The 57,671-nt window shown below is 40.7% G+C and carries 53 protein-coding genes and 1 other annotated feature (1 of these 54 running past the window's edge); of the genes, 11 read left to right on the top strand and 42 right to left on the bottom strand.

Annotated features, from left to right (window positions below; all coding sequences use genetic code 11):
• The 4 genes in view from EFT72_RS03720 to EFT72_RS03705 are tightly spaced (at most 22 nt apart) and all read right to left on the bottom strand, a layout consistent with a single transcriptional unit that may run on beyond the window.
• Positions 1-288, bottom strand: partial view of an MBL fold metallo-hydrolase gene (locus EFT72_RS03720; protein ID WP_124065573.1) — the 5' end (the start) only. It extends 573 nt beyond the left edge of the window; the window shows 288 of its 861 coding nt (coding positions 1-288); its start codon is at positions 286-288; its stop codon lies off the left edge, out of view.
• A gap of 13 nt (positions 289-301) precedes the next feature.
• Entirely contained in the window at positions 302-1,795 is a 1,494-nt protein-coding gene (locus tag EFT72_RS03715) for a tripartite tricarboxylate transporter permease (protein ID WP_124065572.1), read from the bottom strand.
• 8 nt (positions 1,796-1,803) lie between these two features.
• On the bottom strand, positions 1,804-2,268 hold the full coding sequence (locus tag EFT72_RS03710) for a tripartite tricarboxylate transporter TctB family protein (RefSeq protein WP_124065571.1): 465 nt from the start codon (positions 2,266-2,268) through the stop codon (positions 1,804-1,806).
• 22 nt (positions 2,269-2,290) lie between these two features.
• The gene (locus EFT72_RS03705) at positions 2,291-3,283 is read right to left on the bottom strand and encodes a tripartite tricarboxylate transporter substrate binding protein (protein WP_124065570.1); all 993 of its coding nucleotides are present in this window, start codon (positions 3,281-3,283) and stop codon (positions 2,291-2,293) included.
• 153 nt (positions 3,284-3,436) lie between these two features.
• On the opposite strand from EFT72_RS03705, the gene EFT72_RS03700 reads away from it, so the two are divergent.
• A complete protein-coding gene (locus EFT72_RS03700; RefSeq protein WP_124065569.1) occupies positions 3,437-4,351 on the top strand; it encodes a LysR family transcriptional regulator in 915 nt (304 codons plus the stop codon).
• Positions 4,352-4,465: 114 nt separating this feature from the next.
• On the opposite strand, the gene garD is transcribed toward EFT72_RS03700, so the two are convergent.
• The gene (garD, locus tag EFT72_RS03695; protein WP_124065568.1) at positions 4,466-5,998 is read right to left on the bottom strand and encodes a galactarate dehydratase; all 1,533 of its coding nucleotides are present in this window, start codon (positions 5,996-5,998) and stop codon (positions 4,466-4,468) included.
• Positions 5,999-6,479: 481 nt separating this feature from the next.
• Between garD and EFT72_RS03690 the strand changes: the two genes are divergently transcribed.
• The gene (locus EFT72_RS03690) at positions 6,480-8,585 is read left to right on the top strand and encodes an HAD family hydrolase (protein ID WP_124065567.1); all 2,106 of its coding nucleotides are present in this window, start codon (positions 6,480-6,482) and stop codon (positions 8,583-8,585) included.
• Here EFT72_RS03690 and EFT72_RS03685 read toward each other — a convergent pair whose 3' ends face one another.
• Positions 8,586-9,458, bottom strand: a complete 873-nt coding sequence (locus tag EFT72_RS03685; protein WP_124065566.1) for an AraC family transcriptional regulator — start codon at positions 9,456-9,458, stop codon at positions 8,586-8,588.
• Positions 9,459-9,589: 131 nt separating this feature from the next.
• On the opposite strand from EFT72_RS03685, the gene EFT72_RS03680 reads away from it, so the two are divergent.
• Positions 9,590-10,987, top strand: coding sequence for an alpha-glucosidase/alpha-galactosidase (locus EFT72_RS03680; protein ID WP_124065565.1), 1,398 nt, complete (start codon positions 9,590-9,592; stop codon positions 10,985-10,987).
• Positions 10,988-11,034: 47 nt separating this feature from the next.
• Here the strand turns inward: EFT72_RS03680 and EFT72_RS03675 are convergent, their stop codons facing one another.
• From EFT72_RS03675 to EFT72_RS03630, 11 genes are all read right to left on the bottom strand, one after another.
• Positions 11,035-11,523, bottom strand: a complete 489-nt coding sequence (locus EFT72_RS03675; protein WP_124065564.1) for a metallophosphoesterase — start codon at positions 11,521-11,523, stop codon at positions 11,035-11,037.
• Positions 11,501-12,133 (bottom strand): RdgB/HAM1 family non-canonical purine NTP pyrophosphatase, encoded by a 633-nt coding sequence (gene rdgB, locus EFT72_RS03670; RefSeq protein WP_124065563.1) that lies wholly within the window; start codon positions 12,131-12,133, stop codon positions 11,501-11,503. Before rdgB ends, EFT72_RS03675 begins: the two co-directional genes overlap by 23 nt.
• Positions 12,134-12,156: 23 nt before the next feature.
• Positions 12,157-13,434 carry a lectin like domain-containing protein gene (locus EFT72_RS03665; protein ID WP_243109937.1) on the bottom strand — a complete coding sequence of 426 codons (1,278 nt, stop codon included), beginning with the start codon at positions 13,432-13,434 and terminating at the stop codon, positions 12,157-12,159.
• Positions 13,424-14,593, bottom strand: coding sequence for a class I SAM-dependent RNA methyltransferase (locus EFT72_RS03660; RefSeq protein ID WP_124065562.1), 1,170 nt, complete (start codon positions 14,591-14,593; stop codon positions 13,424-13,426). The genes EFT72_RS03665 and EFT72_RS03660 overlap by 11 nt, the downstream gene beginning before the upstream one ends.
• The gene (gene yfcE, locus EFT72_RS03655; RefSeq protein ID WP_124065561.1) at positions 14,594-15,142 is read right to left on the bottom strand and encodes a phosphodiesterase; all 549 of its coding nucleotides are present in this window, start codon (positions 15,140-15,142) and stop codon (positions 14,594-14,596) included.
• Positions 15,143-15,211: 69 nt separating this feature from the next.
• Positions 15,212-15,520, bottom strand: coding sequence for a rhodanese-like domain-containing protein (locus tag EFT72_RS03650; protein WP_124065560.1), 309 nt, complete (start codon positions 15,518-15,520; stop codon positions 15,212-15,214).
• A 160-nt stretch (positions 15,521-15,680) separates the two neighbouring features.
• The gene (locus tag EFT72_RS19125) at positions 15,681-15,986 is read right to left on the bottom strand and encodes a hypothetical protein (RefSeq protein WP_164473061.1); all 306 of its coding nucleotides are present in this window, start codon (positions 15,984-15,986) and stop codon (positions 15,681-15,683) included.
• Positions 15,987-16,182: 196 nt separating this feature from the next.
• Positions 16,183-16,914 carry a C40 family peptidase gene (locus EFT72_RS03645; RefSeq protein WP_124065559.1) on the bottom strand — a complete coding sequence of 244 codons (732 nt, stop codon included), beginning with the start codon at positions 16,912-16,914 and terminating at the stop codon, positions 16,183-16,185.
• Between the two features lie 126 nt (positions 16,915-17,040).
• The gene (locus EFT72_RS03640; RefSeq protein ID WP_124065558.1) at positions 17,041-17,733 is read right to left on the bottom strand and encodes a C40 family peptidase; all 693 of its coding nucleotides are present in this window, start codon (positions 17,731-17,733) and stop codon (positions 17,041-17,043) included.
• Between the two features lie 164 nt (positions 17,734-17,897).
• On the bottom strand, positions 17,898-18,344 hold the full coding sequence (locus tag EFT72_RS03635; RefSeq protein WP_124065557.1) for a DUF1700 domain-containing protein: 447 nt from the start codon (positions 18,342-18,344) through the stop codon (positions 17,898-17,900).
• A gap of 109 nt (positions 18,345-18,453) precedes the next feature.
• Positions 18,454-20,391 carry a fructose-1,6-bisphosphatase gene (locus EFT72_RS03630; RefSeq protein WP_124065556.1) on the bottom strand — a complete coding sequence of 646 codons (1,938 nt, stop codon included), beginning with the start codon at positions 20,389-20,391 and terminating at the stop codon, positions 18,454-18,456.
• A 232-nt stretch (positions 20,392-20,623) separates the two neighbouring features.
• Here EFT72_RS03630 and EFT72_RS03625 point away from each other — a divergent pair, with 232 nt between their 5' ends.
• The 5 genes from EFT72_RS03625 (at position 20,624) to EFT72_RS03605 (ending at position 25,071) form a co-directional block, all read left to right on the top strand.
• Positions 20,624-21,427 (top strand): MBL fold metallo-hydrolase, encoded by an 804-nt coding sequence (locus EFT72_RS03625; RefSeq protein ID WP_124065555.1) that lies wholly within the window; start codon positions 20,624-20,626, stop codon positions 21,425-21,427.
• Between the two features lie 82 nt (positions 21,428-21,509).
• Positions 21,510-21,797, top strand: a complete 288-nt coding sequence (locus EFT72_RS03620; protein WP_124065554.1) for a hypothetical protein — start codon at positions 21,510-21,512, stop codon at positions 21,795-21,797.
• A 178-nt stretch (positions 21,798-21,975) separates the two neighbouring features.
• On the top strand, positions 21,976-23,142 hold the full coding sequence (locus EFT72_RS03615) for a M23 family metallopeptidase (protein ID WP_124065553.1): 1,167 nt from the start codon (positions 21,976-21,978) through the stop codon (positions 23,140-23,142).
• 139 nt (positions 23,143-23,281) lie between these two features.
• Entirely contained in the window at positions 23,282-23,731 is a 450-nt protein-coding gene (locus EFT72_RS03610) for a MarR family transcriptional regulator (protein ID WP_124065552.1), read from the top strand.
• A gap of 11 nt (positions 23,732-23,742) precedes the next feature.
• The gene (locus EFT72_RS03605; RefSeq protein WP_124065551.1) at positions 23,743-25,071 is read left to right on the top strand and encodes an MATE family efflux transporter; all 1,329 of its coding nucleotides are present in this window, start codon (positions 23,743-23,745) and stop codon (positions 25,069-25,071) included.
• 67 nt (positions 25,072-25,138) lie between these two features.
• Here the strand turns inward: EFT72_RS03605 and aguA are convergent, their stop codons facing one another.
• The 4 genes from aguA to arcC are packed head-to-tail and all read right to left on the bottom strand — an operon-like array spanning position 25,139 to position 29,628.
• A complete protein-coding gene (gene aguA, locus EFT72_RS03600; protein ID WP_124065550.1) occupies positions 25,139-26,236 on the bottom strand; it encodes an agmatine deiminase in 1,098 nt (365 codons plus the stop codon).
• 23 nt (positions 26,237-26,259) lie between these two features.
• Complete coding sequence (locus EFT72_RS03595; RefSeq protein ID WP_124065549.1) at positions 26,260-27,615, bottom strand: APC family permease; 1,356 nt, start codon at positions 27,613-27,615, stop codon at positions 26,260-26,262.
• 11 nt (positions 27,616-27,626) lie between these two features.
• Complete coding sequence (ptcA, locus tag EFT72_RS03590) at positions 27,627-28,655, bottom strand: putrescine carbamoyltransferase (protein WP_124065548.1); 1,029 nt, start codon at positions 28,653-28,655, stop codon at positions 27,627-27,629.
• Positions 28,656-28,683: 28 nt separating this feature from the next.
• Positions 28,684-29,628: a carbamate kinase gene (arcC, locus tag EFT72_RS03585; RefSeq protein ID WP_124065547.1), complete on the bottom strand. Its 945-nt coding sequence runs from the start codon at positions 29,626-29,628 to the stop codon at positions 28,684-28,686.
• A 265-nt stretch (positions 29,629-29,893) separates the two neighbouring features.
• On the opposite strand from arcC, the gene EFT72_RS19765 reads away from it, so the two are divergent.
• Entirely contained in the window at positions 29,894-30,913 is a 1,020-nt protein-coding gene (locus tag EFT72_RS19765; RefSeq protein ID WP_124065546.1) for a helix-turn-helix transcriptional regulator, read from the top strand.
• A 17-nt stretch (positions 30,914-30,930) separates the two neighbouring features.
• Here the strand turns inward: EFT72_RS19765 and EFT72_RS03575 are convergent, their stop codons facing one another.
• The 12 genes from EFT72_RS03575 to EFT72_RS03520 form a co-directional block, all read right to left on the bottom strand.
• Complete coding sequence (locus EFT72_RS03575; protein WP_124065545.1) at positions 30,931-32,169, bottom strand: DUF1015 family protein; 1,239 nt, start codon at positions 32,167-32,169, stop codon at positions 30,931-30,933.
• A 10-nt stretch (positions 32,170-32,179) separates the two neighbouring features.
• Positions 32,180-33,343, bottom strand: coding sequence for a phosphoglycerate dehydrogenase (locus tag EFT72_RS03570; protein ID WP_124065544.1), 1,164 nt, complete (start codon positions 33,341-33,343; stop codon positions 32,180-32,182).
• Between the two features lie 21 nt (positions 33,344-33,364).
• Entirely contained in the window at positions 33,365-34,450 is a 1,086-nt protein-coding gene (gene serC, locus EFT72_RS03565; RefSeq protein WP_124065543.1) for a 3-phosphoserine/phosphohydroxythreonine transaminase, read from the bottom strand.
• Positions 34,451-34,473: 23 nt separating this feature from the next.
• Complete coding sequence (gene ilvB / locus EFT72_RS03560) at positions 34,474-36,153, bottom strand: biosynthetic-type acetolactate synthase large subunit (protein WP_124065542.1); 1,680 nt, start codon at positions 36,151-36,153, stop codon at positions 34,474-34,476.
• 13 nt (positions 36,154-36,166) lie between these two features.
• The gene (ilvD, locus tag EFT72_RS03555; protein WP_124065541.1) at positions 36,167-37,831 is read right to left on the bottom strand and encodes a dihydroxy-acid dehydratase; all 1,665 of its coding nucleotides are present in this window, start codon (positions 37,829-37,831) and stop codon (positions 36,167-36,169) included.
• A 132-nt stretch (positions 37,832-37,963) separates the two neighbouring features.
• Positions 37,964-39,049 (bottom strand): 3-isopropylmalate dehydrogenase, encoded by a 1,086-nt coding sequence (leuB, locus tag EFT72_RS03550; protein WP_124065540.1) that lies wholly within the window; start codon positions 39,047-39,049, stop codon positions 37,964-37,966.
• Between the two features lie 196 nt (positions 39,050-39,245).
• A complete protein-coding gene (locus tag EFT72_RS03545; protein WP_124065539.1) occupies positions 39,246-40,232 on the bottom strand; it encodes a DUF4340 domain-containing protein in 987 nt (328 codons plus the stop codon).
• A gap of 14 nt (positions 40,233-40,246) precedes the next feature.
• The gene (locus EFT72_RS03540) at positions 40,247-41,617 is read right to left on the bottom strand and encodes a GldG family protein (protein ID WP_124065538.1); all 1,371 of its coding nucleotides are present in this window, start codon (positions 41,615-41,617) and stop codon (positions 40,247-40,249) included.
• A gap of 10 nt (positions 41,618-41,627) precedes the next feature.
• Complete coding sequence (locus tag EFT72_RS03535; RefSeq protein ID WP_124065537.1) at positions 41,628-42,494, bottom strand: ABC transporter permease; 867 nt, start codon at positions 42,492-42,494, stop codon at positions 41,628-41,630.
• A complete protein-coding gene (locus tag EFT72_RS03530; protein ID WP_124065536.1) occupies positions 42,494-43,453 on the bottom strand; it encodes an ABC transporter ATP-binding protein in 960 nt (319 codons plus the stop codon). Before EFT72_RS03530 ends, EFT72_RS03535 begins: the two co-directional genes overlap by 1 nt.
• A gap of 140 nt (positions 43,454-43,593) precedes the next feature.
• On the bottom strand, positions 43,594-44,445 hold the full coding sequence (locus EFT72_RS03525; RefSeq protein WP_124065535.1) for a DNA glycosylase: 852 nt from the start codon (positions 44,443-44,445) through the stop codon (positions 43,594-43,596).
• Positions 44,432-44,851 carry a MerR family transcriptional regulator gene (locus tag EFT72_RS03520; RefSeq protein WP_124065534.1) on the bottom strand — a complete coding sequence of 140 codons (420 nt, stop codon included), beginning with the start codon at positions 44,849-44,851 and terminating at the stop codon, positions 44,432-44,434. The genes EFT72_RS03525 and EFT72_RS03520 overlap by 14 nt, the downstream gene beginning before the upstream one ends.
• Before the next feature lie 136 nt (positions 44,852-44,987).
• Between EFT72_RS03520 and EFT72_RS03515 the strand changes: the two genes are divergently transcribed.
• Positions 44,988-45,839 (top strand): aldo/keto reductase, encoded by an 852-nt coding sequence (locus EFT72_RS03515; RefSeq protein ID WP_124065533.1) that lies wholly within the window; start codon positions 44,988-44,990, stop codon positions 45,837-45,839.
• A 32-nt stretch (positions 45,840-45,871) separates the two neighbouring features.
• Positions 45,872-47,056: an iron-containing alcohol dehydrogenase gene (locus tag EFT72_RS03510; protein WP_124065532.1), complete on the top strand. Its 1,185-nt coding sequence runs from the start codon at positions 45,872-45,874 to the stop codon at positions 47,054-47,056.
• A gap of 89 nt (positions 47,057-47,145) precedes the next feature.
• Here the strand turns inward: EFT72_RS03510 and EFT72_RS03505 are convergent, their stop codons facing one another.
• The 9 genes from EFT72_RS03505 to thrS form a co-directional block, all read right to left on the bottom strand.
• On the bottom strand, positions 47,146-47,754 hold the full coding sequence (locus tag EFT72_RS03505) for an HAD family phosphatase (RefSeq protein ID WP_124065531.1): 609 nt from the start codon (positions 47,752-47,754) through the stop codon (positions 47,146-47,148).
• Positions 47,751-49,094, bottom strand: coding sequence for an MATE family efflux transporter (locus EFT72_RS03500; protein ID WP_243109936.1), 1,344 nt, complete (start codon positions 49,092-49,094; stop codon positions 47,751-47,753). The genes EFT72_RS03505 and EFT72_RS03500 overlap by 4 nt, the downstream gene beginning before the upstream one ends.
• Before the next feature lie 23 nt (positions 49,095-49,117).
• Positions 49,118-49,621 (bottom strand): transcription elongation factor GreA, encoded by a 504-nt coding sequence (gene greA, locus EFT72_RS03495; RefSeq protein WP_124065530.1) that lies wholly within the window; start codon positions 49,619-49,621, stop codon positions 49,118-49,120.
• 21 nt (positions 49,622-49,642) lie between these two features.
• Entirely contained in the window at positions 49,643-50,959 is a 1,317-nt protein-coding gene (locus tag EFT72_RS03490) for a 4Fe-4S dicluster domain-containing protein (RefSeq protein ID WP_124065529.1), read from the bottom strand.
• On the bottom strand, positions 50,937-51,953 hold the full coding sequence (locus EFT72_RS03485) for a hypothetical protein (RefSeq protein WP_124065528.1): 1,017 nt from the start codon (positions 51,951-51,953) through the stop codon (positions 50,937-50,939). The genes EFT72_RS03490 and EFT72_RS03485 overlap by 23 nt, the downstream gene beginning before the upstream one ends.
• A gap of 147 nt (positions 51,954-52,100) precedes the next feature.
• On the bottom strand, positions 52,101-53,345 hold the full coding sequence (locus EFT72_RS03480; RefSeq protein ID WP_124065527.1) for a [Fe-Fe] hydrogenase large subunit C-terminal domain-containing protein: 1,245 nt from the start codon (positions 53,343-53,345) through the stop codon (positions 52,101-52,103).
• 137 nt (positions 53,346-53,482) lie between these two features.
• The gene (locus EFT72_RS03475; RefSeq protein WP_124065526.1) at positions 53,483-53,941 is read right to left on the bottom strand and encodes a hypothetical protein; all 459 of its coding nucleotides are present in this window, start codon (positions 53,939-53,941) and stop codon (positions 53,483-53,485) included.
• 33 nt (positions 53,942-53,974) lie between these two features.
• Positions 53,975-55,243 carry an ArsB/NhaD family transporter gene (locus EFT72_RS03470; RefSeq protein ID WP_124065525.1) on the bottom strand — a complete coding sequence of 423 codons (1,269 nt, stop codon included), beginning with the start codon at positions 55,241-55,243 and terminating at the stop codon, positions 53,975-53,977.
• Positions 55,244-55,400: 157 nt separating this feature from the next.
• Positions 55,401-57,158, bottom strand: coding sequence for a threonine--tRNA ligase (gene thrS, locus EFT72_RS03465; RefSeq protein WP_124065524.1), 1,758 nt, complete (start codon positions 57,156-57,158; stop codon positions 55,401-55,403).
• 96 nt (positions 57,159-57,254) lie between these two features.
• Positions 57,255-57,474: a binding site (T-box leader), on the bottom strand.
• Positions 57,475-57,671 lie beyond the last annotated feature (197 nt).

The following is a 57,671-nucleotide window of genomic DNA, read 5'->3' as shown; positions in this document are numbered from 1 at the left end:
ACTATGGGCATGCGTCAGAAGAATTTTTTTAATATTCATTGGATCAAATCCCAGTTCACGTATACTCTCCAGCATCAAATAACAGGTTTCATGCATGGCTGTATCAATGAGAATCAGTCCATCACCTGTATCAATCAGATAACAGGCTACCCAGTCATTTCCTGATACATAATAAACCCCGGGTGCCATTCTAAATGGTTCAAGATAGCTGACCCATGGAGTCCGACAGCAGCGTTCCATAAGCTTTTCTGGCGGAAGACTCGTTGTAGAAGTACTGTTTAGTGGCATTTCATATGCCTCCTTATGCTTGTTTATTTCTTAATTTGCCCGCCATAGTCCGAATGACCGGCGAAAAGATACACAGAATTCCAATAATCATAAGAATACCGGATATTGGTCTGGTGAAAAACGCAGCAGCGCTCCCGGAATACTGGAAGGCCTTTAACATATTGTTTTCCAATGTCGGACCTAAAATAAATGAAAGAATCAAAGGTGCCGTGGGAAGGCCTCCGTAACTCATTAAAATACCGACTGCAGCAAATACCAGCATCATGCCGCATTTGTATAAGCTTCCTGAATCAACATATGCGCTTACAAAGGAAATGATGATCAGCCCCGGATACATATAATGGTAAGGAACCTTCAGTATAAGGGGAAACACCCGCATACCAAGTGCCTGTAAAACCAGGATCACAGATGCACATACCGCAACAGTGGCAAACATAAGATAAACTACGTTTCCGCTGTTTTTAAAAACCATTGGTCCCATCTCCAGTCCATGAATGGTTAAAGCACCAATCAGCAGAGCCGTTGTTGAGTCTCCCGGAATTCCCAGTGCAGACATGGGTATCATGGAACCACCAATCGCCGCATTGTTGGATACCTCAGAAGCCCATATACCGTCAGGACAGCCCTTTCCAAACATATCCGGAGTCTTTGAAGCATTCTTAGCACTGGAATAAGCAACCAGATTAGACAGTCCCGCCCCCATTCCAGGCAAAAATCCGATCCCCAGTCCGATTCCGAAAGAACGGAAGATGTTTAAAAGCTGTTCCCGGATTTCTCCTATTGTAATACCAAGTCCCCTAATTGATTTGGTATCTACCTCCGGAAGGGCGCCGAAGCCCTTTCCATACTCTTCTATGATACGGGCAACTCCGAAGATTCCGATCAGTACGATCGTCATTCCAAGTCCGCTCATCAAATACATGTTATCAAATACAAAGCGTGGTTCCGCATCAATTGGAGAGAATCCAACGGAAGCAAACAACAAACCCACAGACGCCGAGGACAATCCCTTAAACATATTTCCTTTGGAAATAGCCAGCACCATGGTAATTGCTACAAAACAAAGGGAGAAATACTCCCAGGGTCCCAGTGCAAACGCAACATTTGCAACCTTCTGGCTTAAAAGAGCCCCAAAGATGGCACTAAAAAATGTTCCTGAAAACGAAGCCACCATGCCGATTGCCAGAGCCTTACCAGCTTTCCCATTCTGTGCCATGGGATATCCGTCAAAGCAGGTCGCAACCGCAGAAGGGGACCCTGGAATACCCAGAAGAACGGAACCGATAAAAGCACCGGAACACCCGCCTACCCAGAGTGCAATCAGAAATATCACTGCACTTCCAGAATTCATACTATAGGTCAGAGGCATAAAAAGCATTACTGCTAATGTTCCGGAAAGACCTGGTATAGCACCAAATATCAACCCGATGACCGTTGCCGACAACATCAGCAGAAGATTAACAGGTGTACTTAACTGGCTGATAATATAAGGTAAATATTCTGTCATATGCCCTCCTAATTAAACAGCAGACCTGACGGCAGAGTCAGACCGAATGCTAACACATAAATCAGATAAATAATTACTGCCGTCAATAAGGAAAACACGATTCTTCCTTTTATTGTTGAACTGCTCCCTTTTGCAAATACTGTTGTCAGTATATACAGAATGACAGGAGTTGTAATCAAGTACCCTGCAACCATCATTCCCGCAATATATCCCGCAATCATAAGAAAGACAAGACCTACCTTTAACCAACCTTCTTTCTTTAAATAGCAAGTTTCTTCTCTCTTACTGACAACACTCTCAATAAATATTCCTAATCCGCAAACAACAAAACCAAATGCGGCTATATCCGGGAGCATCCTGGGCCCGGGATATGATGATGTGATGGGAATGGAAAATGTAGTGGTCATTAAAAATACCACAATTCCCAAAATCACAAGAACCGCTCCAGTTATCTGATCTCTTTTTCCCTTCATGACGGACTCCTTTCGTCAATGATTATTTTTGCAGCCCCAGCTGCTTTACTACCTCATTAATTTGGATCTGTGTATCCTCTACTGTCTTCATGCTCTCATCAAGACTTAAAAAATCCATTTCAAATCCTGCAGGTGCCAGAGTTTTATTGACATCTTCATTTTTCGCTGCCGCTGCATAGTAATCATGAATTTTTGCAGCAAGAGCCGGATCCATATCCTTTGGTCCAACGATTAACACATTAAACATCTGGAAGTAGAAGTCCACTCCCTGTTCAATGAAGCTTGAAACATCCGGAAGTACACTGCTGCGTCCCCCTTCTTCTGAATTCGATATGACAGCCAAAGCTCTTGCTTTCCCTGATTCTAAATATTGTCTTGCCTGATTCGTATTAACAAAACATGCATCAATACTATTACCCACCAGAGCAGTCAGTTTTTCCGTATCCGAGCCTGCTTCCACATACTTCACCTCAATTCCCGCTGCTTTAGCAAACAGACCAGTCTGAATGTGAACGGTTCCTCCAGTTTCAACACCAAACATCATTTCTCCAGGCATTTCCTTTGCTCCTGCAATCAGCTCATCTAATGTCTGATAAGGCGAATCCGCAGAGACAACCAGTACATTATTGGCTTTGTCTTTCGGTACCGCTACCCCAATTACGGTAAAATCAGAAGCGGCTGATTTGTTATAAATACCAGCTGCTGTCTTAATCAGCATAGTAATATGCCATTGAGTCAGCGTTGAACCATCCTTTTTGCCGGCTGCTGTCTTTTCACAGGCAACCACCCCGCCGCCGTCTGTATTATTAACAATCGTGATTGTAGAACCAGAATCCTTTGACACCTGATTTGCAAGGGCTCTTGCCATAACATCTGTTCCTCCCCCTGCTTTTGCCGGAACCTGAATCTCAACATTTTTAGCCCAGTCCCCTGATTTTGTGTTTGCAGATGAACAGCCACTGAGTGAAACAGCCATTATTCCTGCGAGAGCCAACCCCAATACTCTTTTTTTCATTTCCTTCTCTCCTTTTTATTAATTTTACACAATTTAAAATAAAAATTATTGAAAAATTTATTCAATATGATTATAATTGAAGTGTAACCTTATTACAACTTATTCATTTTAATATAATCTCTTAAAAAAATTAAGAATAGAAACGAGGTTTTTATGGATTTACGCCAAATTGAATATATCATTGCCATTGAGCAGGAAGAAAGCATCTCTAAAGCAGCAGAAAAGCTGTTCCTGACCCAGTCGGCATTGAACCAGCAGCTGCTGCGCCTGGAAAAGGAGCTGAGAACCCCCTTGTTTGAACGCAGAAAGCACAGCATGATCCCCACATTTGCAGGGCGAATTTATTTAAATGCTGCTCATCAGATAGCTGATTTGAAACAGGAAACCTACAAAATCATCCGAGACGTCTCCGGGGAACGGTGCGGAGAAATCTCCATTTCTTATACACCAGAACAGGGATCTTTAATGTTTTCCAACATCTATCCCCTCTTTCATTCCAGATATCCAGATGTCACCTTCCGTATCAAAGAAGCACGAGTTAAAAAAATGGAACAGCTTCTTCTTCAGAAAGAAGTTACCATGGCTTCTCTGACGTATTACGGCAATCACAAAAATCCTTTATTGGAATATCTGGATATGGAAGCGGAATATATGGTCTTGGGCCTCCCGGCTACGCATCCTCTGGCGCCTCTTGCCGGAAAGAAAAGCTTCGAGACACTTCCAACTATTGATCTAAAGCTGCTGCGCGAGGAAAGTTTTGCGTTAATATCCCGCGAGACCAGGATGAGGGATATGATAGACCAGGTGTTTGAATTCGCCGGCTTCTGCCCCAACATTCTTTTTGAACCCTCTACCACAAAAACCGTGGTTAATATGGTTAAACGCCAGGTATGCCCTGCATTTTTTCCCCAGTCCTATGTGGAGCCGGACGCACCAGTCGTCTACTTTACCGTTCCTCCAAGACATGCCTGGATGCGGTGTATGGCTCATTTAAAAGGCTGCTATCTTACGGAACCAGAAAAATATTTTATAGAACTGGCAACTCTCTATACAAGAGGAAAGCTTTAACTTTTTAAGACTGATTCCCATAAAAAATGTGCGATTCCTGTTACGGAACTGCACACTTTTTTTCTGTTTTAAGCTGATGACCAACTTTTTGTTGTGAAAAGCCATCTCTTTTTTCTAAGTGATCGGTGCCGGATTAAAAATGCACAAATCATTGTACAGCTTGTATTTTTCTGCCGCCGGCTGTATCGTTCCACTGGCTACCTCAAGGATACGTTCAAAAAGTTCAGTTCCAATTTCTGCAGTAGTCGCATCTCCTGTCGCAATGGGACCAGCATTTACATCAATTAAGTCTCCCCACATCTGCTTCATTTCATTTCTGGAACAGACCTTGATCACAGGGGCTGCTGCCAGACCATATGGTGTGCCTCTCCCCGTCATGAATACCTGAAGCGTAATTCCAGACGCGAGTTGACACGGACCACAGACAATATCACTTGCCGGAGTTGCAGCGTAGATGAGACCATGTTTGGAAGATCTTTCTGCAGGAGAAAGGACCTCTACGATTGGAGAAGTTCCAGACTTAGCAATCGAGCCCAATGCCTTTTCTACAATGTTACTTAATCCTCCCTTTTTATTCCCTGGTGTAGGATTGGCACTTCGGTCTACCTCACCTTCCAGAAGGTAATTATCATACCATTTCATTTCTCTGGCAAGCTTATCACAAACCTCCTGACTTACACATCGCTCTGCAATCGTATGCACACCATCCCGTACTTCGGTAACCTCTGAAAACATCACAGTGGCTCCTGCTTCTACCAGCATATCAGCCGCATAACCTGCAGATGGATTCGCTGTTACACCAGAAAAGGCATCGCTGCCTCCACACTGCATTCCAATGCAGAGATCAGACAAAGGAAGGATCTCTCTTTTTCTCTTGTTCAGAATCTGAAGCTTTTGATCTGCCATATTCATCAATGCTTCGATCATGGCTTCGTAGCCTGCCTGTTCCTGAAGAATTATCACATTATCCTTATTGATATCAGCTTCGTCTAACAGCTTATCTACCGTTAGTTTCTCACAGCCCAATCCTACAACCATCAGCTGACCTCCAAAATTTGGATTTTTTGTCAGGTTCTTAAGGGTACGGATTGGTATCACTGCTTCCGGAGCATTGATCGCCACGCCGCATCCGTAGGCATGATTAATTGGAACAATCTCATCTACATTTGGATACTTTGGCAGCAATTCCTCCTTCATTTTCTTTACCGCAACATTCAGTACACCCGTCACGCACTGAACCGTCGTGCTGATTCCCAGAATGTTTCTGGTTCCAGCATAACCACCATTGGGATTTCGATACCCTTTAAAAACTCTTTTAGGCGCTTTTGGAAGTTCGGTTACGATATTTTTTCCAAACTCCATATCATCCACCGATGGCGGTACTGGAAGCTCCAGCATAAATTCATGAATCCAATCGCCTTTTTGGATTGCTTCCTTTGCATATCCAAGGATCTTCCCATAACGTACCACACAGCCGCCTGCGCCGATATCCTTAAGTGCAACCTTATGCGCCTGTGGAATTACATTATTGGTAACAAACCCTTCTGCCACCTGCGTTCCCTTAGAAATATCTTTTACGGCAATGGCTACATTATCCTTCTCATTAATTCGCACAAAGAGAGGGCTGATCTGTAAAGTACCTGACATGATATACCTCCTATGACATGCTTCCTAATTGTTTTGTAAAGGTAATTATAGTTTTTCTATTTTTTCTTATCTATTGGCAGAAGCAATCAAAATACACTTATTTTTTGTTTTATATGTTATATCATTCATTTTTATTTCACTTTTGTTTCACTTTTGTTTCATCAAAGCCTGAAAACGTTTAAAAAAGTAAATTGACATTACGATCCGGACAACAATAATTTTCCTTAGTATCTTTGTTTTTCCCTTAAAAAAAGGACAAAGTACTGAAAATTTTCAAAAATAGCAGGATGCACAAAAAAACAGTGAAGTTCGAATGCTTCCTAGACTGTGTTTGATCAAAAGGATTAAAAAACACGAATTAATTTTGGTACATATGACTTTTTCGCCAATTAAGATATATAGTCTGTATTTGACAATTAATTCTCTCTATTGTAACATATAATCAGCATATTTATGAGACAGTTTAAAAGGAGGACACAGGATGAGAATTAAAAATAAAGAGATAACGGCCGCTATCTTTGACATGGATGGAACTATGTTTGATACGGAACGTCTTCGAATGAAAATGTTAAAACAGGCTTCACTGGAACAATACGGAAAAACCATACCAGAGCAATTGCTGTTTGATTCCCTGGGACTAAGTTCTGTTTCCGCAAAACAGTTATCCCTACAGGAATTTGGACCGAATTATCCTTATGAGAGTATACGAAAGAGAGCCGATGAGCTGGAAGTTTCCTATGTAAAAGAACATGGAGTTCCAGTAAAAAAGGGACTATTTGAAGTGTTAGAGCGGTTCAAACGCAACGAGGTTTTACTTGCCGTCGCCACTTCAAGCAAACGTATCATTGCAGAGGAATATTTAAGAGATGCCGATGTTTATAAATACTTTGACGTCGTTATCTGTGGAGATGAGGTTGTAAAAGGAAAGCCGGATCCGCAGATCTTTTTAAAAGCTGCAAGTGGCATTAACTGTCAACCGGAATCCTGTTTAATCTTTGAAGATTCCGAAAATGGACTTCTAGCGGCATCTAGGGCTGGAGGGCTTCCCATCTACATCAAAGATATAAAAGATGCCAGACCTGATATCAAAGAAAAAGCTTGGCTTCCCTATGAAAGCATGACAGAATTTCTTCAGGATCTGCGTCTTTATACAAAGAAATATCCCCTCCCAACTCTGAATGAACACTTCCCTCAAAACAATAATCAACTAGCAGCAGGAATCCATGGATTCGGTGCCATCGGCGGCGGATACTTGGCCCAGGTTTTCTCCCATTGGGATGGATATACCAGGCCGGGAACCATCATTGGCGCCACCAGAAATGAAAATTTAAGAAATATGGTCAATGCGTTTCACTGCTATCAAGTCAATTATGAAAGCCTTGCCTATGCACAGACCATACGAAATGTCACACTGATTGATATGGATCAGGAAGATGACATGATATCCATGTATCTTAAATCCGATATTATGGCACTCTGTCTTCCGGAAAAGGCCTTTCGGAAGCAGTCGATGATGACCGCAAAAGGACTTTTGGCACGAAAAGAGGCAGAAAAAGATCCACTAACCATTCTAGTTATCTTAAATAAGCTCCATGCTGCTTCCTACGTAAAGAAACAGATTAAAAAAGCATTGTTAGAACTTACTTCAGAACAAATCGCAGATGAAATCCTAAGCGAAACTTACTTTTGTGAAACCGTAGTCAACCGTATGGTATCTGCCATCCCGAAAGAAGAGCTGTTAAAACAGATTCAAAGAAAATTAAATTCTTTCAAAGATTCGGTTGCTGATACGGAACATTTAAAGAAATCTGTAATCAGCTTAAAGGGAATCACTCGTATCTTAAAAGACATTTCCTATATCCAGACAGAGTTATCCAGAGTAAATCTAGAATTATTTCGAAGTGAACCAGATATGACTCTTTATGTAGGTGGAACCAGCCCTGTGGTTCCTTATCTTCGCCAAGTAAAAATCATGGAAGATATTTTTCAGATGCAGGTGATTAAAAACCGTCTTTCAAACGGTACCCACGCAATCATTGCCTGGTATTGCTCTTTGCTTGGTTACAAAAGCATTGGCCAAGGAATGGGGGATGAACGCATCCTTTCCTTTGTTAAACGAATGATGGAAGAGGAAATTAAACCAACTCTGATTCAGAAAAACCCTGATTATGAGGAATACATCAATACCTTCACGAAAAACTTTATCAAACGATGCCGATTTTCTTTTAAAGATCCGGTAACCCGAGTGGGACGGGACCCGATCCGCAAACTGCAGCACAAGGAACGAATCCTTGGAACTATGGCTATGGTCAATGCCACAGGAACTGCCTGTCCACTTTTGGAATTTGGTGCTGCCCTTGGGTTCTACTACGGAATCACATTGAGGAATCCAGAGGACAGAGAAAGCATAACGCTAAGAAACCTCTACCGTCAAACAGAGAGCATCGAAAAGGTCCTTACCTACCAAGGCACCCTAGAAGGAAAACCCTGCCGGTTTTTAGACCCAGAAACCGACAAGGAAGCGATTACCCGAATCAGCGTTTGGTTCCATAAATTAATGAAGGAATCCATCTCAAATCCTGCGTAACTAAACTGAAGTATCACTAATTTTTTTGGCTTCCTTTCTATACCTCAAAGGAGTCATATCCGTATGATTTTTAAAAACCCGTTCAAAATAAGTCACACTTTCAAATCCCAGGATCAGAGAAATTTCAGTTATGGAATCTGTGCTGTGAAAAAGCAGTTCTTTTGCTTTTTTCACCCTGGCAAGATTCCTATATTCATTCACAGAAAAGCCCGTGACTTCCCGAAATATTCTGCTTAAATATGACTTACTAATATAAAAACGTTTGGCAAGTTCTTCTAAGCTTTCCCGTGTTTGGCAATGAAGGGTTAAATATTCTGCCACTTCATGTACTTTCCCATGTTTTGACGTCTGAACCGTTATTGGCATATCTATTCTTATGTTTTTTTTCCTGTTCCTGTAAACCATAAGAAGAATCCGAGCCATCAAAAGGCGCACCATGCTTTCATACCCAGCCCTCCGACTCTTTAATTCGGCCTGGATTTCCAAAAGAAGAGCATTCATCTCCTCCCACTCTTCCACAGAAAGTCTGGCAACACCATAATAATCTCCAAAAAGCTTCTCCAGAGAACAGATGCCAGCACGTAGCAGCCAAGGTTCCAATACACTTCCTTTTAACTGAAGGAGGATTCTATCGTGACTTTTGCTTCCGCACTGACTGGTCTTATGCACTTGTTGACGGTTGACCAAAACCACATCTCCCGTCTTAACGTAATAGGTCTCCTTCTCAATAAAGTAATATCGTTCTCCCTGCAATAAGAAATAAAGTTCATAGGTATCATGAAAATGTTTCACGGTCATAGAGAATTCCTGATCCCGAACCACTCGGTCTATGGTTACTCCCTCCATATGTTCCGAAAATATAATTTTGTCCATTGCTCCTCCACATTGGTGTCCGATTGTATGATTTTCACAAAAAAAGCCTCGATTATATAAGAATTATAATACTATAATCTATTATAATAAGCAAGAGAGAAGAAATTAATTTTCTGTATAGGAGGCGCAATATGAAGTGCATAAACAATCAGGTAAAGGATATAAATATCGCTTATATCGGCGGTGGATCCAGGGGATGGGCATGGACTTTTATGACTGATTTGTCCATGGAACCCAATATGAGCGGTACCATTCGTCTTTATGATATTGATGAAACAGCATCAAAGAACAATGAAATCATCGGAAATCAGTTAACCAGCCGGGAGGACACCCCTGGAAAATGGAATTATGTCACTTCCCCTACACTAAAAGAAGCCCTTACGGGATGCGATTTTGTGATTATTTCCATTCTTCCCGGTACGTTTGACGAAATGGAATCTGACGTTCACCTACCGGAACGCCTTTTCATCTACCAGTCAGTGGGAGATACGGCTGGACCTGGAGGAATGATTCGTGCACTCCGTACCATTCCCATGTTCGTCACCATAGCAGAAGCCATCAAAAATTACTCCCCCGATGCCTGGGTCATTAATTACACCAATCCCATGTCTTTATGTGTAAAAACCTTGTATCAGGTATTCCCAAAGATCAAAGCCTTTGGCTGCTGTCACGAAGTGTTTGGAACACAAAAGGTGTTAAAAGGAATCCTGGAAGAATCCATGGACATAAAAAACATCGACCGAAGAGAGATTCATGTCAATGTTCTTGGTATCAATCATTTCACCTGGTTTGATGAAGCCTCTTATCGGGGAATTGATTTATTCCCTGTATATAGAGACTATATTGAGCGTCACTTTGAAGAAGGATACCACGAACCGGACAAAAACTGGGCAAACAGCACGTTTGAGTGTGCACATCGTCTAAAATTCGATCTGTTCCGACGTTATGGATTGATTGCAGCAGCTGGTGACCGTCATCTGGCAGAGTTTATGCCAGGAGATACTTATTTAAAGGACCCAGAAACCGTAAAGGGCTGGAAATTCGGACTTACCACCGTGGAGTGGAGAAAAAATGACCTAAAAAAAAGGCTGGAAAAAAGCCACCGGCTGGTCAATGGGGAAGAAGAGATTGAGATTACGCCATCCGGGGAAGAAGGAATCCTTTTGATCAAATCCTTATGTGGACTTACACGGACCATCAGCAATGTTAATATCCCAAACACCCAGAATCAGATTACGAATCTTCCAACCGATGCTGTGGTAGAAACAAATGCTGTATTCAGCCTTGACAGCATCAAACCCGTGGCTGCCGGTGCTTTGCCAGATCAAATCCTTGAATTAATCAAACCTCATATTAAAAATCATCAATGGATTCTTGAAGCAGCACTGACTTATAACCGCCCTCTGGTTTACAAAGCATTTCTTCATGATCCTCTCATTATGGGACGGGTCCCCGAGGAATCCGTTATAAAACTTGCAGATGATATGATTGATAACACAATTAAATACTTGCCCGACGGCTGGAAATAATAGTATGCCCGATTGCGCTACGCAGTCGGGCATATTTTAACGCTCATTCATCGAAGAAAATTTAATGTGAAATGGGCTTTATTCTGTTCATCTAGTTCCATCAGCATGTATGACGGCTTCCTGCCTTCTTGACGAGGATAGGATAAACTTCCTGGATTTATTACGATGATCCCATTATGTACCTCATAAAACGGTCTATGGGTGTGACCATACATAACAAGATTTAAGTTGCGATCTTTGGCTTCCTGTATCAATCGCTCTACCCCTAAAGAAACGTTATAATAATGTCCATGGGTTAATAGAGTCCGATATTGGCCAATTTTTATCTCCTTCTCCCGATCCAGGTTTGAAAAGAAATCATTGTTGCCTGAGACCATATAAAGTTCACAATCTTTATTAAGCCAACCAGCGATCTTATCTTCACTGCCTTCTGAATCTCCCAGATGAATCAACATATCAAACGGTTCTGTCTCTTCTATTACTTTTCGCAGATTCTCATCTTTGCGGTGAGTATCACTGACAATCAGTACTTTCATCTGATTCCTCCCCAAAGATTTCAACTAACTTTTCCTTCATCGCTTCCAGTGCTTTCCCTCGATGGCTGATTTTGTTTTTCTGTTCCATGGATAATTCTGCGGCCGTTAAACCAAATTCTGGAATATAGAGGATTGGATCATAACCAAACCCTCCGTTTCCTGAAGGCTTGTCTGCAATCAGACCCTCCATGGTTTCTTCCGTATGAAGAACAGAACTGTCAGGTAAAATTGCAGCTATATTACAAACAAAACGGGCGCTTCTTTCCTTTCCGGTAAATGCAGCCGACCGGTCAATGATATTCTGGTTCTTCACCTCATAAGAAGTATCTTCTCCTAAATATCTGGCTGAATAAATTCCTGGTTCCCCATGAATACAGTCCACCACCAATCCAGAATCATCGGCAAGAACGATTCCACCTGTAAGTTCCCACACGGCCCTTGCCTTGATCTTAGCATTCTCACCAAATGTTTTTCCATCTTCCACAATATCCAGAGAAACACCTGCCTCTTTCATGGAAACCACTTCAAATTTAAGGTTCTTTAAAATCTCCCGGATTTCCTTCATTTTTCCTTCGTTGCCAGTAGCAAATACCAATTTTTTAACACTCATCTGTTTTCTCCTTACTAACCAGTCTACCGGTCTGTCGTATATGCCTTTAAACATAGATTGCAGTTTTGCTTCTTCTCTACCCTCTCCCACATAACTCCATCGGAGCTGATATAACCTTCCCCATCGGTAAGATCCACATAGGTAAGCCCGTCACCTGCATCAAATTCAATGGCAGCAGGCTGACTGGCATCCGGGGTGGTAATCTTTGCAATGATTGCAAAGCGCTGACCTTTTTTCAAATTACGCTCTTTGTTTTGAATGTCATCAAAAGAAACCGTATAGTATCCACTGTAATCCAATGTCCCTTTTGCCAGAAGGATCTTTTTTTCAAACGCATTGTTTTGAAGGATCTCTTCTTCACTTCCTACCATAGATATTCCGTAAATTTCATAGGAGGTATGACGCCCTGTGGCATAAAATCCGGCTCCTTTTATACGTTCCCTCCCCTTTGATTCATATACATTGGAGATCCATATCGTATCCTTTTCATATCCCAGCTGGCCGACCCATCCCCTAAGATCGGTTTGATAGATATGATCCGAGGATGAGGCATCGTCGGTCCGAGTATACACAAGATTATCCAATCCAATATTAGAATCATAATAAGAAACGTAAAAATAGCCCTGATCCCCGAAGCTGTCTCCCCAACTATTCATGCAGATAAATGCCCCATCTCCATTCACTGAAATCGGGAATTTTTCCTTGGGATACGCATCATCCCAACCAATAATTACCGAATCGTGATTGGCTCTACTGGAACCTAGATAGCAATAGGCAGATTCTTTTTCGTTGTAATATTCTGATTGACTGACTTCATCATTTATTACCGTGTAAAGAGAGCTTTGCACGGCTCCGTACTGAATCACTGCCCTTTTTATCTTCTCGTAATCCTTTCCCGGTATCATTACAATCTCCTGCACGTGTTTCGCTGCCAGAAGACTGTTCCCACGAACCGGTCCTGTCCAAGATAAAAGATAAGCCATGGACATGGTGTAAGATCCTCCCTCTCGGTTTGGAAGGCTAAATCCATTGTTTCTAGTCATGTGGTCTTCAGAAAAATCCCACTTTTCCTCTGGAAGCAGACTCGCTTCCAGAGCCTGTAGGGATGCAAAAGCCCAACAATTTCCATTGCTACCCTGGTTTTTGATTGCCGGAACCCTGCCTTTTTCCCTCCCGTCATATGTGGAGGGAAGTTCTTTTCTCTCAATCACCGAAATTGGTTTTGATAAATTTGATACACAAAAGGCGGTCATACAAAATCCTGCTGCCAGAAATCGAAACAGCCATTTTTTATTGATCAATGGATTCTCCTGTTTTTTTCTTTGGGGGCTTTGGCCCCATAAATTGATAATAATAAGTTTTCATCATTCCATTATAGATTTTACGGTTCTTATCTGCCTTTTTACCAATGTACTTTTCTGCATCTTCGTATGCAGATATCATATACATAGACCAAGAATCCATTGCCTTGTACCGCTCTCCTATCTGACGGTAAAGCTCTGGTAGATCTTTCTTTTCTTCAATTCTTTCTCCATATGGTGGATTCATTATAATAAAGCCGTATTTTTTTGGATGGCTCATAGCAGATACCGGACGTTGCTGAAAATGGATCAAATGATCCACTCCTGCGGATTCTGCATTGGCTCTGGCTGCTTTTACAATCTCTCCATCTATATCATATCCTTGAATATCTACCTTCACGTCTGTATTCATCAGATCATTGGCTTCGTCCATGGCATCATACCAGCATTTCTTGGGGATTATGTTCTTCCAGTCCTCTGATATAAAGGAACGATTCATCCCTGGGGCCATATTAGCTGCCATCATTGCCGCCTCTATGACAAACGTCCCACTTCCACAAAATGGATCAATGAGAATTCGCTCTCGGTTCCATGGAGTTAACATAATAAGTGCGGCTGCCAGCGTTTCAGTAATGGGAGCCTTACTTGTCAAAGTACGATATCCTCTTCTATGAAGTGACTCTCCTGTCGTATCTATGCCGACTGTAACCTGATCTTTATAAAGAAATACTCGAAGAGGGTACTTGCTTCCATTTTCCTCAAACAACTCGGTCTGATAGGCAGATTTCATTCGTTCTACCATAGCCTTCTTCATAATGGACTGGATATCTGAAGGACTAAATAGTTTGCTTTTGATGGATGATGCCTTGGCTACCCAAAACTTACCATCTTTTGGAATGTAATCCTCCCAGGCAATCCCTTTTGTCGCCTGAAAGAGCTCTTCAAATGTCTCCGCATGGAAACACCCAACTTTTAGAAGAACTCTTTCTGTTGTCCGCAAAAATACATTTGCGCGGCAAATAGCTTCGTCGTCCCCAAGAAAGGTCACTCTTCCGTCCTCTACCTGTATAATATCATAACCAAGATCTGTGATCTCTCTCTTTAATACTGCTTCCATGCCAAAGTGACAAGGTGCAATCAATTCAAATGTTCTTTTCATTTATTCTCCTAAGTTCATCTCTTTTACTATATTCCCATCAAAATCAATAATACTAAATTTGCTATGCTCTAATACTGCATAGGTCGGTGGGTTTCCTCCCTTTGGTATGGAAACAGAACCAGGATTTAATATGGTTATGTCGTCATAAGTTTCTGCTGTTAATAAATGGGTATGTCCGTGAAGCAGGATATCTCCTTTTTTAACTGGAGGCAGATGATCCTTATTAAATTTGTGGCCATGGGTTGCATAAATGGTCTGGCCATCAATGTCAAGCAACGCATAGTCTGATAGAATCGGGAATTCTAATACCATCTGGTCTACTTCAGTATCACAGTTTCCACGTACACAGTATATCTGATCTTTATAGTGATTTAACATAGAAATCACTTCTTTCGGCGCATATTCTTTTGGAAGGTCATTTCTTGGTCCGTGATAAAGAATATCTCCCAGAAGAAGCAGACGGTCTGCTCCTGAATTTTTATATGCATGCAACAACTCTTTGCAATAGTAAGCAGAGCCATGGATGTCGGAAGCAATCACTAATTTCATATTCATTCTCCTTTTGTGCTTAATAGGTATATTTTAAAGCTATCGTAGTGTATCTGTCAATGAGTTTACCTAACCACGCACCATATATTTCCCTTTATAATATGCAATTCCATTGGCTATATTAATCACATGATACCCAAGAGGTTCTAAATTCCTACATATTAACATACTTTGACTTCCTCTGGAACAATAAAAAATAAGTGTCTTATCTCTAGGTAGTTTCTCTTTCCATTCCTCCATGCGTTCAAATGGTAGATTTACCGCACCTTTTATATGTGATCTTGCATACATAAAGCGAGTTCGAAGATCTATAATCATTAATTGATTGTTCTGATCCATATATTGGTCCAAATCCCATACTGGTATTGTATTGAACATACGATCACCTGTCCTTTCTACTATTAATATATTCAAAACTTCTCAGGATGGGAAAATAGGTATGTTCTTTGATCTGATTTATTTTTTTATCCAAAAAACGTGGGAAAGGACCTATCGTCTCTTTCCCACGCTTTTCTAGGGTGTGTATTCTTTTTGCCGATTAGTAGGAGTTATTCTTCGTGTTGTTTCTAGTTGAATCATAGGAGCTGTTACGGCTGTTGTTTTGGCTGTTGTTTTGACTCTTGTTTTGGTTGTTATTTGTACTCTTGTTTTGGCTGTTATTTGAACTCTTGTTTTGACTGTTGTTCATGTTGTTCTGGTTGTTGTTCATGTTGTTCTGGCTGTTGTTCATGTTGTTCTGGCTGTTGTTCATGTTATTTTGGCTGTTGTTCTGGCTGGAGCTATGGTAATTTTTTGTAGAATTATCCATATCGCTGTAGCTATCATTGTAATTATTGTTCGACATTTTATTACCTCCTATAAACGTTTGTTGTTACATGCTCTATTATGGCAATATCCAAAAAGATTATACTCAAATTTTTATTTAAAATTTAAAAAATCAAATCGTTTTTCGAACGTTTAAAAGCATACAAATAGGCCCCCGGCAATCCCATGCCGAAGGCCCTATATCCCTATCCAAAATCCGGTTGTCCGCTAAATTATTAATCGCCAATTACATTGACTATTTTTACAGGGGTCCGATAGTTCCATGGAGATGTCTTAATCCCTGTACGGTAAGTAGATGCATGTACTACCTGTCCATTGCCCATGTACATAGCAACGTGATTGATGGAACTTCTGCTTCCATAAAAAATCAAATCTCCTGGACGCATCTGATCTGAGCTGATGGATTTTCCCTGCATGGCCTGTCCACCCGAAGAACGATTAATCGTTAAACCTGCTGCATGCTGCATGACATATCTGGTAAATCCAGAGCAATCAACTCCTGTATGAGGATCACTGCCTCCGTAAGAATAACGTCCACCTACAAATTGCAGTGCATAATCAACTATACTCTGTCTAAAATTATCCTTTGAATCCTCTGCTGCTTTCACTTCCAGTTCTTTTAAAGTCTTCTCATCCGTAGAAATCACAGTTGCATTCCCTTCTACTGGAAGATAACCATATGTATCATTTACTTTAACCTTCATATATCCATCACCCATATCTTCCATCACTTCAAAGGAAGAACCCTTGGATGCATTCATAAGCAAATCCTTGCCTGTTTCATCTTTACTAATTGATACCTGTTCCGCTTCAACGGTTACCATAAAACTTCCATAACTAAGACCCGGACCGGCAACCTCATCTGCTCTTACATTTGAAGGACACACGATCAACATCGCGCCACAAAAAGCCATAAATCCTAACGTTTTCCAAGTTTTGTTTATCATAGGGAAATTCGCTCCTGTTTCTCTTTTTTCAAATGTTACGTAATTATTAATTTCATTACGGTTATTATACAATTATTTTATTTTTTCGTCAAGTATTATTTAAAACTGCACGAATATAAATTTATTTTAGTTCAATACGCTGACAAATTTCACAGGATTTCGATACATCACGTTCGTTTCAATGATTCCTGTCTTTTCTGTCGATGCATGCACAACCTTACCATCTCCCACATAGAGCGCAACATGACTGATCCTGCCTTTCCTTCCATAAAACACCAAATCTCCTGGTCTAGCTGTTTCATAGTTTACCAGCGTACCTTCTTTCGCCTGTACTCTGGAACTGTGACTTAACTCAACTCCAGCTGCATGCTGTAAAACGTATCGGGTGAAGCCTGAACAATCCACTCCTGTATTGGGATTTACGCCGCCATAAATATATCTTCCTCCGATAAACCGGCTCGCATAATCCGCAACTTTGTTCCTTATCAGTGCATCTTTGTCCACTGTTTCCTGCGTTTTCTCGATCAGAGTCACAGTATCACTCGGTATGTAACCTTCTCCAGCCGATGTTTTCACTTTCAACCAGCCATCCTTTTCCGTTTCAACTACTTCATACGTTTGACCTTGGGTTGTTTTCTCAACAATCATTCCATCGCTGCCGGCAACACTCCTGACAGATTCAGGCTTATCAGCCTGCGCATATAACGTTGTACTAGTTTCAACTGTAATTTCACCAGCCTCTGCATCTGTCGGTACCACCAGACAAAGACTTGTTAAGAGTCCCAAAAGACCCATGGCTTTCATCATTTTCAACTTCATATGAAATCTCCTATATGACTTAAATGTTACGTAAATGTTACATTTCGAATTATATACGAATCCCCTCTGTTTGTCAAGAAAAAACGGCAATTATGATGTATTTGCACCATAATTGCCGTTACACTTTTGTAATATTTAATTGTTTTTATTCATAATTTGAGTTTTTAGCGCCTTAGCCCTCTTATAAACCAGTAGATCAGCAATACCATCAACAAAGGTCCCATCAGAGGCATGATAAGAGCAAAAATTCCAGTAACGATACTCGCTAGTAAAAAGAAAAAGAGGATAACGGTAAGAACACCAAGAAGTTTCCAATACCACTTGCTAAAATCAATTACATGCATCCGCCGTCCTGAATCGGAAGACTCCTCATTCACAGTCTGACTGGAGCTATGGTACGATTCATTTGCATTCTCACTGGCTTCCATAATCGTTTTGGCAATCAGCCTCGGATCTCCTATCGAAGCAATGACGTCCTCTTCCCTTGTACCATGATTCACTTCTGTGCTAATATAGTCATGATAAAACCTGATATTTTCCTCGATAATATGTCCAGGTACTTCACCTGTCAGAGTATCCCTTAGACGTTGTAAAAATTCCTGTTTGCTCATCTGAGCCTCCTTCAAAAAAGTAACTAACTTCTATTATCTTATCATTTGAACGAGCAATCGTAAAGAAATCTTCTCTGAAATAATTCTTAAAATTTCATAATATGACTGATTATTCTACTTTTTCTTTTAAAATTCCTTCCCGATATGCCAAAACCAGTTCTTTCAAATCCTCTATCTGTTCTAACAGCTCTTCTCCCTTATCCGTATCTGCCACCATAATCCTGCGCTTCCGGTTCTCGACTACAGAAACCTTTGGTGTACTTTCCTTCTGGGGATCAAAGGGCTTATGCTCTGCCAATGCCAGGTGATTGGAATTCGAAATTAGTGTATACCCGGCAATACCAGTCTTTGACTGATACGCTTTCGATAGTCCACCATCAATTAAAAACAGCTTTCCTCCAGCCTTAACTGGGGATTCCCCTTCTTTTATCTTAACTGGTACGTGTCCATTGATAATATGGGAACCCTCTCCACAAATTCCAAATTCTTTTAATATCTTTTCACAGCATTCTTCCTGTACACTAAGACGGTAGTACGGATTCATGGGTTCTTTTTTCGTCTCTTGATCTTGGATAAAATAATGCTCAAACGTTGTCATTTTACCTTTCCCATAGAGAGGCGATTTGGCTCCACACCATAAATACCACATGAAATCAATGGCATTTTTCTTCTCTTTGGTGTGTTCCGGCAGAAAATATGCATTTTGAACCATACCATCTACGTAATCCATCAATGCTCTCCCCACATAAGCCTCGTCTCCTACCGTTATATCATCAAAAGATCCGTCTTCCCTCATGGGAATACAACCATGGTATAAAAGATTAGAATTGCAGCATTTATACATACTACCATGAGAATACAAAAATCTTACATGTTTATGAAGCAGGTCATTATGTAGAAAAGAAAGATTAAGCGTATGAAGCAGGTCTTCCTCTTCTTTTGTGAGACATAGCGGATTCTCTTTATCCACGGTGGGAAGGAACGAATCAAGCAATGAATATTCTTTTCCCTCAATTTTAACCACACCCTGTTTAAAATCAATGGAATTCAATAAAATTCTGTCATTCATCTGATACTCTGGGTGCCGCTTTATAATCTGTCCTTCTACTTTAAACTGAATGACCGCAATGGCCTTATGCATCTTAGCCGCCAATCCAGGGTCAACGGCATCATATATATTTTCATCCAAAATCTGAGGAATAAACCGCTCACAGGGATCATCTTGGTATACGCTGGCAGCAAACATAGACAAAGGTCTTAGGTTAATTCCGTATCCCTCTTCCAAGACATCAAAGCTATTATAGCGAATGGCCATTCGAAGCACATTGCAAATACATGCTTGATTCCCAGTTGCCGCTCCCATCCAGGAGATATCATGGTTGCCCCACTGGATGTCTACATCATGGAATTGAAGCAATTCATTCATTATAATATCAGCCCGTGGTCCACGGTCAAATATATCTCCTATGATATGAAGACTGTCGACGGTTAAATTCTTAATCAGTTCACAAAGTGCAATTATAAACTTGTCCCCAATTCGAATGTCAATGATAGACCGAATAATCTCACTATAGTATACACGCTTATTCTCATCGTTATAATCCACATGAAGAAGTTCATCAATAACATAGGCAAATTCCAGCGGCATCTTTTTTCTCACCTTAGATCTGGTATATTTTGAAGAAACCACCTTGCAAATCTGCACCAAACGGTATATGGTCACCCGTTTCCATTCATCGTTTGCCAGCTCGTTAAGTTCCATCTGATTCAGGATTCGTTCCGGGTCATAGATTAGATTTGCCAGCTCCACTTCTTCTTTCTCCGGTATGATATGGCTAAACGTTTCGGTAATCTTTTCCCGTATCACACCTGAGGCACTTTTTAGAAGATGTAAAAAGGCTTCATATTCTCCATGTAGATCGCTGAAAAAATATTCGGTTCCTTTGGGCAATCCACGGATGGCAGTTAAATTAATAATCTCACTGGAAGCTGCTTTGATGGTAGGATACTCCTTTGCCAAAAGTTTTAAATATGCCAGATCTCTCATAATGATACTCTCCTTTTAAAGCAAGTTACATATAAGCCCAATGAGGGGCCAGTAGTTTACAAACTATAATACCATAAATGAATTATTTCCTCCACATGATTTTTTTGCTGCTCTGCTTAATAAAGTAATTGAACTATGAACTACAAACAATACATGGCTTGAAAGATTGTCTATTTTCATCTATAATTTAGCATATGTGAAGTTAAACCCTAACTAGAAAAAGGAGACACAAATGGAACAATTATATGTTTTCGGAACCGGTAATGCGACTGCTACCCGATATTACAATACTTGTTTTGCCCTAAAAAAAGGGCAGGAATTTTTTATGGTCGATGCAGGTGGCGGGAATGGAATTATTCGTATTTTAAATGACATGAAAGTCGATCTGACTCATATCCATAATCTATACGTCTCTCATGCACATACGGATCATATACTCGGTGTCATCTGGATGGTACGGATAATCGGCACCAGAATGAAATCTGGAATGTATGAAGGCGAGCTAAATATATACGGTCATAAAAACCTGGTAACCGTACTTGATACACTCTGTAAGCTCACATTGCAGAAAAAATTCTATGATCTAATCGGGGACAAGATTCATCTAATCCCTGTATCAGATGGAGAAAGCCGATCAATTCTTGGATGTGATGTGACCTTTTTTGATATTCATTCAAATAAAATGGAACAATATGGGTTTACTATGGCATTAAACGACGACAAACAACTAACATTTTGTGGAGATGAACCCCTTCACCCTCTCTGTGAGAAATATGCCAAATCTTGTAATTGGCTGCTTCACGAGGCATTTTGTCTATATGAAGAGAGAGAGAAATTCAAACCCTATGAAAAGCATCACAGTACGGTAAAAGATTCCTGTGAACTTGCCAATCAGCTGGGCGTAGAACATCTGATTCTATGGCATACGGAAGATAGCCATGGTAGTCTTCGAAAGGATCTTTACTTAAAAGAAGGGACTCCATTCTTTACTGGTACACTAGAGGTTCCAGAGGATGGGGAAATTCTTCCATTATAATAGAATTATCTCTGCAAATACTCACGCTCGTCCCCGGCTCTGCATATGATATAACAATAGTAACAGCAAAGGAGTTTTTGGCATGTTCTGCCCGGAAGCATTTACCCCTTATCGTGACGTAGACTGCAGAGATTTAGCGGTATTCTATGAAGCCACCTGTGAACTTAGGGGTTCCACTTATAAACCTTACCTGGTCGCAACCAGAAAAGCCAGGGGAATTTATTACCGTTTTATCTGCAATACTACGTTTATGACCAGACCTCCACAGAACGCTATTACCATGGTGTTAATTTTAAAACCCTTTTGCAGAGATAATGATATTAAAAAAGCTTATGTCTTAACGATTTGTAAAATGGGCTGCTGCAAATAAACAAATAGAACGAAGTCTTGTGGGTACTGTATTCTCAGTCAATAATCGAATGCAGTACTCTTTCATATGTATACATATCTTTGTCATAGGATCCCATTTTTTTGCATATCTTATATAGGAAAGCTTAACTTGCTTTCCCTTTTCACATGTATCTCAAGGTATGACAAGGAGAACCTTTATGAACCTGTTTAAAAAAGATTTCAAATTCACACCAATGCTTCGTCACCGTTTTATCATATACATAGAAGTCATAATTCTAACCCTTCTTCTGGTTTCTCTTTTTTTTGTCTCTCCAGCCAATAAGTTTTCCTTTCCCGTCATGAATCAGGATGGAGAAGCAAGTCCTTCACAGACGAAAAAATTTATCAAGTGGGTTGATTTTAACGTTACTTTAAAGCCAATGCAAGAGGCATTCCGCTATGATGTAAATACCTGCCAGTCGGATCATCATTTAAACTGGGTGGATCTTCTTTCTTATTTAGGTGCCCGCTATGGAGGCGATTTTTCCAGATATTCCACCAAAGATTTAGACCAGCTTGCAGAGCAGCTCCTAACTGGAAAAACCATGGAAGAATTGACTGCTAAAATGAAATACTATACTTACTACAGAGAAGCCTACGGTGCTATATTAGACGGTCTTGTTGGAACCTATGAGATAGAAATCCCCACAGAAAATGCTCCCCTTTATGCTTCTCCTTCCCTTCTTCCAGATGGATCTGTAAACCCAGATAAAGTCTGGGTAACCAAATATGGACTAAAGGGTTTTTCCCCAATTGCAAAGGGATTTCCTTATAATGACTTTGATGACTTTGGAGTTGCCCGCTCGTATGGCTACAAACGACAACATTTAGGTCATGATATGATGGGGCAAGTTGGAACCCCAGTCATTGCAGTGGAAAGTGGATATGTCGAAGCCATTGGTTGGAATCAGTATGGTGGATGGAGGCTTGGCATCCGCAGTTTTGATGGAAAACGATATTACTATTACGCACATTTAAGGAAAAATTATCCTTACCATAAATCCTTAGAACAAGGTAGCATTGTAACCGCAGGTGATGTGATAGGTTATATGGGCCGAACTGGATACAGCCGAACGGAAAATACCAATAATATCAACCAGTCACATTTGCATTTCGGACTCCAGCTTATCTTTGATGAGTCTCAAAAGGAAGGAAACAATGAGATCTGGGTAAGTGGTTATGAACTAATTAAATTTCTATCCATGAACCGGTCCGAGACAATAAAAAATCTGGAAACCAAAGAATATAGCCGGGTTTACGACATGAAAGATCCTGGCATTCCAGAAAATTTTGTTCCTCCGCCTCCACCTGAACCTAAAAATTAATTGCAAGCAAAAATCGAAACCGGCATTTTCTTTGATCTACGGATTGAAAATGCCGGTTTTCTTTGCATTTTTTTCTTGACATTCGTCCGATATCGTACTACAATAAGTCCGATTGTAGACTAAGTAGGAGGTGTTTTCCATGGATCCCCACGAGCAACTAATGGGTTTTTTTTCAATTACAAATAAAATAAATGATTTTTATACTCATTTGGCACTTCAAAGTGGGCTATCTGAATCAGAACATTGGACGTTATATTTTATTCGCCAGTCACTTGGACCTTGTACTTCAAAAAGTGTTTGCGATCAGTGGTCCCTGAGAAAACAGACGGTTCATTCGGCTCTGAAAGCATTGCAAAAAAAAGGTCTTATTACACTTAACGTATTAGAGGAGGACAGGCGGAGCAAAGAGATTCTCCTGACACCGGAAGGGGTCTCTTTTGCAGAAACTTATTTAGACCCCATCTTTGCTGCAGAAAAATCTGCATTTATGCGGATGGAGGAGTCCACGCGGTGTGCTTTAATAAAAGGATCCAAAGAATACTTAACCAAGTTACGCGCCAATTTGGAGGAACAGAAAAAAAGAGAATAAAAGAGGTTATTATGAACATTCAGTTATCCGATCATTTTAGTTATAAACGATTGCTTCAATTTACCATTCCTTCTATTATTATGTTGGTTTTCACCTCTATCTATGGGGTGGTCGATGGGCTATTCGTATCGAATTTTGTAGGGAGTAACGCCCTTTCTTCTATAAATATTATTTATCCCCTGATTATGGCTGTAGGAGCCTTTGGTTTTATGCTGGGAACTGGAGGAAGCGCTGAAATTTCCAAAGCAATGGGAGAAGGAAAGAGGGAAAAAGCAAAGGAGTATTTTACCTTATTGATTCTTGTGGTGATCCTGATTGGAATCATACTATCTGTGATCTGCATTGCATTGATGCGTCCCATCTGCTACTTATTGGGGGCAAGTGAACTTCTGATTGAAGACTGTGTTACCTATGGTGAAATTTTATTGTTTGGTAGTGTTTTTTTTATGCTTCAAACCTCTTTCCAGACATTTTTTGTGGTTGCTGAAAAACCTAAACTTGGGCTGGCTTTAACCATTCTATCCGGCATTGCCAACATGGTACTTGATTATTTGTTTATCTATGTCTGGGGATGGGGAATCGCTGGAGCCGCCTGGGGCACGATTGCTGGTTACTTCATTGGAGGGGTATTTCCCATTTTTTATTTTTTATTGCCAAATGCCAGTATCTTGCGATTTCGAAAAACAAAACTTTACTTACGCATTTTGCTTCGCAGCTGTGTCAATGGCTCTTCAGAGATGGTCACTAATATTTCCATGTCGTTTATCACTGTTTTGTACAACTTACAGATAATGAAGTTGATTGGAGAAACCGGAGTGGCTGCCTATTCTGCCATTATGTATGTAAACTTTGTATTTACTTCCATCTTCATTGGATTTTCCATTGGGGTGGCACCGATCATCAGTTACCACTATGGTGCTAAAAATAAAGAGGAGCTAAAAAATATATTCAAAAAAAGTATAAGAATCATTGCAATCACTTCTTTTGCCATGGTCATTTCCGCTCAACTTTTTTCTAATATTATAGCGATTTCTTTTTCCGGTGGCGATCCCAATTTAGCTGCCTTAACCGATAAGGGATTTCGTCTTTATTCGATTTCCTTTCTGTTTTGTGGGATTAGTATTTTCGGGTCAGCCTTCTATACGGCACTTTGCAATGGTAGGATTTCAGCCGCCATATCATTTTTACGGACTCTCCTCCTTCCAGCCATCATCATTATGGTCCTGCCTCTGTTGCTCGGCCTTCAAGGGGTCTGGCTAACCATCGTATTTTCTGACGGGATTGCATTCTTTATCACTTTCAGTTGTTTTATGAAATACAGAAGCCGTTACGGGTATTAAATAAAGTCTCTATCACAAAAACAGGAGCAATCGTCCATGATCTGGTTCTACTGCCCCTGTTTTTTGATTATACGTTTGGCTGCTGCTGTGTAACGCAGTGAATATTACCGCCACCAAAAGCGATTTCTTCGGTACGAACTCCAACCACTTTGCGATCTGGATACATGTTCTGAACCTGTTCCAGTGCCAGTTTGTCGTTAGTATCTCCATACTGGGGAACAATAACCCCTCCATTTACAACCAGAAAATTCATATAGGAAGCAATTGAAAGCTCTCCATCTTCTCTTGGAAGAGTTCCTTCTACCATGTCAATTCCTTCTGCTCCTTTTAAATAGACAGGGTCCTTGGTCAGACAGAGTTTATGTACCTTTAAATTTCTGCCTTTCGCATCCACGGAATCGGATAATGTCTGATAAGCTGCCTGTGCTTCTTTATAAAATGGATTTTTCTCGTCCTCTGTCCAAATACATGCAACCTCACCTGGTCTTACATACTGGGCAACATCATCAATATGTCCATTGGTCTCATTGGGGTCAATTCCATCCTTAATCCAGATTACTTTCTGGCAATTTAAGTACTCATCGAGCATTTTTTCGATCTCTTGTTTCTTTAAGTGGGGATTTCTTCCTTCGCTTAGCAAACACATCTCTGTGGTGATCACCGTTCCTTCTCCATCGACATGAAAGGAACCGCCTTCCAGTACAAACCCTTCTGTCCGGTAAGAATCAATGCCCTCCAACTCGCATACTTTATGTGCAACCAGATCATCCTGATCCCAAGGGAAATACAAACCATCTACCAGTCCCCCCCATGCGTTAAAGGTCCAATCCACTCCGCGAATGCCACCCTTGTCATTCACAACAAAGGTAGGTCCACAATCACGAATCCAGGAATCATTGCTTGTCATTTCAACCACTCTAATATCTTCAGGAAGATTTGCACGGCAATTTTGATACTGATCCGGTGATACACATACTGTAATCGGTTCAAATTGTCGAATTGCCTTTGCTACTTCCGTAAATACTTTTTGTGCCGGTTTTGCACCATTTCTCCAGTTGTCTGGTCGTTCCGGCCATAGCATCCAGATTTGTTTTTGTTTCTCGAATTCAGCAGGCATACGAAATCCGTCCTGCTTTGGTGTTGTATTCTCTATTCTCTTAGCCATAACTGATACCTCCTCTTTCTTAATTATCTTTTTCTTCTAATGATTCCTTCACCGATTAAAATGAAAATAATTGCACCAATGGTAATGGGAAGAACCGCCTCTAACGATTCTTTATCAAATTGGAGTGGGACAGCAGTAAAGATCAATGCGACTATGATTAATACCATGGGAACTCCAGCCAAAATGGTTAACATCAAGGGGCTTCCTGGTACTTTAAAAGGACGTTCTTTGTCTGGATCTATCTTTCTGAGTTTTAAAAATGCAGGAAATACTGGAATATAGGAAAGTAAAAACATAACCAGATTCAGTGCAAAGAAACACCAAAACAAATCCTGATTTGGAATTATTGGTGCAATGATCAGAATAAAACTAGCTACAAGTCCATTCATAATTGCTGCACCGATTGGCATATTGGTCTTTTTACTTCTCAATTTATAAATCTTTGGCATATCTCCGTTTTCAGCCGCGTAAGCTGCCACATTATTTACTCCCAAAGACCAGGAAATCATGTTTCCAAATAGTGTGAGTAGAAATCCAATGGAAACTATAATGACTAGGATTCCTCTTGTACTTCCAGACAAAAGCTGTATGCTTTCAATCATTCCTGTACTGGTACTGATCTGATCCGATGGAATGGCAACCCCAATCCCAAATGCCATAAAGATATAGATAGCTGCAATCACAATTCCGCCTAAAACAATGGCCTGTGGAATCTGCTTTTTCGGGTTTTCCATATCATCTGCAAAGGTACATACCACTTCAAACCCCAGACAGTTAAATAAAATAACAGAAATAAAGGACAGACTGTTTAAATCAAATTTAGGGAGTAAAGAAGCAAGTGTATATTCATTGGCAACCCCATGAGTCACGGCACCATAGATCCCAAGACCCCCTAAAATTAAAGCAATTAAAATCTTGATGACTGCAGCACCATTTAAAATCCAAGCGCTGTCACTTACGGAATAAAAACTTATAAAAACAATAATCCAAACAAATACAAGTTCAATGAGTAAGGATGGAATTACCCCTAAGTTACTTCCAGTTAATATCTGTATTACCTGGGGAAACATGAGCGCCAAAGAAGCCATCCACAGGGGGAAATTAATCCAGTAATACCAGGAAACTCTTCCTCCCCATTTTTTCCCAAAGGCTTTTGACACCCAGTCATACAATCCCCCATCGCCTTCATAAGTTGTCCCAAGTTCTGATGATATAAGGCCATATGGAATCAAAAATGTGATGATCAGGAAGATCCACCAAAAATACTGTGAATTCCCGATTGCTGCTACCGGAGCTGCTGCTTCTGCCACAAATACAACGCAGATAACCGTCATAATGGCATCCATTAACCGAAACTTTTTCTTTGGCGCTTCTGTCATAATGCTCCCCCCTATTTGATGTTTCTGTCATTCATAAATACTTCCAACTGTTCCTTTGCCGCAGCAACCTGCAGTTCACTTTTCGCCTGCGCTCTCTGATACTGAGTAAAGTAAACCAGCAGTCCTCTCATTGCAGTCAGTCTGTTTCCAGCTTCTAAAAATGCAACGGAGCTTTCACTATCTAATACTTCATCTGTGACATCCTCGCCTCTTGTAGCAGGCAGACAATGCATGAATTTACATCCAATGTTACCAAGTGACATCAAATCTTTGTTTACCTGATAATCTTTAAAGGTGGCCACACGCTCTTCCTTCGGAGTCTCATCTTCATACAGACCATACCAAACATCGGTATAAATGAAATCTGCACCCTTTACGCTGTCACGGCGATCGGTAACTTCCCAAGTACCACCGGAAATTTTGCAGTTTTCTTCCATGATTTTTTTATGCTCTTCTAATAACTGGTTGTTCTTTGGTCCGTAATGAACAAAATGCATACCAAGCTTCGTTGTAATAAAGCCAAGAGAAGCACATACCTGTGTTCCATCTCCTACAAATACAACTTTGCAGTCTTCTAATTTCTTTCCTCTTGGAAGGTGTTCAACAATGGTACAAAGATCCCCAATTTCCTGAGTTGGATGGTTATAATCACTCATAGCGTTTAATACTGGAATGGAACAAGCACTTGCCAACTCAACCACTGATTTATGCTCAATAACTCTTGCCATAACGACATCGATCATCTGGGATAATACTCTACCGGTATCTCCAATGGTTTCATGTCCTCCAAGCTGAATCATTCCAGGGCCTAAGTACTGAGCATGTCCACCAAGCTGTTCCATTGCAGTTTCAAAAGATACACGAGTTCTTGTTGAAGACTGCTGGAAAATCATACCCAGTGTTTTGTCCTTCATAAGGGGTGGATTATAACCCTCTTTGATGCTTTTTTTAATAGCAAGGGACAAATCAATTATGTCTAGTAACTCCTCTTTCGTAAAATCATTTGTATCAATAAAATGTCTGATCCCATTTGCTCTCATAAATAAATCCTCCTAATATGATTTTAGATTAATTAAATGTAAATGTAGTTCCAGTCAATCCGTCTAACGCATCTAACGCTTTATCAAGTGATGTGATAATCGCTCGTTTGTCCGGATTACATCTCACAAATTTCATGGCAGCCTGTACCTTTGGAAGCATACTACCGGGAGCAAACTGACCCTCCTCACAATATTTGTGAGCTTCCTTCAAACTTAGATGACTCAAATTTTTCTGATTGGGCTGATTGTAATTCACAGCCACCTTTTCCACTTCTGTTAAAATAATAAGAATATCCGCATTCACTTGTTCTGCCAAAAGTTCCGCCGCAAAATCCTTATCAATGACTGCTGCCGTTCCCTGTAAGGTGCCATCCGGATTTTCAATCACCGGAATTCCACCTCCACCGCAGGTAATGACAATGGCTTTTGGCCATAATTCCTTCACTGCATCAATTTCTACTATTTTTCTAGGGAGAGGAGATGCAACCACTCTGCGGTATCCTCTTCCGGCATCTTCTTTCATAACGTATCCTTTATCCGATGCCAACTTGTCTGACTCTTCTTTTGTATAGAAAGGTCCAATGGGTTTTGTGGGACTACTAAAAGCAGGGTCTTCCTTATCCACTACCACCTGTGTAGCAATCGTAACCACTGGAAAATTCTGATTGCGTTTGTTTAACGCATATTTTAAACTTTGCTGTAAATGATAACCGATATACCCCTGAGACATTGCACCGCATACATCAAACGGCATTGCTGGTGTAACGTCTTTGGCCGCTTCCGATGCCATAACAATCCTGCCTACCTGAGGACCGTTACCATGTACAATTGCCATTTCATAGCCGCGTACATTGAGTTCAGCTATATGCTCACAGGTTTGATGTACCACTTTAAGCTGCGCCTTAGCAGTTGCTTCCCCTTTTCCTGACTGAAGCGCATTTCCACCCAAAGCAAGAACTATTTTTTCTGCCAACGGTATAACCTCCTTTTTTAATTTTTGAGTTTCGGCGACTCTTGTGCCTCTCACAACTTCAAATTAACACTTTTTCAACTGGTTGATAATGCACCCCAAAGGTATAAATTTATAACACTTTTAACTATAATCTACATAAACTTTTCTAAACTTTTGTGCATATTGAACTATATTTTTGTAGTTTCGACAAATTTCGCAGTTGAAATTATATATATATTTGGTATACTTGTATCAAACATCGAAAGCTCATCAGAGGAGGACATTTATGGAGATAGGGATTTTATTTATTTACAATTTGCTGCTCATTATGGTTTATTCCGGAATTTTTTGGATGTCGTTCTCACTTTATTTTAATGGAAAAGAAAAGATCCTCTTGTGGATCGGAATTATCTTTACTGCAATGCTCATTGATGATTCCGTGATCTTTCTGTCAGAAATGTTTGTGAATTTTTCAGATTATTATGACAAATTATTTATGATCGTTCCCACCCATAAGACGATGATTTATTTAATTTTATCCCTGGGATATCTAACTATTTTCAAACGGTTATTAAATAAAAAAATCAATCGGTATGACTATGGAATTCTTGCGATTTATGTAATATTTATGCTGTTTATCCCTGCTATGAAAAACAGTGCGTGGAAGATATGGCTCTACTTTCTACCCAGTCAACTCTATAATATTTATCTTGGATTTATCTGTTTTAAAATACAAAAAAAGAATCCTGAAAAATATCAGGATCCTATCTTTGCTTGGTGCAAAAAACTTTTCATCATAACGATAATTATGAATCTCTGTATTATAATAGAAGACACCATTGTGATCTTCAATTTTGATACATACTCCAAATACTATATTAATATGAACAACCGGAGTATAACTTCTGATATCCTGTATCTAATCTACGCACTGTTTGCAGCTGTGTATATGATTTATTATCTAAAGATACAGCTAAAAAACAATACCATTGTAACAACGGTTACCAACCAGACCCAAAATAATTTTCCATTAGATATTGAAGATTCCATATTATTTCTCTTTTGCGAAGAATATCATCTCACCTCCCGGGAACGTGAAATTTTAAAAGTGCTTTTGATGGATAAATCCAATCAGGAAATCAGCGATGATCTATTTATATCCCTCGGTACTGCCAAGACCCATGTTCATAATATTTTTCAAAAAGCAGGAGTGGTGAAGCGTATTCAACTAATTGATGCTTACGAGTTATTTCGCTCCGATCACTTAAGACAGAACTCATACGACGAAAAACCGTCCCACAACTAGTTCATGGGACGGTATCTTTATTGCAGCAGGTGAATAAACAGCCCGCTTCTTAACTTCGGTTCAAACCAGGTAGACTTAGGAGGCATCAAAAGTCCGGAATCTGCCACGAAAAACAGTTCCTGCAAGGACGTTGGATACATAGAAAAAGCCACGGTCATATCCTTTGCACATCGGGTTTCCAGTTCCTTTAATCCTCTAATTCCACCTATAAAATCAATTCGCTTGTCTGTTCTTGGATCATTAATTCCAAGGATAGGACAAAGTAGATTATCCTGTAGAATAGAGACGTCTAAATCCTTTACCGGATCATTGGTATAAAGGGAATCTTTTGCAGTCAAACAGTACCACATATTGTTATGATACATGCCAAAGGTTCCTTTTTTTGTGGGTGAAAACGCTTCTTTTCCCATGGCTGTCACGACAAAGGAGTTATTCAGCTTCTCTAGGAACTCCTTTTCTCCCAATCCATTTAAATCTTTAACGACCCGATTATAAGGAAGAATCATAAGCTGGTCATCGGGGAATAATACAGACAGAAAATAGTTAAACGGATCTTCTTTCGTGTATCCGGGACTCTCCTGTCGCCTCTTTAAGCCTACTTTCACAGCGGAGGCCGCCCGGTGATGTCCATCTGCAATATAAGTGGCAGGAATCCGTGAGAATGAGGATTCTAAGTTCTTTACATCGTCATCCTTTGCAATCTTCCAGACTCTATGTATTACCCCATCATCGGCAGTGAAATCATAGATGGGTTCTGCCTTTTTCTTCTCCTTGACCAAACCATTAATCGCTTCATCGGATCGATAAGCCAAAAAGATCGGACCGGTCTGTGCATCTGTCGTATCTACATGGCGAATCCGGTCCAGTTCTTTCTCTTCCCTGGTGTTTTCATGCTTTTTAATCACACCAGACGTATAATCGTCAATGGAAGAACATGCCACGATTCCGGTCTGGCTTCTTCCATTCATAACAAGCTCATAGATATAATATGCCTGATCCTGATCTTTATATAGGGTTTCCTGCCTGATAAAGTCTTTTAACATCTGCGCCGCTTTTTCGTATACACAGTCATCATAAGTTCCCACGTCCTCTGAAAATTGTGTTTCCGGCCTGTCAATGTTTAAAAATGATTTGGGATTAGAAGCCGTCACAAGAGCAGCTTCCTCCCGGTTGTACACATCATATGGAAGTGCCGCAACCAGATGAGCCGCCTCCTTTTCTGGTCTTACACATTGAAATGGTTTTACGATCGCCATAATTTCTCCTTTATTTGATTACTCTTACTCTCAATACTCCTTTTATGGCCTTTAATTTCTGGATGCATGCCTCGTCTGGAGTTATTTCCAGATCCAGAAGTGTATAGGCATACTTATCCTTGCTTTTGTTTGTCATATCAGAGATGTTTACATTCCCTGCCGCTAAAATTCCTGTCATCTGCCCGATCATATTGGGGATGTTTAAGTGAAGGAGCGCAATTCTGCTTGCTGTTTTACATACTCCCATTTCACAAGAGGGGAAGTTAACCGAATTGCGGATGTTTCCATTCTCGATGTAATCCATAATCTCTTCCACCGCCATTTTCGCACAGTTGTCTTCGGATTCTTCTGTGGATGCACCGAGATGAGGAATGACAAGGGCACCCTCCATCTTTGCCGAAATAGGATTCGGGAAGTCAGTTACATATTTTTTAACGATTCCGCTCTTTAATGCTTCTTCCATATCCGATTCCACAACCAACAAATCTCTAGAAAAGTTAAGTAATACAACACCCTTTTTCATGCTCTCCAATGCTGCTTTATCAATCATCCCTTTCGTCTCATCCATGAGTGGCACGTGAAGCGTAATATAATCACAATCTTTATAAATCGTTTCTACAGAGGTGATATGTCTGATGTTTCTAGAAAGCTTCCATGCAGCATTCACGGAAATAAACGGATCGTATCCATAAACCTCCATGCCAAGAGAGGAACATGCATTGGCCACTTCTGTTCCTATGGCTCCCAACCCAATCACTCCCATTTTCTTTCCCTTAATCTCACATCCTGCAAATGATTTCTTTGCCTTTTCGGTTGTTTTTGCAATTGCCTCATCTGCCTGATTGTCTTTACACCAGCGGACTCCGCCTATAATATCACGAGAAGCCAGTAAAAGGCCGCAGATCACCAATTCCTTCACTCCATTTGCATTGGCTCCCGGAGTATTAAAAGCCACAATTCCTTTGGATGCACAACCATCCAATGGGATGTTGTTGACACCTGCTCCAGCCCGTGCTACTGCCAAAAGACAGTCAGGAAGATCCAGCTCATGCATGGAGGCACTTCGTACCAGGATTCCTTCCGCTTCTTGAATCTGATCGGTCAATGTATATTCTTCTGTTAATAATGCCGTTCCACATGGGGAAATGGCATTTAAACAATGTATGTTTTTCATGTTTTCTGATCTCCTTTCTCTCTATCTGGTGTGTTTTTCTTCAAACTCTTTCATAAAGGAGACCAACGTCTCAACCCCCTCAACCGGCATGGCGTTATAAATGCTGGCACGCATCCCACCTACTGTCCGATGTCCTTTTAAATTTTCTAAGCCAATTTCCTTTGACTCTTTTACAAAGAGCGCATCCAGTGTTTCATCTCCAGTGACAAAGGGAACATTCATCAAAGAACGATCCTTTTTCTCTACGGTACCACGAAACATTTTACTTTGATCTAAGAAATCATAAAGCAGGGCTGCCTTCTTTTCGTTTTGTTCTTTCATGGCAGTCAGACCCCCACGCATCTTAAGCCACTTAAATACTTTACCACAAATGTAAATCCCATAGGCAGGCGGTGTATTATAGAGAGATTTTGCGTCTAAATGAGTCTTATAGCGAAGCATGGTAGGGGTTTCTAAAAGCACATCTTCCCGAATTAAATCCTCTCGGATTATGGCAATTACAACACCTGCTGGCCCCACATTTTTTTGGGCACCTGCAAAAATAAGACCATAGTTTTTCACATCAAAAGGTTCCGATAAAAAACAGGAGGATAGATCAGCTACCAGTGTTTTTCCCTTGGTGTTTGGAAGAGTTTTATATTTCGTTCCGTAGATGGTGTTGTTTTCACAGATATAAACATAATCGGCGTTCTCTGAAATCGGCAGATCCGAACCATCTGGGATATAGGTAAACGTTTTGTCCGCACTGGAAGCTATTTCATTGGCTTTCCCATATAATTTTGCTTCTTGATACGCCTTTTTTGCCCATTGTCCGGTAATTATGTAATCTCCCACACGATTCTTAAATAAATTCATAGGAACCATGGCAAACTGTTGGGAGGCTCCGCCCTGCAAAAACAGCACTTTATAGTTATCCGGAATGGAAAGTAAATCTCTAAGATCCGACTCTGCTTCCTGGATGATGGTTTCAAACATCTTGGATCGATGGCTCATCTCCATTACTGACATTCCACACCCCTTATAGTTTAGCATCTCCTCTGCGGCTTCTTTTAAGACTTCTTCCGGCAGCACTGCTGGTCCTGCGGAAAAATTATACACTCTGCTCATTTCTCTTCCTCCTCATTTTTGGGCTAAATCTTTAAATCTTCTGCGTCAAATACATCTTCAATAGGGGCTCCCGGTGATACCATAGGGAATACCTTTTCATCGCAATGAATCTGACAATCTATAACAACAGGAATGTGAAGGGCTATGGCTTCCTTTAAAGTAGTTTCAAATTCTTCTTTTTCCGTTACCCGGTAAGCCTTTGCTCCCATTCCTTCTGCTATCTTAACAAAATCCACTTGGTCATTCAGTACTGTATGTGAATACCTCTTTCCATAGAACAAGGTCTGCCACTGACGTACCATTCCCAGTACATGATTATTAAAGACCACCTGGATGATGGGTATGTTATAACGGGTAGCCGTTGCAATCTCGTTAAAATTCATGCGAAAGCAGCCATCCCCAGCCACATTAATAACCGTCTTATCTTTACATCCCATCTTTGCACCTAGGGCAGCCCCTAATCCATACCCCATGGTTCCAAGACCCCCGGAAGTAAGAAAGCTGCGGGGGGTTTTGTACTGGTAAAACTGTGCTGCCCACATCTGATGCTGTCCCACCTCAGTTGTAATGATGGCATCTCCTTGAGTTACTTTGTATATCGTTTCCATAATAGAGGGACCGGTCAGTATGTTTTTCTCATAACGCATGGGATACATATCCTTCATCCGATCGATGTGAGCAATCCATTCCTCATGGTTTAGAGGATCGAGTCTCGCATTTAATTTTTTTAAGATCGTTTTTAAATCCCCAACTACGCTGGCATATGTTTTTATATTTTTGTTGATTTCTGCCGCATCCACATCAAATTGGAGAATTTTGGCATTCTTTGCAAACTCAGATGCTTTTCCGATGACACGGTCACTGAATCTGGCCCCTGCGACAATAAGTAAGTCGCATTCGGTAATCCCAAGGTTGGAGGTCTTTGTTCCATGCATCCCCACCATACCAGTATAAAGTTCATCGGTTCCATCAAAGGCGCCTTTTCCCATCAAACTATCCGCCACCGGTGCCTGAATCTTATGAGCAAAGGAATGGAGTTCTTCCGATGCGTCTGCTATGATCGCGCCACCCCCTACAAAAATATAAGGTTTTTGGGACTTTCTAATGAGAGTTAATGCTGTTTCCAAATCATCTGGTAAGATGGTATCTTCCTGCCGTTTGATTGGCTCTGGGGCCTTAAATTCATACTCACCAAGCGCTCCTGTCACATCTTTTGTGATATCTACAAGGACAGGACCTGGTCTCCCCGTCTGGGCAATCCGAAATGCCTTTCGGATGGTATCTGCAAGTTTTTTGATGTCTTTTACGATAAAATTATATTTTGTAATGGGCATGGTTACCCCTGTAATATCAATTTCTTGAAAACTATCTCTTCCAAGAAGTCCAACTGCAACATTACATGTGATTGCAACCATGGGAACGGAATCCATAAATGCAGTCGCAATTCCAGTAACTAAGTTGGTTGCCCCTGGTCCTGAAGTAGCCATACAGACTCCTGTTTTTCCAGTGACTCTGGCATATCCATCTGCCGCATGAGCAGCTCCCTGTTCATGGGAGGTAAGTATATGTGTAATTTCATCTTGGTGTTTATAGAGGGCATCGTAAATGTTAAGAATGGTCCCTCCAGGATACCCAAACACCGTATCCACCCCTTGTTCTTTTAAACACTGGATTACAATCTCTGCTCCTGTTACTGTGTTCATAGGCTGCTCCTTTCTATTTTAATTCAAGAATTGCACCCCTGCATGCCGGGGCTGCCATAGCCGCATATCTTGCCAGATATCCGGTAGTTACTTTGGGTTGTCTTGGCTGCCATTTTTTCCTTCTTTCTGCCATTTCTTCTTCAGACACCTTCACATTCAACCCATGATTGTCAATATCAATGGAAATAATATCGCCTTCCTCCACCAGAGCAATGGGACCTCCCACTGCTGCCTCTGGACAAGCATGACCTATGGATGCGCCTCTGGATGCGCCACTGAACCGTCCATCTGTAATTAATGCCACAGAAGATCCTAATCCCATGCCTGCGATGGCAGAAGTAGGATTTAACATCTCCCGCATTCCCGGACCGCCCTTCGGACCTTCATACCGAATCACGACCACGTCCCCTGCTACAATTTTTCCACCTTTTATGGCTTCTATTGCATCTTCTTCACAGTCAAATACTCTTGCAGGCCCTTCATGCTTTAACATCTCTTTCACAACTGCAGACCGTTTCACAACCGCAGAATCCGGGGCAAGATTTCCCTTTAAGATGGCAATTCCTCCCGTCTTACTGTAGGGTTGTTCCACTGGACGTATTACTTCTGGGTCCTTATTGATACATCCTTTTATATTTTCTCCCACTGTCTTACCGGTAACTGTCATACACGTAAGATCCAACAGTCCCAGTTTGGCAATCTCATTCATCACTGCATAGATTCCACCTGCTTCGTTCAAATCTTCCATATAAGTAGAACCTGCTGGAGCCAGATGGCAAAGATTTGGAGTTTTGGAACTGATTTCATTGGCAATCTCCAAATTTAAATCCACACCTGCCTCATGTGCAATCGCTGGAAGATGCAGCATGCTATTGGTACTGCATCCCAGTGCCATATCCATGGTCAGGGCATTTCTAAATGCCTTCTCATTCATAATGTCCCGAGGACAAATATTCTTCTTAAACATCTCCATCACTGCCATTCCAGCATGTTTTGCTAATTTGATGCGTTCGGAGTACACCGCAGGAATGGTTCCATTTCCTTTTAATCCCATTCCCAATACTTCGGTCAGGCAGTTCATACTGTTTGCCGTATACATACCCGAACAGGATCCGCAAGTAGGACATGCCTTGTTCTCGTATTCCTTTACTTCTTCTTCTGACAATTTTCCAACCGCATAGGAACCAACCGCCTCAAACATGCTAGATAAACTTGTTTTATGTCCCTGCACACGTCCTGCCAACATTGGTCCGCCGCTGACGAACACTGTGGGTACATTAATGCGGGCTGCTGCCATTAAAAGTCCAGGTACATTTTTATCACAATTGGGAACCATAACCAAGGCGTCAAAAGCGTGAGCCATGGCCAGACACTCGGTAGAATCTGCCACTAAATCTCTGGTCACCAGTGAATATTTCATTCCGATATGCCCCATAGCAATGCCGTCACAAACTGCAATTGCGGGTACCATAACCGGGGTTCCACCTGCCATCGCAACTCCCAGTTTGACTGCATCTACGATCTTATCTAAATTCATATGACCTGGAACGATCTCATTATAAGAACTGACAATACCGATTAAAGGTTTCTCCATCTCTTCCTCTGTCATTCCCAGTGCATGAAATAGGGAACGATGAGGTGCTTGCTGCATCCCTTTTTTTACTGAATCACTCTTCATCTGCTGCACACTCCTTTTCTTTGCTAACGCTTCTGATTATATGGAAATCCGGGAGTGGAGAAAGAATTCTGCTTTATCCACTTCCGGTATTGTTTCTTCTTTTATTATAACACATAAACCAAAACAGATAAATTATACAATCCGTTTCGCGATCAAATCTCCCATCTCTTTTGTCGTCACTTTCTTCTGCCCCTGGGAGTAAATATCCACGGTTCGATACCCCTCCTCTAAAACCTGTTTCACGGCTGCCTCCACTGCTTCGGCTTCCCGATCCAGATCAAAGGAATAACGTAGCATCATGGCTGCCGACAATATGGTTGCAATGGGGTTTGCAAGATTTTTTCCAGCAAGAAGGGGGGCTGAACCATGACTGGGCTCATACATACCAAATTTGTGCTCATTTAAACTAGCAGAAGGGAGCATTCCGATGGACCCGGTTATCATACTTGCCTCATCGGATAGGATATCGCCGAACATGTTCTCTGTTAGAATCACATCAAACTGGCCGGGATTCATAACAAGCTGCATCGCACAGTTATCCACCAGCATATGGCTTAGCGTTACTTCTGGATAATCTACGGCGACTTCTTCCACCACCGTTCTCCAGAGTCTGGAGGAATCTAATACATTGGCCTTATCTACACTGACTACCTGTTTTTTTCGTTTCATCGCGATCTCAAATGCTTTTACTGCAATTCTTTTGATCTCTACTTCGTTATAAGTGAGGGTATCTACGGCGGTTCTTACTCCCTCCACTTCTTTGGTAAACCGATCTCCAAAATATAGGCCACCCGTCAATTCTCTCATAATAACCAGATCAAATCCCGTTTTAATAATCTCTTTTTTTAATGGACAGGCATCTGCCAGTTCCTCATATAAATAAGCAGGACGGACATTGGCAAATAAATGAAGACCTTTACGGATTGCCAGTAGTCCCGCTTCAGGTCTTAGATTCGGTGCTACATCGTACCAGTTTGAATTTCCCACCTCTCCACCGACAGCTCCAAGGAGAACGGAATCACTATTTTTTGCTGTTTTCAATGCTTCGTCCGTCAAAGGAACGCCATATGTATCAATGGATATGCCCCCCATCAATACTTCTGTATACTGAAATTTATGGCCGAACACGCTTCCTGTTTTATCTAAAACCTTTTTCGCCTCGCCAATGATTTCAGGTCCAATCCCATCTCCGGGGATAACTGCAATGTTATAATTCATCTGTACTCTCCCTCTACATCACTGTACTATGCTGATATATTTCTTCTCATAATAGAACATTTATGAAGATTTTTCAACTAAAATAAGAGTTTTTTACTGGAAACTTCTATATTAGATTGGAATTTAACCTATAAATTAAGGTTATGACAGAAAAAAGCAGAGTCGGTATGCTTACACCAACACTGCTTTTTTTCTTTTATTCTGGCTTAATCTCTCCTTTTACTTTCCTGCACTTATCAATGGCTGCCTTTTCAATTTCATTGATATAAGGAGAATTATTTGTTCTGGTATAGTAGCAACTGGAATCCTCGTTTAAACTGCCAATGGATAAAGAAAATGTATCTTCCTTTCCATTTTTTTCATAGGTATAAGTAATCACCTCAGTAGGACTCGTCAGTCCATACTTCATAAGCTCAGAATCCTGTACTTTGTAATTGGAACATTTTTTAATAGTTAGACTACTCAATGAATCCGCCAACACATTCAAACCTGAATTGTCTTCTACTTTATTACTCTTAGAATCCGCAGAATCTTGGTACCACTCTATGGTTTCCTTTTCTTCATCCAGTTTCTTTTTTACGTAATGTTCTTTGCTCCCATCTTTTTCTATGGTAATGCTTTGTATGTCTTTTCCTTCGATTGACGGGAATTCTTCCAAAGCCAGATAATCATCTAGACCACAATCTGTTTCCGTATATAAATTGGAATCAATCAAATAAGGAGTATTTTCTCCCTTTACGACCGCATAATAATTTCCGTCCTCCGTCCCATTGCCTAATAAAATAACGGTTGTTTTATGATTCTCATCGGTTGCATTTATTTCCCGAATGGGCTGATCCAGTCCATACGCACCCAGGCTATCTCCACCTTGAAGCTTTCGAAGTGCCGGTATCTTTGATACGGTGGAAGCAAAAGAGTCAAGTTTCATCTGCTTCACAGGGAATTTATCATCTCCATCGTACTTCCATGTATCCCCTTTTTTTGTAAAGGATAATTCTTTTCCCTTATATTTGTACGACAAAGACTGAATCTTAGCAAGCTCTGTCATGGTTATCTTTGACGCTTCATCCTGCTGCTTCTTTTTTTGACTGGAATGATTAAGATACTGCCCTACACCTGCATATGCTGCACATAAGAGTACAAGCACTGCTACACCAAATACCAATCCGTTTTTCTTTTTCATCTAACATGCCTCCTCTATAGACGCCTGCGCTTAATCCAGATTATAAGTCCAGCTGCCAGTGTCACCAGTGGGATGACAACTATAAATAATAATCCCCACAATCCACCGTGAGTCACTGTATTATTGGTGATTTCCAGACTTTTTGAAGGAATGGAGACGTTGGTTACATCTGAAAAATTAGATGTAACCGCATTCATAAACAAATCTAAGTTTGTTAGATTTCCAAAGCTGGTATTTAGTTTTTCATCTATGAGCGAAGGAGTCGCAAAAACAGTCAGCCTTGCGGACCCTGAATCCAGCGTTTTCTTTGATACTGCACCTAGAATATAGGTTCCTTTTGTCTGTCCATCTGCGGTTACCACCATCCCTCCATCACTGGTTTCCATAAATGGAGTGACCGCTACACCCTCTGGCAATTCCTTTTTTTGAGTTAAGGCTGCTGATTGAAGAATCAGAGCCGCACTCTTTAAGTCAATGCCGTCTGTCACTTCATTTCCCGAGTTAATGGTGGGGAAAATATAGTAGGGATTGTTCTGATAATAATTCTTTGTATCCGCTGCAAGACCCGTTTCTAAATTCAGACCATAATCGTTTAAAAGAGCATTTAAATTGGGACGTTCCTTCTCGGAATAACCCGCAAGAAACATTGCGTTGCCTCCCCCATTTAAATATTCTTCTACCATCTTCTTTTCATCGGCTGCCAGATCCGATGCAGGCGCATTGAAGATAAGAAGTTCGCAATCTTTTGGAATGCTTCCCTTCGTTAGAAGATTGATTGAATTTACGGTTAAATTGGACTTTTTTAACATACCAGAAACCGTTTCTCCAAACTCTGGTTCTCCATGCCCTTCTGTTACATAAATCGTTTTTTGTACGTCATTGGTTATGTGAGAAATAGCGCCAGTTACCTGCCCCTCCCCATCAAATTCCGTTTCTTTGGATTGCCCATAATAATAATAGGACGCTTCATCCATTTTAATGATATCGGTAAAGGGAATGGACTCCGTCTTATTCGTCCCCTGACAACGAACAAACAGTGTATTATTTTCTGCCTGCAGTTTTTTTACTTGTTCTGGGTGGAGAATGGAGTCTACCGATTCTACCTTGATATGACTGGACAAATCCTCATATCTTTTTACAAAATTGGTGATTCGTTTGTCCACGGAATCCGGATCTCCTACTACATAAATCGTGACATCTTTGCTCAGACCTTTAAGTAGGTCCTGGGTCGTCTGACCAAGCGAATAAATCTTCGTACTGCTCATATCCCACTGCCGTACTTTCTCTGGAAGACGGCCTATGATCATATTAAGAATGATTACCGCAGCGATAACGATTATGGAGAGAAACGCTGTATAGCCGCCTTTTTTAAATTTTCTTGTCATTTCCTTCCTCCTAACTCCATCTGCGCTTTTCTATAGACTGCACGGTTAAAAACATCAGCAGAAAAATAATGCTGAGATACAAAACAAGACCGCCTGCATCAAAGATGGAATGATTGGCAAAGTTCTGGAAAACGTCGGTCACTGCTAATTTTTCAAATAGCTTTGTAAGCGCACGGTCATAAATTCCTTTTTTCCAGATATAAAGACCGATTAATACAATCACTCCCCCTGCTTCTAAAACCGTTGCCAGCCAGTGATGATTGGTCAGCCGGTAAATAAAAAAAATAGCAAACGTCCATAGGATCAGAAATCCGATCAAGGATCCAAACGCAGTGGTCGGAAGAAAGCCAACCAGATTCGTCCATAATAAAAGCAACAAGATTGACCCAAATGTTAAAACCGCAGATATAATCTGACTTTCCGTCAAAGAGGAAACAAACATTCCAATGGCAATGTACACGCAGCCAAGAAGAAAGAATGCCAGAATCGCTGCATAATCGGCTTTCAGATTTGCATTCCCGTTCATTTTAATAATGAGGGGACAAACAGTTGAAAAAAGAACTGGAATTGAGAATACCGTGACCATAGAAAAGTACTTCCCTGCCACTATTTTTGTAACCGATACTGGAGCCGTTAATAATAGTTGATCGGTTTTTGTTCTTCTGTCATCTGCAAAACTTCTCATCGTTAATACAGGAATTGCAATCATAATAATGGTCACCATTCCAGATAAGGCATAGGAAAAATAAGGATATCCACTCATCATGTTGTATGCCATAAAATAAATTCCAATAAAAAGTACTACAAAAGCAATGAATACATACCCGGTCATAGACTGGAAATACGCTTTTAGTTCTCTTCGATAAATAGCTGCCATTATACTTCCTCCTCCCCTTCCTTAGTTAGTTCCAAAAAGACTTCTTCTAAGGATGCCTGACTGGTCTGCATGGAAAGAATGGGAACTCTTTCATCTGCAAAGGCAAAGAAAATACGTTCTCTAATATCTTCATCTGAATCCTCTGTCTGGTCGATGGACAGGCAAACCTTCTTTGCATGTTCCTCTTTACTTTCTTCTATTGTTAGATCTGCTGCTTGAATCAATGGAGAAAGAATATCACGAATTTTTTCTTCCTCTGCCTTTACAAGAAGTTCCATACCGGACGTTTCTGACATCTGACGTTCTAGATTCTCAGGTGTATCACTTGCAATTAGCTTCCCTCTATCTATGATAAGGATATGATCGCAAACTGCACTGACCTCGGACAAAATATGGGAACTTAAAATAATCGTGTGGTTTTTTCCTAGTTTTTTTATGGTATCGCGAATTTCAATGATCTGTTTGGGATCAAGTCCCACGGTAGGTTCATCAAGAATCATGACCGGCGGAAATCCAAGCACCGCCTGTGCAAGCCCCACCCGCTGCCTATAACCTTTTGACAAATTCCGGATCAAACGATTTTTCACATCTGTGAGTTTCGCCAGTTCTAATACCGCCAAAATCTCATCTTCTCTGTCTTCTTTCGGAATTTTTTTTAATTCCGATGCAAATAAAAGCTGCTCTTTCACTGTCATTTCAACATAAAGAGGCGGTAATTCCGGCAGATACCCAATACATTTTTTTGCTTCCTCTGGTTCCTCTAGTATGTTGTGTCCGTTGATCCACACATCTCCCTCCGTTGCACCGATATAACCAGTAATTATGTTCATAGTGGTGGATTTTCCGGCACCATTTGGCCCTAAGAACCCATAGATCTGCCCATCCTCAATGGTAAAGTCTAGATGATCCACAGCCAGGTGACCGCCATATTCTTTTACCAGATTTTTGACTTCAATCAATACTCTCTCCTCCTGTTCTTTTTCGCATATATGCTTCTTATTTAGGTTAGAAGGGAATTGTGAAGTTTTTGTGATCTAATTTTGTAAATTGTGTGATAAAACAATGAATTTTCCCGGGCAAGCCGAAGCCGCCCGGGAGGTCACTGATTGATCTTATAATAAAACATATATTGTTGAAGAATACCAGCATATCCTTCGTATCGTTTCAAAGGAAATCCCTTGGGATAATGGCGATTTAGAATCTGCTTTACATGGGTATCCACCGGAAATGCTTCCACATGGTGGAGTCCAAACAGACAGATACAATCCGCCACCTTTTTCCCGATGCCATACTCTTTCATCAACGTAGCATGGGCCTGCTCATACTCTAAATTACTAAGCATGTTTAGCCACTCCGCCCCTTGGTCATACCTGCATCGTTCTGCAATTGAAAGAATGTATTTATCCCGGTAGCCAAGGGATAGACCGGAAATCCCTGTAAGTCCAGCTTGAGCAATGGATTCTGGCGTCGGAAAGGTATGATAGACCCGCTTTGTCTCCGTCCAGATATGATTGAAATCTCTTACCAGTCCGATTCCACTTTTTTCTTCCCCAAACTGTCTGCACAGCTCTTTGACACTTCCTCTGATGCGAGGAATGTTGTTATTCTGGGAAATCAAAAAAGTAACAAGCATCTCCCAAAGATCCTGTCTTAGTATGCGCACCCCCCACCCCCATGTTACGGCAGTTTTAAGATACGTATCCTCCGACTCTATCTGTTCTTTATATCTTCCATAATCCGTATGTACATCAAAATAAGGTGCCCAGATGGTTTGAAACTCTTTTTCTTCACAGGAAAAGAGAAAATTATCGTCCTCTCTTACTGCTTCTACATAGTTTCCTGCTGCATAAATAGACCAAACTCCTGTGGAATCCTGTTTCTCCATGCGAAAGCACTGTCCAGATCCTGCAATCTGTTCTAAGTCCATATCATCTATTTTAATCCGAACCATACTGCTTCTCTCCATTTTCCTCATCCGGTCTTATCTCAGACGTATGGATGGCAAGTTGTTCCGTGAAATACTGAATTTTATGATCCACTTTCCATAAGTATTTCTGCATTTCCTGAATCTGATCTTCCACTTGCTTCTTATGTTGGATCAACATAGAACATCGTTCTTTTAATGTTTCTTGTCCTTGTAGACTTAGTTTTACAAATTCACGAATCTGTTTGATGGTCATTCCTGTGTTTTTCAGGCAACAGATTAAGGATAACCACTCCAGATCCGACTCTGAATATTTTCGAATTCCACTTTCACTCCTGGTTACGTCGGGAAGAAGTCCTTCTTTTTCATAATACCGCAACACATGTGGTTTTAAATTTGTTTTCTCTGCAATCTGCTTGATGCTATAATTCATATCGTTTCCTTTTCTCTATTATTTTAGGTTATTTTTCAATGAAGCTCTTGACTTAAAGTTAACGTTAAGGTCTACAATATAAACTATACAGCAGGATCGTTCTGCAATCAAGTGACATTTATAAGGAGGACATATAATGAAGTCTTTATCAGACCATTACAAACTTAAGAATGAAGTTCCCATCCCTTGCATCGGATTTGGTACCTGGAGAGCCCCCAACGGCGAAGTTGCCGTTTCTGTGGTGAAACATGCACTGTTATCCGGATACCGCCACATTGATACAGCTGCTGGCTATCAAAATGAAGTAAGTGTTGGAATCGCAGTAAAGGAAAGTGGAATCAAGCGAGAGGAAATTTTTGTCACAGGCAAGCTGCAAAACACGGCTCATGGATATGGAGAAACACTACATGCATTTGAAGAAACTATGAAAAAATTGCAAATGGATTATCTGGATTTATATTTGATCCACTGGCCCAATCCTATTATGGTACGGGATCACTGGCAAAAATCCAATGCAGGAACCTGGAAAGCCATGGAGGAATTATATTTAGCTGGACGGATACGTTCCATCGGCGTCAGCAATTTCCGCCGCCATCACTTAGAAGAGCTGATGAAAACAGCAAAAGTTGCGCCCATGGTAAATCAGATCCGCCTTTGCCCTGGCGAAACCCAAGATGATCTGGTTTCCTACTGCCGAGATCAAAACCTCTTACTAGAGGCATATAGTCCTCTTGGATCCGGTAAAATCTTTGAAGTCCCGGAAATGATTGCCCTGTCAGCAAAATACGGAAAATCCATCGCACAGATATGTGTCAGATGGAGTTTACAGATGGGCTTTCTTCCTTTGCCTAAATCCGTCACAAAAGAACGGATCGAGGAAAATGTTGATGTATTCGATTTTGAACTAACCGATGAAGATGTTTCCGTCATAGCCGGATTAAAGGGATGCTGCGGCTTCTCCTCAAACCCAGATACAACAGAATTTTAAAAGAATGAATAGAAGAAAGGAGTATTATAACCATGTTAAATTTTAATTTTCACATTCCCACCCGCATCTGTTTTGGAAAAGACTCCCATAAGGAGATCGGAAGTCTTCTTGCTCCTTATGCAAAAAAGGTCCTTTTGCATTACAGCGGGGACAGGATCAAAAAGAATGGTCTGTATGATTCAGTCATTCAGTCTTTAAAAGAAAATGGCATTGAATTTACAGAGCTTAGTGGAGTTGTTCCCAATCCCCGCCTGTCACTTGTTTATGAAGGCATAAAATTATGCAAAGACCAGGGTGTTGACTTGATTCTGGCAGTTGGCGGCGGCAGTGTCATTGACTCTGCAAAAGCCATTGCCATTGGAGTTTGCTATGAAGGCGACGTATGGGACGTTTATGAGCAGGGTAAGGCAATTACTGCGGCACTTCCGGTTGCTACGATTTTAACCATTCCGGCTGCCGGGAGCGAATCCAGTAACAGTACTGTCATTACCAATGAAGAAAAGCAGATGAAGCTGGGATATGGAAGCGATCTGGTTCGTCCAGTCCTAAGTGTCATGAATCCAGAATTTTTCTTCACTCTTCCGAAGAACCAAATTGCCAACGGGGTGGCAGACATGATGAGCCATATATTTGAGCGTTATTTTACCAATACCCTGCACACGGATTTGACAGACGGTCTTTGCGAAACCACGCTAAAATCAATTATGAAACACGCACTTCTCGTTTCCGAAGATCCCAAAAACTATGATGCCTGGTGTCAGGTGGGACTGGGCGGCACCATTGCCCACAACGATTTACTCGGACTAGGACGAAGCCAGGACTGGGCATGCCATGGTATGGAGCATGAGTTAAGTGCCATCTATGATGTGGCTCACGGTGCAGGACTAGCGGTTCTCACTCCGGCCTGGATGAAATATGTTTATAAAACGAACATCAACATGTTTGTCCAGTTTGCTGTTAATGTTATGGGGGTGGAAGGAAGTTTCCGAGATCCTGACGCTATCGTATTAGAAGGAATTGATCGTCTATCCCAGTTCTTTGTGAAAATGGGACTTCCCACAACACTTGAGGAACTGGGAATTGACAACACCAATATAGAACAGATGGCTAAAAAATCAACCGGAGAAGCCTACGGCATGGAACACCCGTTAGGTGGGTTAAAAAAGCTGTATTGGCAGGATGTTCTGGAAATTTATAAAATGGCTTCAAACTCATAAAATAAACTGGAGTCTACAAAGTGTTAAAGATTTCAACCAAAAAAGATCAGGTACTTTTTCGCTCCTGATCTTTTATCTTTTATTTTGGCTTAATTCAATTTACTTAGACACGCCTTAAGACCTTCTATATCCTGATCTGCAAAGCAGTAACCATCCATACCGCATGCCCTTGCTCCCTCTATATTCATGGGGAGATCATCTATAAAAAAACATTCCTCTGGTTTTAAATGGAACCGTTCAAAAAGGTGGCCGTACATCTCCTTTTGTGGCTTCATGCACTTGACTTCCGCAGAAAAGAGAACCCCGTCAAAATATTCAATTCCTGGAATGATAGACGCGTCGGCCAGAAGACGGAGGGACGCATTCGAACAGAGGTAAATACCATAACCTTGTTCTTTTAACTCTCTCACAAGTTCACCCATCTCTTTTACCGGATACATATTATATTCAACCCAGTGCTTGAGACAAAGTTCTGCCATTTCCTTTGCATGATCTGTAGAGAGACGAGACTGCATTCTCCTTAATGCATCCTCCTCTGTAATCAGCCCCATATCAAGCAGCAGCCATTCCTGGGAATCGAAAACTGAAGTACAGACTTCCTTTCGTTCCGCTTCATCATCCATAAAAACGGTTCCAACCTTATGCCCCTCGTAATCAACCAAGACCTTTCCCATATCAAATACAATATTTTTTATCATCTATCTCTCTCCTGTAGTAATTCATTTCTGCTCTTAAACCAAAAATAATATGGTATTTCTGCGAAAAGCATGCAGGCCCAGCCAATCATGCTGGCATATGCAACTCCTTTCAGTCCCATTACAGGTACCAGATTGGAGGCTACTCCCACCCCCACAGAGATCTGGATCAAGGTGAAGATCAGCGTAATAAACATATTTCCCATTCCTCTAAAAAATCCCTGAATACCATTGGTAACAGCAGACAGGAGGTAGAAAAATGCCATAAGACTCAAATATTTTACTCCAATTTCCACCAATCCAGAATCATTCACAAGTACGAACATATTCATTGCCGGCTTTTTTATGATAAGAATAAAAATGCAGATGAAGATCCAATATCCTGCCTCTATCATAAGCCCTGTTCGAAATCCTTTCTTGATACGGCCGCTGTTTTTTGCTCCCTTGTTCTGAGCCACAAAGGTCATGATTCCACTGGAAATGCTCCGCTCCGGGACAAATACAAAATCATCGACTCTGTTTACCGCATGAAACGCTGCGATGGTACTGATCCCCAGAGGATTAATCATTCTCTGAATTAGGAGCTTACCGATGGGCTGGCAAGACTGCTGTAGCGCCGTAATGACTCCATGTCTTAGAGTCAGAATTAAAAGATCCCGATCCAGCCGCATTTCTTTCCTGCTCACCCTAAGAAGAGGAACCCTCTTATATATGTAAAAAACACAAAGTCCTACAGATACTGCCTCTGCAATATCTGTCGCAAGGGCCGCTCCAACAACATCCATATGAAACCAAGCCACAAAAACCACATCAAGTAGTCCATTTAACACAAAAGCCAAGGCCAAAAACCATACCGGAGTTTTGGAATCTCCAATGCTTCTTAATGCAGAAGCCACCCCATTATAAAAAAATGTAAAAGGCATTCCCAAAAAAATAATCCGCAGATACTTGGCTGCATCAACCAAAAGCTGATCCGGAACCCGAATCCGCCTTAAAATTTCTTCTGAAAAGGAATAACCAAACGCAGCAATTATAAGAGAAAAGAAGCACCCAAAGAGAAGTAACGTCGAGACCTCATCCTTGAGTCTTTTTTCATCCCCTGATCCATAAAATTCACTCATCAGCACCGATGCCCCGATACAAATTCCTGTAATTGCTATAATCAAAATACTCATAACAGGATTGGTAGTTGCCAGTGCTACAGCGGCTTTTCCTCCTACAAACCGTGTCACTAGAATGGAGTCCACTGCATTGTAAGCCAGTTGAAATAAATTCCCCAATATCAGGGGAATGGAAAAACGGATCAGTTGAGAAGTGATCCTTCCTTTTGTCATATCCTTCATCGTTTTTTAGTTCCTTTGTCATATTAAAAACTTCGTAATTTATCACTGCCATCATCTTTTGTTTTTTTCAGATGTTTTACCACCACATAATAACCAGCCTTATCATCAATCTTTACATATACCCGATCACCTACCCGGTGCCCCATGATGGCACTTCCAAGTGGTGACTCCGAACTGATTAACCCCTTCATGGAATTCCCGCGAACTGTGGTAACCAGTTTATATGTCTCCACTTCCTCATCCTCTTCAAAATACAACTCCACGGTATTGTACAAACCGATCTCATCTTCCTTTGAAGTGTCGCTTATGATTTGTGCCGTCTTTATCATCTTTTCCAGATACCTGATTCGGCTTTCATTCTGATTCTTGTCCTTTTTTGCCGCATGATATTCGAAATTTTCACTCAGATCCCCGTGGGCTCTTGCTTCCTTTACCGCTTCTAGGGCTTCTTTACGAACTATCAGCTTCCGATGCTTGATCTCTTCTCGCATCTTTTCAATATCATTTTCAGTTATCTTATCAAACACGTCATTTCTACCTTTTCTTTCTCAAGTGCGATCCGATTCCTGCTCCCCTGTTTCCACCGGTTTCTTTTTCTGAAGAGACAATAGCCGGTCCAGATAGATGGATTTTAGCTGTTTGCTTGCAAGTGCCTGCTTAAGGGGTGGAAGTTTTAAAATGGTTTCAAACAAGGCTGCCATAGCCCGGTGACTGGCAAATGCCTGATTGTCGAAAATCAAATTCTGTAGCGTTCCTTTTTCAATTGCCTGTAATACAAAACGGTGAGTACTGTTGACTGGTGTGATAATCTGCTTTGGTCTTCGTTTTAATTCAATGGATTTGAATCCACAGTTTCTGGCACAGATGCCACATCCCAGACATATTTCTTCATCTACCACTGCTTTTTTCTTCCCATTCTCCCCTTCTTCCATTGATATGGCAAGAACCGGACAGACCTTCGCGCATTTCCCACATCCCACACAAGTCTCTTCTAAGATATGTGGGAGGTAATTGGTGGTTGCGACTGGCTGCATGGGACTAAACTTTCTTGCAGCTTGAAGTGCCTCGCAGCAGCAACCGCAGCAATTGCAGATAAAAGCTGGATGCTCCCTTACATTTTCCCCAATCTGTACTAGATTGCTTTCGTAGGAACGCTCCAGTGCATCAAGTGCTTCCGCTTTGGAAATAAGCTTTGTATAATCTCCATGTTCAGCCAGAGAGCGTGCCACATTATCAAAAGTCAGACAAACATCCCAAGGAGCGTCGATCTCACAGGGATGGCCTGCATGAGACATCTTATGGCGGCAATAGCAAAGTCCCAATCCAATATAATCAGCTTCCTCTACGATATGAGTTGCTCTTTCGTAGTCTAAAATATGATTGGTTTTGTCCGTTGAGAGAACTGGCTCCTGGACATAAACTCTCCCTAATTTTGTTTCCGTAGCAAAGAACAGATCTTTGATAAAGTCCTCTTCAACATTCATATACTGATAATACAATTCCCCTAAGTACTTTTGATCAATGTCTCCTCTGGTTCTCATCAGTGCAAACTCTATAAAGCCAGCCATTGGCGGCGGCATTACAAATTTGCGAGCTCCTTGGTGAAAGGAATCCACTAGTAGTGCCTTTTCACATAGTTGATTTAACAGTTTTTCTGCTTTAAACTCCGTCGTTCCCCAGATTTTTGCGGCTTTCTTTGCCGTAAAAGGCCGCACCGGAAGCAATGATACCCATTTCGCCTCCTTTTCTGTGTAAAGAACCTGTAGTATCTTATAAAGCGTCTCTGAAGTAGGCGCCCCCTGTGTAAACCAGTTGATGCGGTCACTTAAATTTAAGTACGCATCACGTGTTGTCAGATGACCCATTCTTTTCCCCTTCTTTCAAACTATTTTTGGCAATCACTTCAATCCTGCCCTGCGTTGTCCCAACCTGACGATATGACTTAATTGTAAGTCCGCATTGTTCCGCCATAAGCTCCATACCATCTTCTGTCAAACATACCTCATCTGCTTCTCTATTCCAGACGGGAGTTCCCCTCTTTTTTAAATGTTCCATGAATTTTTCTAAGTCAGGACCATCAAACCAAACAATCCCGTCCTCCGTCACATAATCCGCTGCTAATTTTAGAATCTGCTTCCAATCACGGGTACACGATATCCGATCAATCAAAACAATGGGGTATTTCTTTTTATTGGGATCCACACCCACCGTCCTATCTTCTATTGAAATCCGATCCAAGTGATAGCCGGATATAGCCGCTTCAAGGTATAATTGACTTTTCTCTTCTCCAATAAACAGCATGGATTTTTCCGTAACAAACTTACCAATATCACTAAGAATCCGGTTGCATTTTGATTTTGTCCGTTTATTCTTATGTTGCTTTTTTGTAATTCTCCGTTCCTCTTTTACGAGATAGTAATTGCCGCATTCCTTACATTTTAGATAGGTGCGGACCGGCTCCAGGATATCCTTATCCCCCTCTCTTTCTTGATAATATAAAGCTCCATAAAAGGGACTCCCATTCCCCGAACAGATGGGACACCGTTCCATCTCCTCCGTCATAAGATTTTTAAGTTCCTTTAATGTATTAAAATACCAGTTATAGAGTCTATCTTTGAATTTCCGGTCATAGACAAATAGACGGTATTGAATTAACTTTGCCATCTGTTTCGTATCATGGATCACCAAACGATCTGCTTTCAGTCCTTTTAATTCTTCTTCCAATGTAAGAAGTCCCGTAACCGCATCTTCCTTCAGCCGCACATTCTCCTGATATGCCATTAGGTGTTCGACCCCTTCTACAACACTGCTGCATAAGTTGACTAATATAATCAGCTGATTCATTCTACCTGTTGCCATAACCAATTCCTTTCCTGGAGCTTAACGTTCGTCTTTTCACACCTTATTATTTTAACATTTTTAAGTCAGGAAAAGCAAGTTGAGATTTCCTATAAAATGGAAACTTAAAAAGGGGGAAGCGCACGCCTCCCCTTTTTTATCTTATTCTTATGTGATACTTCGGCTAAAAAGATCCGTTTCTTCCAAAAGACTTTCTATGGTATCAAAGTTTAAGCGGTGCAAAAGTTCAATGACATAGGGGTTTTCTGCCGGATGTTTATACGTGGCACTCTCCCCATATTGATTGACTAGTTCTGTCCCCTCTTCTTTTCCTAGAATCGCTCTTGGTCCTCCCACGCATCCCCCAACGCATCCCATTCCTTCGTAGAAGTTTGCTTCAATCTTTCCGTCCGTAATATCCTGAATCATCTTTTTACATGCCGGCACTCCGTCCGCCTGTTTGGTTTTTATCTCTGTTTTCCTGTCAGGACTAATGGCTCTCACCGTATTCTCTACCGCTTCACTAACGCCACCCTTTCTGGCATAGATTCTTCCAGCTTTGGATGAATGATCTTTCTCACTCTCTTCCATCTTTGCCGGATCAATCCCCAACGCATCAAAGATATTTTTCACTTCCTGGAAGGTAAGTACATAATCCACCGAACCAGACAAATCTTTTTCTCTGGCTTCCGCTTTTTTTGCCAAACAAGGACCGATAAATACGGTTAACGCATCGGGATGAAGCTCCTTAATCACTCTTGCGCAGGCAACCATAGGAGATACCGATCCTGGTACGTGGGGCAGCAACTGATGATAGATTTTTCGAATCATTCCAATCCACATCGGACAGCAGCAGCTTGTCAACTGAAAATCATCAATTCCATTGATATTCTTGTCAAATTCCAACGCCTCTTTTAAGGTAAGAATATCTGCAAACAAAGCAACTTCTAGCATCCCATCAAACCCCACCTCTTTAAGGGCAGTTCTAAGTTTACCCGGTGTTACATCACTGGAATACTGACCAAGAAATGCTGGTGCGATCATTGCATAAACAAGACCTTTTGAGCCTCTGACTGCCTTTAGGGCAGGAATAATATCTGTACTGGCCGTGAGTTTTTCTTTGGCACAGCCATCAATACAATTTTCACATCCCAGACACAAATCCGAATCAACCACAACTCCATCCTTTTCAATCCGCAGTGCATCAAACGGACAACGGTTCAGACATTCTTTCATTTCTTCTTTTCCACAATCACAGGAACCAGTTCGAATTACGATTGGATGTTTCTTTGGATTTAAAAGACAATCCAAATGATACGGATCATAAGTTTGATCTGGATTTTCCCCACTTTTTTGATCTCCGGATAAAGTCTCTTTTAACGTACTTTCATATAGTTGCTTAAATGTCTGCATTGCATCCTCCCACATGTAAGGAAACGTACCGTTTCACAAGTAATTAATCTAGTGTTACAAGAACCATTATAATTGTTTTTTTTCATTCTTACTATACCATTCTTACCATAATTGGATTTTTTAACAGTTGATTTTCGTTATTCTATCTTATCTGCCCGTTTATTGGCGAGTTCTACTTTTTCCAAAATAGAATTAAATCCGTCTAGAATTATCCTAAAATCCTCCACAGGTACATCGTGGTTCAAAAAAATATGTTCGGTCCTTAATTTCACCTGTTCTATTTCCGCGGTAAGCTTTAAATAAATAGAAGCATCATTTACTTCTTTCGCCTTTCTGAACTTTACGATATCATCGGTAATAAAATCAATAATCTCCCGATAACTGGCGTACTTTCCATGAACCATTGCATATGGTTTCATTCTCTGTAAAAAGTATTTGTCTCCATGGGTGATGTTAAATACATAAGAAACCTCCAAGCCATCCCCTAAGTCAAAATTGGCAATATGCATGTTACTGGAAAAAGTATCAATTTCTTTCGCTCCAAGCTGACTTAACATCATATCAATTACATCGCCGTTCACATTGTTTTTTTGCATTAAAAATACCCCTTTCTTTTATAGGATAAATAATTAATTAAATTTTATAATTAAAAAAACTGTCGCAATTGAAATTGATACAATCATAAGGGGAAATCCCCTTTTCAAATAATAGGCAAAGGTAATGGGATATCCGTTTTTTTTGCTGATATCGGATAATACTACATTTGCCGATGCTCCAACTAACGTCCCATTTCCACCCAAACAAGCGCCAAGAGAAAGTGCCCACCATAAAGGTTCTACCACCATGCCACTGCTTTGCATGGTCAGGATAAGTGGAATCATGGTCGCCACAAATGGAATGTTATCAAGGAATCCTGAAACAACCGCAGAGATCCATAAGATAACCACCATGGTGATAATTTGATGCCCTTTTGTGATTCCCAAAAGTCCATTGGCAAGCATCTGAATCACTCCCGTATCTTTTAACCCTCCGACAACCACAAACAGTCCGATGAAAAACAAAATGGTCGACCATTCCACACTGAGTATGATATCTTCCGGGTCTTGTTTCCCGATGAGAAGCATAATAACGGCTGCCGTCAAAGCAATCATACTAGATTCCATCTGTATGGTATCATGAAACATAAACGCCAATACAACTGCAATCATAATGATTATACTTTTCACCATCAAAGACCTGCTTTTGATTGCTTTTTTCTCATCCAGGCGCATGATTTTTTCCATCTTATCTGTACTAACTTTTAAATGTCTTCCATAAATAAAATAAAACAGGATGACAAATAAACACAGAACCACCAATACTGTGGCTCCTGTATTGGTAATGAAATCTATGAAACTAAAATTTGCTGCACTGCCGATCATTATATTAGGCGGATCGCCAATCAGAGTGGCTGTTCCTCCTATATTAGAAGACATAATCTGAGTCATAAGAAACGGTATGGGATTTAACTCTAAAATTCCGGTAACTGCAATGGTCATAGGACCCACAAGCAATACCGTAGTAACATTATCTAGAAATGCAGATAATACTGCCGTAATAAACATAAATACCACCATAATAATCCATGGCCTTCCCCGAGATAGTTTTGCACTTTTAATTGCTATGTATTCAAAGATACCGGACTGCTTTACAACCGCTACAAAAAGCATCATCCCCATTAAAACACCAATGGTGTTAAAATCTACTGCTTCAATTCCTTGTTTTGCAGTCAAAACTCGAAATATAACCAACAAAACTGCCCCTGACAAAGCTGCTACTGATCTGTGTACCCGTTCTGTCATAATGGCAAACATGGTAACTAAAAATATAACTATGGATAAAATTTGTAATTCTGTCATACTTTCCCCCTCTTCTTGCGAATAAATAAGTCCAAATTTACAAACTTATTCTACCACTCACAATGCAAAAATGCTATATTTTTCCAATTTTTTCCTGTTATTATCACATAGTTACAAATAGAATCTGATCAATACCTCAACCCGTCAGGGGACCTATTTACTGCTTTATCTCTTCCTGAATCAAACGAATGAATTCCTCCAAATTAAAACTTCCCAAATCTCCCTCATCCCTTTTTCGAATCGAGACTTTCTGACTATCCATCTCTTTTTGTCCGACGATTATCATGTAAGGGACTTTATCCAATTGTGCTTCCCGAATTTTATAGCCAATCTTTTCTTTTCTTAAGTCAAGTTCCGATCGAATCCCGTATTGTCGAAGCTTACTTTTAATCATTTCTGCATATTCGTAGAAACGGTCCGCAATTGGAAGTATTTTCACTTGAACCGGAGCCATCCATAGCGGAAACTTCCCCGCATAATGTTCGATCAGAATTCCGATCATCCGCTCTATGGATCCGAAAACAACCCGGTGAATCATAATTGGGCGATGCTTTTGTCCATCTGCTCCAATGTATTCTGCCTGAAACCTTTGGGGAAGTTGAAAATCCAACTGTATGGTTCCACACTGCCAGGTTCTTCCCAACGAATCTTTTAAATGGAAATCTATCTTGGGTCCATAAAATGCTCCATCTCCTTCATTGATAACGTACGGTTTGCCAAACGCATCCAATGCTTTTTTAAGCCCCTCTGTTGCCAGAATCCACTCTTCTTCACTTCCGATGCTATTCTCCGGTTTTGTAGAAAGTTCCAGTGAATATTCAAATCCAAATGTATGATACACTTCATCTATTAAATGGATCACTCGTTGTATTTCCCCTGGAATCTGCTCTTTCGTCATAAATATATGAGCATCATCCTGAGTAAAACACCGCACTCGCATCAGACCATGCAAGACACCAGATTTTTCATGTCTGTGTACCAGTCCCAATTCTCCTATGCGAAGGGGTAGTTCCCGATAAGAGTGAGGCTGCATCTTGTAAACAAGCAAGCCACCGGGACAGTTCATGGGTTTGATTGCAAAGTCCTTTGAATCAATTTCAGTTGTATACATGTTCTCCCGGTAGTGATCCCAATGCCCAGATGTCTCCCATAGTTCTCGATTTAAAATCATAGGTGTTGAAATTTCCTTGTAATCCTCTCGTTCATGGATCCTTCTCCAATACCCAATCAAAAGGTTCTTAAGTACCAGTCCTTTGGGAAGAAAAAACGGGAATCCAGGCCCTTCCTCCATCAGTTCAAATAATCCAAGATCTTTCCCCAGTTTTCTGTGATCTCTTCGTTTAATTTCTTCCATTAACAGAATATGCTCTTGTAATTGCTCTTTTTTCGGGAAGGCGATGCCGTAGATTCTTGTCAGCATTTTGTTATCCTCTTTCCCATCCCAATAAGCTCCTGCGATTGTTGTTAATTGAAATGCCTGAATCAAACTTGTATGGGTTGCGTAAGCACCTGCACATAGTTCAAAATAATCCCCATGCTTTATAAAGCTGATTCTTTCTTCCTCTTGTGATTCTAAAATCAATTGCAATTTATATGGATTCTTCTCCCTCTCCATGTACTCTATGACATCTTTTCTGCCTTGCTGAACCCACTGTAATTCGATATCTTCCTTCACTAATTTGTGCATTTCAGTTTCGATTTTTTCTAACATATCTGGCGTAAATTCAAAATCAAATTCAAAATCATAATAAAAACCATCTTTGGAAGCCATTCCCTGTGCACTGATTGCAGATGGAAAAACTCGTTTTACCGCCAGTCCAAGTAGAAACGCTGCCGTGTTTAAAAACGCCTCTTTTCCCAATGCTTCTTCATACAAACTTTCCACCTGAATTCCATCTTTCCTACATACTTTCATCTCTTATGTTTCTCCTTTCAATTTTCATGCCAAACAGGCATATTCTATTCTTGAACATAAGAAAAGCACCCTCAAACAGACAGCATACGCCATCCATCTAAGGGTGCATACAATTCATGCACGGTTCCACCTTAACTTTTTACTTCAGATTCAAACAAATCCTAGACTTTAACGCAGTCGTACGGCAACGCTTACTCCTTTCAGCGTTACAGCTCTGGATTGGTTTTCATTTATTCTCCTGCATAAAAAACTTTCACCGAATGTTTTTCTCTCTGTAAGATTCAAATAAATTACTTTTCTCCGTCATTGCTTTTCTCATGTTATGGTATATATTAAATCAATGCTTTTTAAATGTCAAGACCCAATTGCATACTTCATACTTAGATTATGATTCATTTATGATAATGTCCTAGTGTATCACAAATGATTATGTCCCAATTAGTAGTTCATATATTATAATAGAACCTCATGACTTAGAAATGAGGTGGACACAATCAGAAAGGTATTACTAAC

The organism is Clostridium sp. E02 (genome assembly GCF_003833015.1).
In the GTDB taxonomy this organism is placed as follows: domain Bacteria; phylum Bacillota; class Clostridia; order Lachnospirales; family Lachnospiraceae; genus Lacrimispora.
The sequence above is the reverse complement of the archived record's forward strand: the minus strand, read 5'-3'. Positions and strand labels throughout refer to the sequence as shown.

Bases quoted from the DNA above. Each gene is read 5' to 3' on its own strand.
- rdgB (WP_124065563.1), bottom strand. From the start codon at position 12,133: ATGAGTGTTAAAAAATTGGTATTTGCTACTGGCAACGAAGGAAAAATG.
- thrS (WP_124065524.1), bottom strand. From the start codon at position 57,158: ATGAAAGTATGTAGGAAAGATGGAATTCAGGTGGAAAGTTTGTATGAA.
- EFT72_RS03675 (WP_124065564.1), bottom strand. From the start codon at position 11,523: ATGAAAGTACTGATTGTCAGTGATACTCACCGCAAAGATGAGAATCTG.
- EFT72_RS03685 (WP_124065566.1), bottom strand. From the start codon at position 9,458: ATGGACAAAATTATATTTTCGGAACATATGGAGGGAGTAACCATAGAC.
- EFT72_RS03715 (WP_124065572.1), bottom strand. From the start codon at position 1,795: ATGACAGAATATTTACCTTATATTATCAGCCAGTTAAGTACACCTGTT.
- garD (WP_124065568.1), bottom strand. From the start codon at position 5,998: ATGTCAGGTACTTTACAGATCAGCCCTCTCTTTGTGCGAATTAATGAG.
- EFT72_RS03640 (WP_124065558.1), bottom strand. From the start codon at position 17,733: ATGAAGTTGAAAATGATGAAAGCCATGGGTCTTTTGGGACTCTTAACA.
- EFT72_RS03505 (WP_124065531.1), bottom strand. From the start codon at position 47,754: ATGATAAAAAATATTGTATTTGATATGGGAAAGGTCTTGGTTGATTAC.
- EFT72_RS19125 (WP_164473061.1), bottom strand. From the start codon at position 15,986: ATGTCGAACAATAATTACAATGATAGCTACAGCGATATGGATAATTCT.
- leuB (WP_124065540.1), bottom strand. From the start codon at position 39,049: ATGAATTATAACATTGCAGTTATCCCCGGAGATGGGATTGGACCTGAA.
- EFT72_RS03705 (WP_124065570.1), bottom strand. From the start codon at position 3,283: ATGAAAAAAAGAGTATTGGGGTTGGCTCTCGCAGGAATAATGGCTGTT.
- EFT72_RS03480 (WP_124065527.1), bottom strand. From the start codon at position 53,345: ATGCAGACATTTAAGCAACTATATGAAAGTACGTTAAAAGAGACTTTA.
- aguA (WP_124065550.1), bottom strand. From the start codon at position 26,236: ATGGCTAAGAGAATAGAGAATACAACACCAAAGCAGGACGGATTTCGT.
- EFT72_RS03630 (WP_124065556.1), bottom strand. From the start codon at position 20,391: ATGAGAGATCTGGCATATTTAAAACTTTTGGCAAAGGAGTATCCTACC.
- EFT72_RS03700 (WP_124065569.1), top strand. From the start codon at position 3,437: ATGGATTTACGCCAAATTGAATATATCATTGCCATTGAGCAGGAAGAA.
- EFT72_RS03520 (WP_124065534.1), bottom strand. From the start codon at position 44,851: ATGAATTATAGCATCAAGCAGATTGCAGAGAAAACAAATTTAAAACCA.
- EFT72_RS03540 (WP_124065538.1), bottom strand. From the start codon at position 41,617: ATGACAAGAAAATTTAAAAAAGGCGGCTATACAGCGTTTCTCTCCATA.
- EFT72_RS03605 (WP_124065551.1), top strand. From the start codon at position 23,743: ATGAACATTCAGTTATCCGATCATTTTAGTTATAAACGATTGCTTCAA.
- EFT72_RS03535 (WP_124065537.1), bottom strand. From the start codon at position 42,494: ATGGCAGCTATTTATCGAAGAGAACTAAAAGCGTATTTCCAGTCTATG.
- EFT72_RS03680 (WP_124065565.1), top strand. From the start codon at position 9,590: ATGAAGTGCATAAACAATCAGGTAAAGGATATAAATATCGCTTATATC.
- EFT72_RS03595 (WP_124065549.1), bottom strand. From the start codon at position 27,615: ATGACAGAAGCGCCAAAGAAAAAGTTTCGGTTAATGGATGCCATTATG.
- EFT72_RS19765 (WP_124065546.1), top strand. From the start codon at position 29,894: ATGGAGATAGGGATTTTATTTATTTACAATTTGCTGCTCATTATGGTT.
- EFT72_RS03645 (WP_124065559.1), bottom strand. From the start codon at position 16,914: ATGATAAACAAAACTTGGAAAACGTTAGGATTTATGGCTTTTTGTGGC.
- EFT72_RS03625 (WP_124065555.1), top strand. From the start codon at position 20,624: ATGGAACAATTATATGTTTTCGGAACCGGTAATGCGACTGCTACCCGA.
- EFT72_RS03515 (WP_124065533.1), top strand. From the start codon at position 44,988: ATGAAGTCTTTATCAGACCATTACAAACTTAAGAATGAAGTTCCCATC.
- EFT72_RS03635 (WP_124065557.1), bottom strand. From the start codon at position 18,344: ATGAGCAAACAGGAATTTTTACAACGTCTAAGGGATACTCTGACAGGT.
- ilvD (WP_124065541.1), bottom strand. From the start codon at position 37,831: ATGAAGAGTGATTCAGTAAAAAAAGGGATGCAGCAAGCACCTCATCGT.
- EFT72_RS03485 (WP_124065528.1), bottom strand. From the start codon at position 51,953: ATGGCAACAGGTAGAATGAATCAGCTGATTATATTAGTCAACTTATGC.
- yfcE (WP_124065561.1), bottom strand. From the start codon at position 15,142: ATGAAATTAGTGATTGCTTCCGACATCCATGGCTCTGCTTACTATTGC.
- EFT72_RS03570 (WP_124065544.1), bottom strand. From the start codon at position 33,343: ATGAAAAACATACATTGTTTAAATGCCATTTCCCCATGTGGAACGGCA.
- EFT72_RS03615 (WP_124065553.1), top strand. From the start codon at position 21,976: ATGAACCTGTTTAAAAAAGATTTCAAATTCACACCAATGCTTCGTCAC.
- EFT72_RS03490 (WP_124065529.1), bottom strand. From the start codon at position 50,959: ATGGGTCATCTGACAACACGTGATGCGTACTTAAATTTAAGTGACCGC.
- EFT72_RS03620 (WP_124065554.1), top strand. From the start codon at position 21,510: ATGTTCTGCCCGGAAGCATTTACCCCTTATCGTGACGTAGACTGCAGA.
- EFT72_RS03500 (WP_243109936.1), bottom strand. From the start codon at position 49,094: ATGAAGGATATGACAAAAGGAAGGATCACTTCTCAACTGATCCGTTTT.
- EFT72_RS03710 (WP_124065571.1), bottom strand. From the start codon at position 2,268: ATGAAGGGAAAAAGAGATCAGATAACTGGAGCGGTTCTTGTGATTTTG.
- ptcA (WP_124065548.1), bottom strand. From the start codon at position 28,655: ATGAGAGCAAATGGGATCAGACATTTTATTGATACAAATGATTTTACG.
- EFT72_RS03575 (WP_124065545.1), bottom strand. From the start codon at position 32,169: ATGGCGATCGTAAAACCATTTCAATGTGTAAGACCAGAAAAGGAGGCG.
- EFT72_RS03510 (WP_124065532.1), top strand. From the start codon at position 45,872: ATGTTAAATTTTAATTTTCACATTCCCACCCGCATCTGTTTTGGAAAA.
- EFT72_RS03650 (WP_124065560.1), bottom strand. From the start codon at position 15,520: ATGTTCAATACAATACCAGTATGGGATTTGGACCAATATATGGATCAG.
- EFT72_RS03690 (WP_124065567.1), top strand. From the start codon at position 6,480: ATGAGAATTAAAAATAAAGAGATAACGGCCGCTATCTTTGACATGGAT.
- EFT72_RS03610 (WP_124065552.1), top strand. From the start codon at position 23,282: ATGGATCCCCACGAGCAACTAATGGGTTTTTTTTCAATTACAAATAAA.
- EFT72_RS03475 (WP_124065526.1), bottom strand. From the start codon at position 53,941: ATGCAAAAAAACAATGTGAACGGCGATGTAATTGATATGATGTTAAGT.
- serC (WP_124065543.1), bottom strand. From the start codon at position 34,450: ATGAGCAGAGTGTATAATTTTTCCGCAGGACCAGCAGTGCTGCCGGAA.
- ilvB (WP_124065542.1), bottom strand. From the start codon at position 36,153: ATGAACACAGTAACAGGAGCAGAGATTGTAATCCAGTGTTTAAAAGAA.
- EFT72_RS03470 (WP_124065525.1), bottom strand. From the start codon at position 55,243: ATGACAGAATTACAAATTTTATCCATAGTTATATTTTTAGTTACCATG.
- EFT72_RS03545 (WP_124065539.1), bottom strand. From the start codon at position 40,232: ATGAAAAAGAAAAACGGATTGGTATTTGGTGTAGCAGTGCTTGTACTC.
- EFT72_RS03660 (WP_124065562.1), bottom strand. From the start codon at position 14,593: ATGAAAAGAACATTTGAATTGATTGCACCTTGTCACTTTGGCATGGAA.
- EFT72_RS03525 (WP_124065535.1), bottom strand. From the start codon at position 44,445: ATGGTTCGGATTAAAATAGATGATATGGACTTAGAACAGATTGCAGGA.